Origin of the sequence: Streptococcus mitis, from assembly GCF_946188695.1 — a bacterium.
Classification (GTDB): domain Bacteria; phylum Bacillota; class Bacilli; order Lactobacillales; family Streptococcaceae; genus Streptococcus; species Streptococcus mitis_DF.
In genome coordinates this window covers 1-57671 of the sequence record NZ_CAMHWI010000002.1, presented here as the reverse complement: position 1 = coordinate 57671, position 57671 = coordinate 1, and the positions used below count along the sequence as shown (strand labels likewise).

Annotated in this window: 59 protein-coding genes and 1 tRNA gene (1 of these 60 running past the window's edge); 12 read left to right on the top strand and 48 right to left on the bottom strand. The window is 41.2% G+C overall.

Translation table 11 applies throughout. The features are described from left to right. The 6 genes from N8L33_RS01755 to N8L33_RS01730 all read right to left on the bottom strand — a co-directional run. A protein-coding gene (locus N8L33_RS01755) for an ABC transporter substrate-binding protein (protein ID WP_261058168.1) crosses the window boundary here: on the bottom strand, positions 1 to 601 show its 5' portion. 377 nt of this gene lie to the left of the window's left edge; the window shows 601 of its 978 coding nt (coding positions 1–601); it begins with the start codon at positions 599 to 601; its stop codon lies off the left edge, out of view. Between the two features lie 555 nt (positions 602 to 1156). Further along, positions 1157 to 2083 (bottom strand): ATP-binding cassette domain-containing protein, encoded by a 927-nt coding sequence (locus N8L33_RS01750; protein WP_001291284.1) that lies wholly within the window; start codon positions 2081 to 2083, stop codon positions 1157 to 1159. A gap of 10 nt (positions 2084 to 2093) precedes the next feature. Further along, positions 2094 to 3161 carry an ABC transporter ATP-binding protein gene (locus tag N8L33_RS01745; RefSeq protein WP_000159550.1) on the bottom strand — a complete coding sequence of 356 codons (1068 nt, stop codon included), beginning with the start codon at positions 3159 to 3161 and terminating at the stop codon, positions 2094 to 2096. Positions 3162 to 3169: 8 nt separating this feature from the next. Continuing rightward, positions 3170 to 4096: an oligopeptide ABC transporter permease OppC gene (oppC, locus tag N8L33_RS01740; RefSeq protein WP_000103703.1), complete on the bottom strand. Its 927-nt coding sequence runs from the start codon at positions 4094 to 4096 to the stop codon at positions 3170 to 3172. Continuing rightward, positions 4096 to 5592 (bottom strand): ABC transporter permease, encoded by a 1497-nt coding sequence (locus tag N8L33_RS01735; protein WP_060806096.1) that lies wholly within the window; start codon positions 5590 to 5592, stop codon positions 4096 to 4098. Before N8L33_RS01735 ends, oppC begins: the two co-directional genes overlap by 1 nt. A gap of 66 nt (positions 5593 to 5658) precedes the next feature. Continuing rightward, positions 5659 to 7647 carry a peptide ABC transporter substrate-binding protein gene (locus N8L33_RS01730; protein WP_261058167.1) on the bottom strand — a complete coding sequence of 663 codons (1989 nt, stop codon included), beginning with the start codon at positions 7645 to 7647 and terminating at the stop codon, positions 5659 to 5661. Between the two features lie 157 nt (positions 7648 to 7804). On the opposite strand from N8L33_RS01730, the gene N8L33_RS01725 reads away from it, so the two are divergent. Next, positions 7805 to 7875: transfer RNA gene (locus tag N8L33_RS01725), tRNA-Cys, on the top strand. Between the two features lie 198 nt (positions 7876 to 8073). On the opposite strand, the gene N8L33_RS01720 is transcribed toward N8L33_RS01725, so the two are convergent. The 11 genes from N8L33_RS01720 to N8L33_RS01670 form a co-directional block, all read right to left on the bottom strand. Then, a complete protein-coding gene (locus tag N8L33_RS01720; protein WP_261058166.1) occupies positions 8074 to 9405 on the bottom strand; it encodes a hemolysin family protein in 1332 nt (443 codons plus the stop codon). Between the two features lie 265 nt (positions 9406 to 9670). Further along, positions 9671 to 10495 (bottom strand): DNA-entry nuclease EndA, encoded by an 825-nt coding sequence (gene endA, locus N8L33_RS01715; protein ID WP_261058163.1) that lies wholly within the window; start codon positions 10493 to 10495, stop codon positions 9671 to 9673. 37 nt (positions 10496 to 10532) lie between these two features. Then, a complete protein-coding gene (locus N8L33_RS01710; RefSeq protein WP_173266915.1) occupies positions 10533 to 10721 on the bottom strand; it encodes a DNA-directed RNA polymerase subunit beta in 189 nt (62 codons plus the stop codon). Then, positions 10714 to 11997, bottom strand: coding sequence for a UDP-N-acetylglucosamine 1-carboxyvinyltransferase (gene murA, locus N8L33_RS01705; RefSeq protein ID WP_136936906.1), 1284 nt, complete (start codon positions 11995 to 11997; stop codon positions 10714 to 10716). The genes N8L33_RS01710 and murA overlap by 8 nt, the downstream gene beginning before the upstream one ends. A 23-nt stretch (positions 11998 to 12020) precedes the next feature. Then, on the bottom strand, positions 12021 to 12251 hold the full coding sequence (locus tag N8L33_RS01700) for a DUF1146 family protein (RefSeq protein WP_138706243.1): 231 nt from the start codon (positions 12249 to 12251) through the stop codon (positions 12021 to 12023). Between the two features lie 57 nt (positions 12252 to 12308). Continuing rightward, positions 12309 to 13346, bottom strand: a complete 1038-nt coding sequence (locus tag N8L33_RS01695; RefSeq protein ID WP_261058151.1) for a SepM family pheromone-processing serine protease — start codon at positions 13344 to 13346, stop codon at positions 12309 to 12311. Next, positions 13330 to 13818: a pantetheine-phosphate adenylyltransferase gene (coaD, locus tag N8L33_RS01690; RefSeq protein WP_261058149.1), complete on the bottom strand. Its 489-nt coding sequence runs from the start codon at positions 13816 to 13818 to the stop codon at positions 13330 to 13332. Before coaD ends, N8L33_RS01695 begins: the two co-directional genes overlap by 17 nt. Next, on the bottom strand, positions 13808 to 14347 hold the full coding sequence (gene rsmD / locus N8L33_RS01685; RefSeq protein ID WP_033676149.1) for a 16S rRNA (guanine(966)-N(2))-methyltransferase RsmD: 540 nt from the start codon (positions 14345 to 14347) through the stop codon (positions 13808 to 13810). The genes coaD and rsmD overlap by 11 nt, the downstream gene beginning before the upstream one ends. A gap of 64 nt (positions 14348 to 14411) precedes the next feature. After that, positions 14412 to 15404, bottom strand: a complete 993-nt coding sequence (gene asnA / locus N8L33_RS01680; protein ID WP_261058141.1) for an aspartate--ammonia ligase — start codon at positions 15402 to 15404, stop codon at positions 14412 to 14414. A gap of 110 nt (positions 15405 to 15514) precedes the next feature. After that, positions 15515 to 16198, bottom strand: coding sequence for a Bax inhibitor-1/YccA family protein (locus N8L33_RS01675; RefSeq protein WP_261058139.1), 684 nt, complete (start codon positions 16196 to 16198; stop codon positions 15515 to 15517). 55 nt (positions 16199 to 16253) lie between these two features. Continuing rightward, on the bottom strand, positions 16254 to 16994 hold the full coding sequence (locus N8L33_RS01670) for a TrmH family RNA methyltransferase (RefSeq protein WP_261058138.1): 741 nt from the start codon (positions 16992 to 16994) through the stop codon (positions 16254 to 16256). A gap of 33 nt (positions 16995 to 17027) precedes the next feature. Here N8L33_RS01670 and N8L33_RS01665 point away from each other — a divergent pair, with 33 nt between their 5' ends. Both N8L33_RS01665 and yidC read left to right on the top strand, forming a co-directional pair. Then, positions 17028 to 17306 carry an acylphosphatase gene (locus N8L33_RS01665; RefSeq protein ID WP_001174612.1) on the top strand — a complete coding sequence of 93 codons (279 nt, stop codon included), beginning with the start codon at positions 17028 to 17030 and terminating at the stop codon, positions 17304 to 17306. 78 nt (positions 17307 to 17384) lie between these two features. Further along, the gene (yidC, locus tag N8L33_RS01660; protein WP_261058136.1) at positions 17385 to 18311 is read left to right on the top strand and encodes a membrane protein insertase YidC; all 927 of its coding nucleotides are present in this window, start codon (positions 17385 to 17387) and stop codon (positions 18309 to 18311) included. Between the two features lie 177 nt (positions 18312 to 18488). Here yidC and N8L33_RS01655 read toward each other — a convergent pair whose 3' ends face one another. The 16 genes from N8L33_RS01655 to N8L33_RS01580 form a co-directional block, all read right to left on the bottom strand. Next, positions 18489 to 19577: a sensor histidine kinase gene (locus tag N8L33_RS01655; RefSeq protein ID WP_261058135.1), complete on the bottom strand. Its 1089-nt coding sequence runs from the start codon at positions 19575 to 19577 to the stop codon at positions 18489 to 18491. Beyond that, entirely contained in the window at positions 19547 to 20233 is a 687-nt protein-coding gene (locus tag N8L33_RS01650) for a response regulator transcription factor (protein ID WP_261058133.1), read from the bottom strand. The genes N8L33_RS01655 and N8L33_RS01650 overlap by 31 nt, the downstream gene beginning before the upstream one ends. A 61-nt stretch (positions 20234 to 20294) precedes the next feature. Then, entirely contained in the window at positions 20295 to 21014 is a 720-nt protein-coding gene (locus N8L33_RS01645) for an ABC transporter permease (protein WP_261058131.1), read from the bottom strand. A 1-nt stretch (position 21015) separates the two neighbouring features. Further along, the gene (locus N8L33_RS01640; protein WP_261058129.1) at positions 21016 to 21801 is read right to left on the bottom strand and encodes an ABC transporter permease; all 786 of its coding nucleotides are present in this window, start codon (positions 21799 to 21801) and stop codon (positions 21016 to 21018) included. A 1-nt stretch (position 21802) separates the two neighbouring features. Beyond that, positions 21803 to 22513, bottom strand: a complete 711-nt coding sequence (locus N8L33_RS01635; RefSeq protein ID WP_261058128.1) for an ABC transporter ATP-binding protein — start codon at positions 22511 to 22513, stop codon at positions 21803 to 21805. 318 nt (positions 22514 to 22831) lie between these two features. Then, complete coding sequence (gene pflA / locus N8L33_RS01630; RefSeq protein WP_033683045.1) at positions 22832 to 23626, bottom strand: pyruvate formate-lyase-activating protein; 795 nt, start codon at positions 23624 to 23626, stop codon at positions 22832 to 22834. Between the two features lie 125 nt (positions 23627 to 23751). Then, positions 23752 to 25002, bottom strand: coding sequence for a diaminopimelate decarboxylase (locus tag N8L33_RS01625; protein WP_261058127.1), 1251 nt, complete (start codon positions 25000 to 25002; stop codon positions 23752 to 23754). 66 nt (positions 25003 to 25068) lie between these two features. Then, positions 25069 to 25896: a pur operon repressor gene (purR, locus tag N8L33_RS01620; RefSeq protein WP_153209771.1), complete on the bottom strand. Its 828-nt coding sequence runs from the start codon at positions 25894 to 25896 to the stop codon at positions 25069 to 25071. A gap of 266 nt (positions 25897 to 26162) precedes the next feature. Continuing rightward, a complete protein-coding gene (locus tag N8L33_RS01615; RefSeq protein WP_261058126.1) occupies positions 26163 to 27104 on the bottom strand; it encodes a 3'-5' exoribonuclease YhaM family protein in 942 nt (313 codons plus the stop codon). Beyond that, the gene (locus N8L33_RS01610) at positions 27094 to 28350 is read right to left on the bottom strand and encodes a DNA recombination protein RmuC (RefSeq protein WP_261058125.1); all 1257 of its coding nucleotides are present in this window, start codon (positions 28348 to 28350) and stop codon (positions 27094 to 27096) included. Before N8L33_RS01610 ends, N8L33_RS01615 begins: the two co-directional genes overlap by 11 nt. A 1-nt stretch (position 28351) precedes the next feature. Further along, positions 28352 to 29014 (bottom strand): thiamine diphosphokinase, encoded by a 663-nt coding sequence (locus N8L33_RS01605; RefSeq protein WP_033687304.1) that lies wholly within the window; start codon positions 29012 to 29014, stop codon positions 28352 to 28354. Beyond that, on the bottom strand, positions 28977 to 29633 hold the full coding sequence (gene rpe / locus N8L33_RS01600) for a ribulose-phosphate 3-epimerase (RefSeq protein ID WP_000084990.1): 657 nt from the start codon (positions 29631 to 29633) through the stop codon (positions 28977 to 28979). Before rpe ends, N8L33_RS01605 begins: the two co-directional genes overlap by 38 nt. Before the next feature lie 10 nt (positions 29634 to 29643). Continuing rightward, entirely contained in the window at positions 29644 to 30522 is an 879-nt protein-coding gene (gene rsgA, locus N8L33_RS01595) for a ribosome small subunit-dependent GTPase A (RefSeq protein ID WP_261058124.1), read from the bottom strand. Between the two features lies 1 nt (position 30523). Continuing rightward, complete coding sequence (rsmA, locus tag N8L33_RS01590) at positions 30524 to 31396, bottom strand: 16S rRNA (adenine(1518)-N(6)/adenine(1519)-N(6))-dimethyltransferase RsmA (RefSeq protein WP_261058123.1); 873 nt, start codon at positions 31394 to 31396, stop codon at positions 30524 to 30526. 65 nt (positions 31397 to 31461) lie between these two features. Beyond that, the gene (rnmV, locus tag N8L33_RS01585; protein ID WP_261058122.1) at positions 31462 to 32028 is read right to left on the bottom strand and encodes a ribonuclease M5; all 567 of its coding nucleotides are present in this window, start codon (positions 32026 to 32028) and stop codon (positions 31462 to 31464) included. After that, the gene (locus N8L33_RS01580; RefSeq protein ID WP_261058121.1) at positions 32028 to 32801 is read right to left on the bottom strand and encodes a TatD family hydrolase; all 774 of its coding nucleotides are present in this window, start codon (positions 32799 to 32801) and stop codon (positions 32028 to 32030) included. The genes rnmV and N8L33_RS01580 overlap by 1 nt, the downstream gene beginning before the upstream one ends. A gap of 156 nt (positions 32802 to 32957) precedes the next feature. Here N8L33_RS01580 and N8L33_RS01575 point away from each other — a divergent pair, with 156 nt between their 5' ends. Further along, positions 32958 to 34802, top strand: a complete 1845-nt coding sequence (locus N8L33_RS01575; protein WP_261058120.1) for an APC family permease — start codon at positions 32958 to 32960, stop codon at positions 34800 to 34802. 90 nt (positions 34803 to 34892) lie between these two features. On the opposite strand, the gene N8L33_RS01570 is transcribed toward N8L33_RS01575, so the two are convergent. The 4 genes from N8L33_RS01570 to N8L33_RS01555 form a co-directional block, all read right to left on the bottom strand. After that, positions 34893 to 36857 carry a peptide ABC transporter substrate-binding protein gene (locus tag N8L33_RS01570; RefSeq protein WP_261058119.1) on the bottom strand — a complete coding sequence of 655 codons (1965 nt, stop codon included), beginning with the start codon at positions 36855 to 36857 and terminating at the stop codon, positions 34893 to 34895. A 137-nt stretch (positions 36858 to 36994) separates the two neighbouring features. After that, complete coding sequence (gene rpmH, locus N8L33_RS01565) at positions 36995 to 37129, bottom strand: 50S ribosomal protein L34 (RefSeq protein ID WP_000831905.1); 135 nt, start codon at positions 37127 to 37129, stop codon at positions 36995 to 36997. Between the two features lie 144 nt (positions 37130 to 37273). After that, complete coding sequence (locus N8L33_RS01560; protein WP_000666455.1) at positions 37274 to 38488, bottom strand: pyridoxal phosphate-dependent aminotransferase; 1215 nt, start codon at positions 38486 to 38488, stop codon at positions 37274 to 37276. A 156-nt stretch (positions 38489 to 38644) separates the two neighbouring features. Beyond that, positions 38645 to 38947, bottom strand: a complete 303-nt coding sequence (locus tag N8L33_RS01555; protein WP_261058118.1) for a hypothetical protein — start codon at positions 38945 to 38947, stop codon at positions 38645 to 38647. Between the two features lie 161 nt (positions 38948 to 39108). Between N8L33_RS01555 and N8L33_RS01550 the strand changes: the two genes are divergently transcribed. Beyond that, positions 39109 to 39561: a universal stress protein gene (locus tag N8L33_RS01550; protein ID WP_261058117.1), complete on the top strand. Its 453-nt coding sequence runs from the start codon at positions 39109 to 39111 to the stop codon at positions 39559 to 39561. Between the two features lie 61 nt (positions 39562 to 39622). Here the strand turns inward: N8L33_RS01550 and N8L33_RS01545 are convergent, their stop codons facing one another. Both N8L33_RS01545 and N8L33_RS01540 read right to left on the bottom strand, forming a co-directional pair. Beyond that, complete coding sequence (locus N8L33_RS01545) at positions 39623 to 39790, bottom strand: hypothetical protein (RefSeq protein ID WP_261058116.1); 168 nt, start codon at positions 39788 to 39790, stop codon at positions 39623 to 39625. Beyond that, positions 39787 to 41178, bottom strand: a complete 1392-nt coding sequence (locus tag N8L33_RS01540; protein WP_261058115.1) for a Cof-type HAD-IIB family hydrolase — start codon at positions 41176 to 41178, stop codon at positions 39787 to 39789. Before N8L33_RS01540 ends, N8L33_RS01545 begins: the two co-directional genes overlap by 4 nt. A 65-nt stretch (positions 41179 to 41243) precedes the next feature. Between N8L33_RS01540 and N8L33_RS01535 the strand changes: the two genes are divergently transcribed. Further along, the gene (locus N8L33_RS01535) at positions 41244 to 42206 is read left to right on the top strand and encodes an asparaginase (protein ID WP_261058114.1); all 963 of its coding nucleotides are present in this window, start codon (positions 41244 to 41246) and stop codon (positions 42204 to 42206) included. A gap of 51 nt (positions 42207 to 42257) precedes the next feature. Here N8L33_RS01535 and ccpA read toward each other — a convergent pair whose 3' ends face one another. Continuing rightward, positions 42258 to 43268 (bottom strand): catabolite control protein A, encoded by a 1011-nt coding sequence (gene ccpA / locus N8L33_RS01530; protein ID WP_001090627.1) that lies wholly within the window; start codon positions 43266 to 43268, stop codon positions 42258 to 42260. 237 nt (positions 43269 to 43505) lie between these two features. Between ccpA and N8L33_RS01525 the strand changes: the two genes are divergently transcribed. Continuing rightward, positions 43506 to 43823 (top strand): DUF960 domain-containing protein, encoded by a 318-nt coding sequence (locus N8L33_RS01525; protein ID WP_000886035.1) that lies wholly within the window; start codon positions 43506 to 43508, stop codon positions 43821 to 43823. Positions 43824 to 43868: 45 nt separating this feature from the next. Here N8L33_RS01525 and folB read toward each other — a convergent pair whose 3' ends face one another. The 6 genes from folB to N8L33_RS01495 form a co-directional block, all read right to left on the bottom strand. Further along, the gene (folB, locus tag N8L33_RS01520; protein ID WP_261058113.1) at positions 43869 to 44681 is read right to left on the bottom strand and encodes a dihydroneopterin aldolase; all 813 of its coding nucleotides are present in this window, start codon (positions 44679 to 44681) and stop codon (positions 43869 to 43871) included. A 41-nt stretch (positions 44682 to 44722) separates the two neighbouring features. Then, positions 44723 to 45277: a GTP cyclohydrolase I FolE gene (gene folE / locus N8L33_RS01515; protein ID WP_000380916.1), complete on the bottom strand. Its 555-nt coding sequence runs from the start codon at positions 45275 to 45277 to the stop codon at positions 44723 to 44725. After that, a complete protein-coding gene (locus N8L33_RS01510) occupies positions 45258 to 46580 on the bottom strand; it encodes a bifunctional folylpolyglutamate synthase/dihydrofolate synthase (protein WP_261058112.1) in 1323 nt (440 codons plus the stop codon). The genes folE and N8L33_RS01510 overlap by 20 nt, the downstream gene beginning before the upstream one ends. 1 nt (position 46581) lies before the next feature. Continuing rightward, the gene (folP, locus tag N8L33_RS01505; protein ID WP_261058111.1) at positions 46582 to 47559 is read right to left on the bottom strand and encodes a dihydropteroate synthase; all 978 of its coding nucleotides are present in this window, start codon (positions 47557 to 47559) and stop codon (positions 46582 to 46584) included. Positions 47560 to 47723: 164 nt separating this feature from the next. Continuing rightward, complete coding sequence (locus N8L33_RS01500; RefSeq protein WP_261058110.1) at positions 47724 to 48431, bottom strand: CPBP family intramembrane glutamic endopeptidase; 708 nt, start codon at positions 48429 to 48431, stop codon at positions 47724 to 47726. 104 nt (positions 48432 to 48535) lie between these two features. Continuing rightward, complete coding sequence (locus N8L33_RS01495) at positions 48536 to 49954, bottom strand: NCS2 family permease (RefSeq protein ID WP_261058109.1); 1419 nt, start codon at positions 49952 to 49954, stop codon at positions 48536 to 48538. A gap of 189 nt (positions 49955 to 50143) precedes the next feature. Between N8L33_RS01495 and N8L33_RS01490 the strand changes: the two genes are divergently transcribed. The 5 genes from N8L33_RS01490 (at position 50144) to N8L33_RS01470 (ending at position 55295) form a co-directional block, all read left to right on the top strand. Continuing rightward, complete coding sequence (locus tag N8L33_RS01490; RefSeq protein ID WP_261058108.1) at positions 50144 to 50956, top strand: Cof-type HAD-IIB family hydrolase; 813 nt, start codon at positions 50144 to 50146, stop codon at positions 50954 to 50956. 329 nt (positions 50957 to 51285) lie between these two features. After that, complete coding sequence (gene adhP / locus N8L33_RS01485; RefSeq protein ID WP_261058107.1) at positions 51286 to 52305, top strand: alcohol dehydrogenase AdhP; 1020 nt, start codon at positions 51286 to 51288, stop codon at positions 52303 to 52305. A 236-nt stretch (positions 52306 to 52541) separates the two neighbouring features. Beyond that, entirely contained in the window at positions 52542 to 53531 is a 990-nt protein-coding gene (locus tag N8L33_RS01480) for a PTS sugar transporter subunit IIB (RefSeq protein WP_000021970.1), read from the top strand. A 25-nt stretch (positions 53532 to 53556) separates the two neighbouring features. Next, a complete protein-coding gene (locus tag N8L33_RS01475) occupies positions 53557 to 54360 on the top strand; it encodes a PTS mannose/fructose/sorbose transporter subunit IIC (RefSeq protein ID WP_000022716.1) in 804 nt (267 codons plus the stop codon). Between the two features lie 23 nt (positions 54361 to 54383). Next, positions 54384 to 55295 (top strand): PTS system mannose/fructose/sorbose family transporter subunit IID, encoded by a 912-nt coding sequence (locus N8L33_RS01470; protein ID WP_033676082.1) that lies wholly within the window; start codon positions 54384 to 54386, stop codon positions 55293 to 55295. Positions 55296 to 55350: 55 nt separating this feature from the next. Here N8L33_RS01470 and pepC read toward each other — a convergent pair whose 3' ends face one another. Together pepC and N8L33_RS01460 are read right to left on the bottom strand one after the other, a co-directional pair. Beyond that, positions 55351 to 56685, bottom strand: a complete 1335-nt coding sequence (pepC, locus tag N8L33_RS01465; protein WP_261058106.1) for an aminopeptidase C — start codon at positions 56683 to 56685, stop codon at positions 55351 to 55353. 111 nt (positions 56686 to 56796) lie between these two features. Beyond that, positions 56797 to 57519, bottom strand: coding sequence for a pseudouridine synthase (locus tag N8L33_RS01460; protein WP_261058105.1), 723 nt, complete (start codon positions 57517 to 57519; stop codon positions 56797 to 56799). Positions 57520 to 57671: the final 152 nt, after the last annotated feature.

Here is a 57671-nt window from a genome sequence, read left to right as displayed (position 1 = left end):
CAACGGTAAATCCTTTTTCTTCCAGAAGTCGCTTAGCTTCATCCTTTTGGACAACTGAGTTTGGCTCGCTCTGAGTATAGAGAATTCCAATTGTTTTAGCCTTTGGCAACACTTTCTTTATCAAATTGATTTGGGTTGAAATGGCATCTGATGACTGGTCGCTTGTTCCAGTTACATTGCCCCCAGGGTGTTCTCTTGACTCAACCAGCTTGGCACTGACAGGGTCTGTTACAGCTGAAAAGATAACCGGTGTCGTTTGTGTTGTATTAGCCAAGCTCTGAGCAGAAGGCGTTGCGATGGCTAGAACGACATCACTAGATTCTGCTAGCTGCTGGGAAATCGTTTTTAGATTTCTTTGTTCTCCCTGTGCATTTTGCAAATCAATCTCGATATTTTTCCCTTCCACATAGCCTTGTTTGGCCAGCTCATCCACAAAACCTTCTCTAGTAGCGTCTAAGGACTGGTGGGTAATAAATTGCGAAATACCGATACGAAAAACATCTTTTTTCTTGTCTGCCTTCAACTGATGCAAACTGATCAGAGAGGTCAAGAGGATCCCCACTACCAAGAGGGGGGCTAGTAATTTTCGAACAACTTTCATAATGAAACTCCTTCTCAGAAAAGATAAAACTTAATGAAAATCAAAGAGCAAACTAGGAAACTAGCCGCAGGCTGTACTTGAGTACGGCAAGGCGACGTTGACGTGGTTTGAATTTGATTTTCGAAGAGTATAAAACAAAAAACCGCTTAGATAATACCTAAACGGATGCTTGAAATAATCTAACAAGTTATAACTTAGCTAGTCCATTTAGATATTCATCTATATGGACCACAATCAAAAATCTTAGCCACATAGATACAAACAAATTGCTTGAACTGTTTGCATCCATGGTGACATGTCTACAAACACTATCTAAAGTAGCTAAAGTAGCTAAAGTAAAAGTTTTGATTCATTGTTACAGCTTGTCTTTGATTCATTTCTTTTCTGCTTTCTTTTTTGATGTTTCCTATCTTACCACCTTTTTCATCAGCTGTCAAGAATATTTCAGAATTTTTTAAAATTTTTCGAAAATTCTTTCAAAGTTTTTTCAAATCAGTCCAACAAAAAAGTTTTATAATTTCCATAAAAATTGACATGGAAATTATAAAACCATTATTAGTTTAGTCCTTGTTGGTAACGTGCCAATTCGGCTTGGTTCGCCCAAACATAGTGACCTGGACGGATTTCTACCATAGATGGCTTATCAGTCTCATAGTCGTGTTGACTTGGGTCGTAAACCTTCAAGACCTTCTTGCGTTCCAAGATTGGGTCTGGAATTGGTACCGCTGAAAGCAAGGCCTGAGTATATGGGTGAATTGGATTGTTAAACAATTCTTCTGTTTCTGCAACCTCTACAATAACACCCTTGTAAATAACTGCGATACGATCTGAAATAAAGCGAACGACAGACAAGTCATGGGCGATAAAGAGATAGGTCAAACCAAGTTCTTTTTGGAATTTTTTGAGCAAGTTCAAGACTTGGGCACGAACAGAAACGTCCAAGGCTGAAATGGGCTCATCCGCAATAACAAAGTCTGGTTGCATGACCAAGGCACGGGCAATACCGATACGTTGACGTTGACCACCTGAAAACTCATGAGGATAACGAGTCAAATGCTCAGCAAGAAGCCCCACTTCACGGATAATATTTTTAACTTTCTCTTTACGTTCTTCTTCATCTTTGAACAGATGATGATTGTAAAGACCTTCAGAAATAATATAATCAACAGTCGCACGTTCATTCAAACTTGCCGCAGGGTCTTGGAAAATCATCTGGATTCGACGAATCAATTCCGCAGCTTGTTCACGCGATTTCTTACCATTAATCTTTTGACCATCAAAAATAATATCACCATTACTTGTGTCATTTAGACCAATGATAGCACGACCAATAGTTGTTTTCCCACTACCTGACTCACCTACAAGAGAGAACGTTTCTCCCTTGTTGATAAAGAAGTTAGCATTTTTAACCGCGACAAACTTCTTACTTCCTTCACCGAAGGAAATTTCTAAATCTTTGATTTCTACTAATTTTTCAGACATTTCCTTCCTCCTAGTCAGCCAGATGGGCAAATCCCATTTTTTCACGAATCTTATCATGGAGATTTGCAATCACAGCTGGTTTTTCTACTTTTGGAGCATCCTCATGAAGTAGCCAAGTTTTAGCCCAATGTGTCTCTGATACTGAGAATTGAGGAGCTTTTTGTTCGAAGTCAATCTGCATTGCATAGTCTGAACGCAAGGCAAAGGCATCCCCTTTCAGGTCAGTATAAAGTGACGGAGGTGTTCCTGGGATTGAGTAAAGATCCCCTTTATCATCAGCAAGCTGAGGCAAGCTAGACAAGAGACTCCATGTATATGGATGGCGAGGATCATAGAAGACTTCCTCAACAGTTCCATATTCAACGATTTCTCCTGCATACATAACCGCTACCTTATCCGCAATACTTGCTACCACACCAAGGTCGTGGGTGATAAAGATTGTTGTGAAATGATACTCGTTTTGTAAAGATTTTAGCAAATCAATGATTTGTGCTTGGATAGTCACATCCAAGGCAGTCGTTGGCTCATCACAGATCAAGACATCAGGTCGGCAGGCAAGGGCAATCGCAATAACGATACGTTGACGCATTCCCCCAGAATATTGGAACGGGTATTCATCAAAACGTCTATCTGCATCTGGAATCCCAACCTTATTCATGTAGTCAATGGCCAATTCTTTCGCTTCTTTAGCTGTTTTTCCTTGGTGTTTTACAATAACTTCTGTAATCTGACTACCAATTGTTTTAATTGGGTCCAAACTAGTCATTGGATCTTGGAAGATCGTCGCAATCTTAGCACCACGAATTTGTTCCCAATCCTTGTGAGAAGACAAGGCTGTCAAATCCTGACCACGGTAGTCAATACTACCTTGGGCAATGCGACCATTTTCTTCAAGCATACCTGTGAAAGTCTTTGTCAAAACAGATTTTCCTGATCCTGACTCACCTACCAAGGCTAATACTTCTCCTTCAACTAGTTCAAGGGAAACGCCGCGAATGGCTGTCAATACTTTGTCACGAACGTCAAATTCCACGACAATATCGCGAGCAGTCAAAATTACATTTTTTTCTTTTGTCATTTCTACTCCTATCTATGTGTACGTGGATCACTAGCATCCGCTAAGTTTTGACCAACTACGAAAAGGGACAAGGATACCAAGACAAGAGTTGTCAATGGAATCCAGAACAAGTAAGCATTGGTTGTTACGTTTTGTGAATAATCTGAAATCAAACGACCCAAACTTGGCACAGTAATCGGTAGTCCAAGACCGAAGAATGACAAGAAGGCTTCGTATGAGATAAAACTTGGAAGCATTTGAGTCATGGTTGTCACAATAACAGATACCAATTGAGGCATGATATTTTTGGCAACAATCTTCAAGGTTGGTGTTCCCAAAGTACGTGACGCCAAGTTGTATTCCAAATCACGGTAACGCAAGATTTGCACACGGATCATGAAGGCAATTCCAATCCATGTTGTCACACTCATAGCAAAAATCAGATTCCAGAATCCAGCTCCGATTGAGTAAGTCAAGACAATGACAATCAAAAGAGATGGAATGTTTGAGATGACGTTATAAACTTCCATCATCACACGGTCAACTGATTTTGAAATCCCCCAAATACCACCGACAAAAACACCGATAACCAAGTTAATCACTGTCGCAATCACAGAAATGAGGATGGAGTTACGAGCTCCGAACCAGACACCGTCAAAGAGAGATTTACCGTTACTATCTGTACCGAACCAATGCTCAGCATTTGGCTTGATATAACGAGCACTAAAGTCGTTTACTTTGCTGACATCATTAAAATCAAACTTAGAAAACATTGGGTAGATGAAACTCATCAAAATGATAGCTACCAAGATTCCCAACATGACTACAGTTGATTTCTTCTTCATAAATTGTCTAAACACTGATTTCCAGTAAGAATATGCTGGCGCATCAATAGTTTCAGAGGCAAAATCGTCACGTTTTACAAACTGAAATTTTTCTTTATCGATTGTAGACATTATTTGCCTCCTTTCTCAGTCAATTTAATACGTGGGTCAATAATCGTCATCCAAATATCTCCCAAAAGAAGTGAGAAGATAGAAATACATGTAAAGATGAAGACAAGACCAACGACCATAGAGTTATTAGATGCTTTTACAGAGTCAATCAACATTTTACCCATACCTGGGAAGGCGAAGACTGTTTCAGTAAGGGTTGCACCACCGATAACCCCGATAACGGCACCAGGAATTCCTGAAACCAGTGGAACCATGGCATTTTTAAAGATGTGTTTGTTTGAAATTTCTTTTTCAGACAAACCTTTGGCACGAGCAAAACGTACAAAATCTTGTGATTGCAAGTCAATCATATAACGACGAATCCAAATGGCTGTACCCGGAGCACCCAACAAACCAAGGATAACTGCTGGTAAAACGTAAGAACGCCAATCTCCAGCACCCAAGATAGGGAATGAATCTGGTAAGCCGATTGAAGAACCAGCCAAACGAACGATATAAACCAAGGCAATTGTTGGAAGAGCCATCAAGAAGGTCAAAGCCCCTGTTGAGAAGCTATCAATCCAAGTATTCTTGAAGCGAGCCATTGCTGAACCAAGTGGCACGGCAATCGCATAAGAAATCACCAAACCGATCAATCCAACGACTGCAGAGCTAGCAATCATAGAAGGATATTGGTAGTTGCTTTCAGTTGCAGTATATGGATCATCTTTCCCATAATTAGCTACTTCACGAGAGTCAGCCTGACTAGGTGATTTGTAGGTTCTTGAGTAAATATTTACAGAAGAAGTTTTCTTACCTGTTGGGAACTGAACTTGAGCAGTTTTTGTTTGCCCTTGCCCCTGAGTAATAACCTGTAAAACAGGGCTATTAGCATAGGTTGGATAAGAGTCACCTAAATTAATGTTCACAAAGTTTTGATGCACAAATGGGAACTGACTGTTGAAGTACAAGAGATATTTGTGTTTAGTTCCTGAACCAACCAATGACCATCCGATCGCTGGATCGTTTTCGAAACGAAGATAACGCTTCAAGTCTGGATTTTCAGGGTCTTGAATTTTATTTGTATGATCAATGTCAATCAAGTTAGCATAGAAGTGAAAAACACGTTCAAAAATTGGGATTTCACGAGTAGCGTAGAATTGGCCACTTTCAGTAAATTCTCCCAAGGTCCAACCATGACCGATTTGTTTGATGTATTTTTCATAGATAGCCTTATTGGTATCATTAGCTTCAACTGTTACAGAAGCATCCATCTGGCTAGCTTTTTCTTGCAACTCTTTGGTATCGTAGTACTCGATATAGCCCATACGCTCATAAACAGTATTCTCATAGTTATCACGTTTATCAGCAGTTGTCGCAATCTTGTTATAGTTGGTGTCCTGTTTGAAAATCAATTTTCGAGGAACCATTGTATAGATAATCGTGTAAGTCAAAGTTGTTACTAAGAAGATAGAAACCAATGACCGCAAAACACGCATAAAAATATATTTTTTCATATCATTTCCTTTAAAAATCCCAAAAGAACCTTCTCCTCATGGAGAGAAAGTTCTATTGAAAATTATTTACTTCACATGACTTGCCAATTCTTTTTGAGCTTTCTCGTTTGACTCAGTCTTTTCTTTCAACCATTTTTCACGAGCTTTTTCATACTCTTCTTTGGTAATTGCTTTTTCGCCAACTTCAGTGTACTTCAAGTATCCTGAATTTTCACCTTTAAGGCCGGCTACAGAATATGAAGAGCTAAATGGTAGAACTTTTGAAACATATGAAACGGCTGTTTCTTTAGGAGAAGCCATTACTGGAATTGTCAAAGCATTGTCAGTCAACCAAGCTTGTGCTACTGCGTATTTTTCATAACGTTTTTGAACATCTTGGTTTTCGCTGTTTGCGTCATCAAGTAATTTTCCATAGTCAGCTAAACCAAGTTTGCTTACTACTGATGCATCTGTGTTTTGGTCAATACCAAGGTAAAGGCGAGTGCTTCCTCCCTTAAGGACGAATTGATCCAAGAAAGTAGAAGGATCTTGATAGTCAGGGTTCCATCCTAGCAAGGTATGTATATCCCAGTCTTGTTCTTTAGCTGTTGGAGCGCTAAATGAAATTGGTAAAGCTTCTGCTTGAGTCATTTGTTGTAAGTCTACAACAACATTATCTGAACCCAATACTTTTTCAATTGATTGTTTCAATGATTGAACACGGTTTACAACCGCTGTTGATTCTTGGATAACCAAGGCATCCAAGTGGATTGGGAATTCAACACCTTCAGCTTGCAAGCTTGATTTAGCTTTAGCAAAGACTTCTTTAGCTTTTTCTTCATTGTAAAGGCCATTTTGAGAATCTGCCAGAGACACGTTTGACCAAGTAGAAGAATTTGTCTTAGCCAAGCTATCTTGTACCAATTCACCAAATGTTTTCTTACCAACTTGAAGATTATAAGGTGCAAATGTATTACGGATGGCTACTGCAGCTCCATCTGTACCATTTGTTTGAGCTGAGTAAGAATTGCGATCGACTGCAAAGTTCAAGGCTTGACGGAATTCCTTGTTTAGCAATGCTTTCTGAGTAGATGTCTTTTGGGCATCACTTGTTTTGGCAGTGTGGTTATAAGTTGTACGGCCATAGTTCAAGCTGACAGTTGCAACACCCGCACCTGGTTCATTAAAGTAAATGTTATCTTTGAAATCAGCCGCATATTTTTCATATGTAGAACTTGTAGGGAAGATACGAGCCTTGCTATATTGACCATCGGCAAAACCTTTGGCAATCACATCTTGGTCCTTACCATCCCAGAAAGTGAACTTAACGTTCTCAATTTTTACATTTTCTTTATCCCAGTAAGCATCATTTTTAGCCATCTCGATAGATGATTTTGGAGTTACAGCCTTCAAGACAAATGGACCGTTATAAAGAATAGAGTTAGCATCGGTTGGGGCACCAAAACCTTCCCCTTTTGAAGTTAAGAATTCTTCATTAACCGGCATCAAAACACCACTAGTTGTCTTGTCATTCCAGAAAGTTTCTGGCTGGTTCAAGGTATATTCTAGTGTTTGATCATCAACTGCTTTTACTCCAACAGTTGAAAAGTCGCTTGTTTCACCCTTGATATAGGCTTCTAATCCCTTAATAGAAGAGCTAACGATTGAAAGTCCTTTTGATTTTCCATCTACGGCGTGTTTCAAACCAGTAACGAAGTCTTTAGCAGTTACAGGAGCGTATTCTTCTCCCTCTGCTGTCACCCATTTAGCATCCTTACGGATTTTATAGGTATAAGTCAAACCATCTTTTGAAACTGTCCATGATTCAGCAATAGAAGGAACTAAATTACCATATTTATCATTAGCCAACAAACCATCTACAGCATTTGTTGTGATGAAAGATGTTGAATCAATATTGCTAACGATATAATCCAAGGTTTCTGGATCTGTTTGATAAACATATTGGTAATCTTTTGCTAGTTTAGCATTATTTGAACTAGTGTTTGAACACGCAGCTAGAACTCCTGACGCTAATAAGGTAGCTCCTGCTACAGCAAGCACTTGACTTTTTTTCATTTCTTTACTCCTCTTATAAAGTATAGGTTATCATCAATTATACCATAGATTTCAAGAAAAGTAAACGAATTTTCAGAATATTTAGGCTTATTGACACAAAAAATCTGAAAAAGCTATTGACTGAAAATCATTTTCAAGGTATAATAATAAACGTTAAGGCGGTATAGCCAAGTGGTAAGGCACGGCTCTGCAAAAGCTTGATCGTCGGTTCAAATCCGTCTACCGCCTTCTATAACTTGATTTATCAGGTTTCACATGAACAGAAAGCCCAATTTGAAGGGCTTTTTTTCTTTTTCTTTGGATAAATAAGGATAGATTTAGAAAAGTTTTGGGGCGGATTTGGGGGATGAGTTTTTCGAGGATACTATTCCCTTTTAAAATAAACTGAAAAAAGCTTTGCCACTCATGATGACAAAAGCCTCTAATTTACTCTGTTTCTTCTTCAATTTCTACTTCTGTGATTTGGACTTTTACCTTGGTAACACGTCCATTTTTCACCTTATCATTGGTTAAGATAATCTGTTTGTTTTGGCTGACCAATTCATAGCTGAGTTTCTCAGTCGTTGGAATGGTCCCAACTCCTGTCAAATAATAACCAGCGATGGTATCAACATCATCACTTTCCAGTTCAACATCAAAGTAGTCATTAAAGTCATTGAGATTCATGGTACCTTGAACGATATAGGTGTCTTCTCCAATTTGATGAACTTCGATTTCAGCCTTATCTGTTTCGTCATCAATTTCCCCTACAATTTCCTCTAAGAGGTCTTCTAGGGTCACCAAACCAGCCATCCCACCGTACTCATCCAGCAAAATTGCCATTTGATTTTGCGTATTGCGAAGAGCTTTCAAAAGATCATCCACAAAAATCGTCTCGGGTACAAAAAGCGGTGTTTGTAAAATACGTCTCCAAACAATATTGTCAAAGCCATCAACAAAGGCTGCATTGAGCAGGCGCTTGGTATGAATCAAACCGATTACATTATCCTTGTCTCCATCATAGACAGGGATACGAGAATAATTTTGCTTTAAAATACTTTCAATAATAGCCTGATTGTCATCCTGAATATCGACCATAAAGGCATCCGTCCGAGGAACCATGACTTCTCTGGCCATCAATTCGTCCAGTGAAAAAATCCCCTGTAACATCTCAATTTCGTCAGCATCTAGTGTTTCTTCACTATTTGTCAGCATGTACTCAATTTCATCACGGGTCATTTTTTCGTCAGCATCGTCAAAGGTCATTGGAGTCAAACGACTCAAAAGATTGGTAGACGCAGATAAGAGCCAGACAAAGGGACTAACTAGTTTCCCCAGGCCAATAATAACTGGCGCTGTACGAATCGCTAAAGCATCCTTTAGATTAAGAGCGATTCTCTTAGGATACAACTCCCCAAAAACGATGGAAATATAAGTCAAAAATGCTAAAGATAGAAAGCTTGCAATGGCATAAGCTGTTTCGCCATTTCCAAGCCAAGATGCAATTTCTCGTCCCAGAGTTTCTGCCAAACTCGCCCCTGACAAAATCGTAATCAGGGTAATCCCTACTTGAATAGTTGATAAAAAGTGGTTAGGATTTTCTAGTACCTTCAGCAGACGGATATAGCGTCTATCTCCTTCTTCTGCCTTTTGTTCAACACGCGCACGGTTTAGTGACACCATGGCCATTTCTGTAGCTGAGAAAAAGGCATTTAATACCGTCAAGATAAACAATAAAACAAATTGTAGCAACAAATTCTGACTACTTGGGTCTTCCATAGTTCTTCTCCTAAAATAGTATCTTATCCTTTATTATATCACAAAATTTAGTCCAGTACATATTATTTTTTCTCATACTCTTCGAAAATCTCTTCAAACCACGTCAGCTTTATCTGCAACCTCAAAGCTGTGCTTTGAGCAACCTGCGGCTAGCTTCCTAGTTTGCACTTTGATTTTCATTGAGTATCAGTGTCTATTCTAGTCCTACTTAAATTGTCAAAAAAACTCCTACATCCACAAGTGACATAGGAGTTGATCTTATCTTTTACTGAGTGACCGTTACTTCTCCAGTTCGGTAATCCAGTTGTAGCCCCTTTTGAACATTGGGAACTAGAACATTGAATTCCAATTCTCCATCTGAAGACTTGGCTTCAATCTGTGAAGCTGAAGGAACTAAATCCTCATTTGTAGCGTAATAAAGGGTTACACGGTAACGGACACGCTTGTTTTGGTCCAAGGCCTTACGCACCATGCTTTCATAGTAGTTTTGACCAGTCGAATCCTCAGCTTGCGCCTGATTTGCCCAGGCTGTTTGAACAGCAATGTTTTTAGGATTGCTTGTCGAGGCATCAAAACCATCCAAGCCACCAATTAAGGCATAACCTAACAAGTGACCTCTATCGACCGCATGGGTATAAGTCCCCTTTAGATTCTTAACCTGATGCCATCCTGGAGGAGTCCATGAAGTCGAACCATTCCCCGTTTCTTCACGATTCTTGTACTGGCGAGTTGCCTTAGACAAGAGAGCATTGGCTACAGTTGGCACAGTTTCCTTGCCAACTGTCTTTGTTTTGTTATCAGCGTAAGGCTTACTTGAAACCTTGGCATCTAGATTGGTTTTATTGCCATTGACAATAAAAGCACCGGATCCATTCCACTCAAGACTCCCTTTTATTTGGCTTTTGACTGCATCTGTCAAGACACTTTCTGCTAATTCTTGACTAGGAGCTTCAGGCGCTTGTTTTTTCTGACTAAGCTTGGTTTTGGGACTATTAACTGTCGACTGCATCTGCTTGATATAATAGCTACCTGCAGACAAAAGCAATAACACTAACAGTCCAATCAGGGTCTGTCTTGTTTTTTTGTTCATATTTCTCCTTATCTTTAAAAAAGGCTGGTTTTCCAGCCTAATTTCCTGTAAATTTATGAATCAATTCCTGCCATTTTGCTGGAGACAGGATAGCCCATGGATCTTGACCCTTGCCCAAGATTCCATAACCGACCATTAAACCAATTCCTAGGGCTAGAACGCCTAAAATCAGTACCAAAATGACTAAAAGTAAACGCTTGGCTACGTAGCCTGATTTCTTATTCATCTTCATCACTTGCCTCAATCCGCTGAATTTTAGCACCCAGCTGCGCTAACTTCTCATGGAAACGGTAGTAGCCTCTATCCAAGTGGACTAATTTACCAACTACGGTTTCTCCTTGTGCTACCAAACCTGTCAAAATCAAGGCAGCACTGGCACGAAGGTCAGTTGAAAGAACTTCTGCTCCCTGCAAAGGCTGTCCACCAACAATACGGGCTGTGTCACGGATAATCTCAGAGTGCAAGCCCATGCGACGCATTTCTTCTAGATGTTGGAAACGATTTTCAAAAACTGTCTCCACCATAGTTGATTCGCCTTTTGCGACGGTCATCAAGGCTGTAAATTGAGCCTGCATATCTGTTGGAAATCCTGGGTGGGGCAAGGTTTTCACATGGACAGCTTTTAGATTTTCTAGTTGAGAGCGAACTCGAATTCCTTCAGTCTCCTCCGTCACTTCCACTCCCATTTCAAGCAATTTGGCAATCAAGGGACGGTTGTGCTCCCAAACAGCATCTTTAATCAGGACATCACCACCAGTCATGGCAGCAGCCACCATAAAGGTTCCAGCTTCAATACGGTCTTGTACCACATTATGAGTCGTACCGTGAAGTTTCTCCACACCAGTAATTGTAATGGTCTCTGTACCAGCACCTTTAACCTTGGCTCCCATTTCATTCAGGAGAATGGCTAGGTCCACAATCTCAGGCTCACGCGCAGCATTTTCAATCACTGTCACCCCATCAGCCAGCGTCGCTGCCATCATCAAGTTCTGCGTAGCACCAACACTTGGAAAGTCCATGTAAATATGGGCCCCATGTAAGCGATCAGCCTTGGCTTCGATGTAACCAGCTGTCTGGCTAATCTTAGCCCCCATAGCTTCCAGACCTTTCAAATGAAGATCAATAGGACGGCTACCAATTGTACAACCACCTGGCATGGATACCTTAGCATGACCTACACGGGCTAGGATTGGCCCCAAGACAACGATGGAAGCGCGCATCTTGCTGACATACTTGTATGGGGCTTCTTCAGTGATATCGCCAGTCGCATCCACCTCGACAAGATGAGCCTCCTCATCAAAATCTACCTTGGCATTCAAACCACGAACCACCTGATTCATAGTGAAAACATCTGACAAGATAGGAACATTCTGCAAGACGGTCTTTCCTTCACTTGCTAGAATAGTCGCTGCCAACAAGGGCAAGACGGCATTCTTTGCTCCTTCGATCGTAACACTTCCTACCAGACGATTATCGCCACCTTGAACCACAATTTTTTCCATACTTATTTCCTTTACATTTGATTTTATAATAATCCTCTAAGCGCTTCTTGCCATAACTGATATAGGCTGATAAAGAAAGAACTCAAGATATAGCCCATTACAATGCTGAAAAAGGCTACTAATAAACGAACTTTTCCTGTATTCTCAGCTGTCACTTTTAAAACCTTTTCCCATCTAACAAGATTCTTTAAAAGGTAAAAACTCACATAAATAAAGAGCATGTGACTGCTTAGAGTGAATAATAATTGAACCATTTGACTATTATACCATCTTCTCTGTTTGTGCGCTAGTTTGGAAACTTCACTTAAAAGCTAGGGATTGTTTTTCAAGTAATTAATTGCATCTTGTAGGGTTTTAACTGGCACGATTTTCATATCTGTCTTAATTGTTTTAGCTGCTTCCAGAGCTGTTTGGTAGTTGTTTTTCGCATCTGGATGCGCTTTTTGTTCTTCTTCGCTAACAGGGTTATCAGGGGCAAAGAAAATCGCAGCACCTTCTCTAGCTGAAGCTACAACTTTCTTATCAATACCTCCAATGTCCCCCACATTACCATCGCGGTCAATGGTACCTGTACCGGCAACAATTCGGCCATTACGAAGGCCTGGATCAGCTATTTGAGTATAGATAGCCAGACTAAACATGAGACCTGCACTTGGACCACCGATACCAGCTGTTGAAAAGCGAATTGGGACATCACTGGTTACTTCTGTACGGTCAATCAAGCCGATTCCAATTCCATTTTTGCCATTTTCCAAGGTGATAATCTTACCTTCTGCAGACTTGGTTTGCCCATCCTCTTCATAGGTGACCTTGACGGAGTCCCCTAATTTTTGAGAATTGACATAATCAATCAAATCTTTGGAACTGTCGAAGGTCTGATCATTGACTGCTGTGACCGTATCAGAGATGTTGAGAATCCCTTTAAAGGTCGAATTATCTGTCACAGTCAAAACATAAACCCCAAGATATTTTAGTTCAATATCCTTACCTGCCGTTTTTAGCCCTTGATATTTTGCCATATTTTGCGATGTTTGCATGTAGAATTGATTGATCCGCATAAACTCAACATCAGAAGAGCCACCTGTAGTCTCTTGGGCACTACGAATATCTGTAAAAGGCGTCAACCAAGCATAAATCATATGGGCTAAAGTAGCGTGCTGGACACCAACCGTAACGAATTGATAGGCACCAGCTTCCTTATCTTCTGTGTCATTGACTTTAAGGACTTGGCGAATATCTTCCGAACCACCTGGAACTTCTATATAGTAGGGCAAGGGCACTACAAATGCCAAGAAGGTCACAATCAAGGCCGCAATGACATATAAGGGCCATCTAATCTTTTTTTTCATTTCTTATTTCCTCCAAAATACTCTCAGGAACATAGCAGGCAACATCCTGACCAAACTTCAATAGCTCTCTAATACCGGATGAACTGAGATAGAGATGTTCAGGTCGGCTATGTAAATAAATGGTCTCTATATCAGGAGACAGCTGATGGTTGTAGTAATCAAAACTGGCTTCATATTGCAAATCCGCTGCATTCCTCAAACCACGCACTAGACAAGTAGCCCCCAGTCTTTTTGCGACATCAACCACCAATTCATCATGAGAAGACACGACTGCAACATTTTCCAAATGTTTCAAAGCCGTTTCTAGCCCTCGTTTACGATTTTCGATAGGGAGAAATCCTTGTTTGTGGGGATTAAAAAAAATACCGACATAGAGCTTATCAAAGAGTCTGCTTGCCCGTTCAATAATATCCAGATGCCCATTTGTCATCGGATCAAATGAGCCTGTGAATAAGCCAATCTTATCTGACATAGACTGTCACCTTACTAATTCCATAAATCTTTTCCTTCCAGATACCCAGGCAGGCAATTTCTTCTGGAAGTTCAACGGCCTTATCCGTCTCACACACGACCATGACATCTTCAGAAAAAAGCGATCTCTCAGCCATTTTTTCAATATCTGCTACAATTTGTTCCTTGGCATAAGGAGGGTCTAAGAAGATGAGATCAAATTCCCCAGATACCTGTTCCAATGCTCTTTCTGCATCCATCTTGAGGAGTTGAAATTTTCCAACTTCCTTGGTCATCCGAATATTTTCAGCCACGATAGCCTGAGCCTTACGGTCTCGCTCCACCAAAACAGCACTGGACATGCCACGCGATACTGCCTCGATAGATAAACCACCACTACCTGCATAAAGGTCCAAGACTCGTCCCCCTTCAAAGTAGGGACCAATCATGTTAAAAATGGCTCCCCTAACCTTATCCGAAGTGGGTCTTGTCGTCTTGCCTTCTAGCGTCTTGAGGGGACGTCCCCCATAGATTCCTGATACGATTTTCATACCGTTTATTATACCAAATTATGGGCAAAAAGAGAAAGAAAATCGAACCTTGCGGTTCGATTCTCTACAAAATATTTTCGTAAGTATCGCGGACTTCTTGAGGCCAAACACTTGTTTGCACTTCTCCGATATGTTTCTTGCGAAGTAAGAACATGGCCATACGAGATTGTCCAATTCCTCCACCAATTGTCAATGGGAATAGACCATTTAACAAAGCCTTGTGCCATTCCAATTCTAAACGGTCTTCATCACCGGTGATTTCTACCTGACGGCGAAGGGTTTCTTCATCTACACGAATCCCCATAGAAGACAACTCAAAGGCTCCGCCTAGAGACTCATTCCAGACAAGAATATCTCCATTAAGACCCTTGTAGCCATTTTCAGACTCACTTGTCCAGTCATCATAGTCTGGTGCACGTCCATCGTGCGGTTTACCGTCTGGCAACTCGCCACCGATACCAATCAAGAAAACTGCACCGAATTCTTTACAGATAGCATTTTCACGCTCTTTCGGAGTCAAGTCTGGATAACGTTCTACCAACTCTTCGGTATGGATAAAGGTGATTTGTTTTGGCAAGATAGACTCGATGTCATAGCGAGCTTCAACAGCTAGCTCAGTCAAGCGAATGGCCTTGTAAATCCTCTCAACAGTTTCTTTTAGGTAAGCAATGTTGCGTTGACCATTTGGAATGACCTTTTCCCAGTCCCACTGATCCACAAAGACAGAGTGAGTCGCATCCAGCGAGTCTTCGTCTGGACGAAGGGCCTTCATGTGGACGAAAAGACCTTCACCCTCACCGAAACCAAAACGAGCCAAAGTATGACGTTTCCATTTAGCAAGTGAGTGCACCACTTCATAGGTTTCATCAGGAATCTGCAAAACCTTAACAGATACTGGATTTTCCACACCAGACAGGTTATCCTGCATCCCGTCACCGACCTTGCTCAAGATAGGACCTTGAACTTCGACAACTTCTAACTTATCTTTCAAATACTGGGTAAAAGTGTTTTTGACAAAGGAAATTTCTTCTTGTTGATGGATAAAACTTTTCTTCATAGGCTACTCCTCAAAAATTAATTAAAAGCATTATACACCTATTTTCAAGAAAAGAAAAGAGAAAATTTAAAAAAATCAGTGCTCCTTGGAACACTGATGTCATGAACCCTCTAGTCATTGCGACCAAAGATACGTAAAATACTTAGGAAAAGATTAATAAAATCAAGATAAATACTGAGAGCCATTGACACAACCCAGCCTGTCGCCACACGACCTTGTGATTGTTCATAGGCAAGGCGAATCCTTTGGTTGTCCCAAGCAATCAGCCCTGAGAAGACCAAAACCATGGCTAGGCTAATCATATAATCAAAGAAACCGCTAGCCAAGAAAATATTGACTACCATAGCAATAATCAAACCGATAAGAGCCGCCATCATTGCCCGACCAAGTCCACTCAAGTCTTTCTTGGTGAACATACCAACTACCGCCATGACAAAGAAGAGAAGGGCGCTCGACACAAAGGCAGATAAAACTGTACCTGGAGTATAGAAAGCCACCACAAAACTAAGGGTAAAGCCGTTTAAAACGGAGTAAAGTAAAAATACTGGAAGAGCCGCTGGACTATTCTTTAAGGCCATGTTACTGGCAACGAAAACCAAGGCCAACTCTGCAAAGGTTGCTATGGTCAACCAGAGACGTCCCTGCATCAAAAAGTAAACCAACTGAGACTGAAAGACCGTCAACATGAGGCCAGATACCAAGGCGGATAGTCCGATTCCTAGCCCAACAAAGGCATAAACCTTAGCGTAAAATTGATTGAGACCAGTACGGTCTTGTATAATAGTATGATTCATCCTTGTCTCCTTTTCTATGAATGTCTTTCCTTGATTATAACAAAGAAAGTTAAAATTAGCTTAAATGGAAAATCAAAATACCTGCTGCAACTGCAACATTGAGACTCTCTGCCCGACCCTTCATGCTAATGTGAACCAACTGGTCCGCACTTTCAGCCATGAGGGGACTAATTCCTTGACCCTCATTTCCCATGACCAAGACAAACTGGTCAAAATGAGTCAAGTCATGATAGTCTTTAGAATCCTTGGAAAGTGTGGTTGCTAGCACTGGGATACCAGCATTTTTAGCTTCCTCTAGAAGCGCTTGGCTCGACATCCGATAAATGGGCAGATGGAAATGACTGCCTTGCATAGAGCGAAGGGTCTTGAGACTGTAAATATCTGCCGACTTATCTGAAACAATCACTCCTGTAAAACCTGCTGCATCCGCAGTCCGAATGATAGTTCCCACATTACCAGGATCTTGCACATCTTCCAAAAATAAGAACTTGCCCTGACTAAAGTCAGCTTGTCCTACTTCTTCTTTTTGAACCACCGCAACGATTCCCTGTGGAGTCTGAGAATCCGCCAAATCTAGCAGAATATCCTCTGACACCCAGACAGTTTGCGGAAACGAGGCTAACTGATCTCGGTAATTTTCTAGAGCAAAGATTTTTTCAATCGTCACTCCAGCTTGAACAGCTTCTTCAAACAAGTGCCAGCCTTCAATCAAATAAGCAGACTTGCGGTATTTTTTTTGGTGTAATTTCTTGGCATTTTTTACCACAGAATTGGCTTTTGAGGTTATAATAGTCATAGAAATATTATAACACAATCAAAGGGGTTTGGTATGCAAAAGGTTAGAATGATTGCCCAAGGTAGGGTGCAAGGAGTCGGATTTCGTTGGGGTGTTTACAGCCTGGCACTTGAAATCGGTGGCATCACAGGTCGAGTATGGAATAACGACGATGGTACAGTGGAAATTTTAGCCCAAGCAGACTCATCTGCTATCATGGCAAAATTTATCCAAGAAATCCGCAAAGGACCCACACCTTTTTCAAAAGTCAGCTACTTAGATGTCAAACTAAGCAACTTTCCTCCCTACCCTGACTTTAAAATCGCAAATTAGGTCTCTAGAACTATTGTATATTTTGTAAAAAAACAGTAGAATAGAAAGGTATTATTTTTTAAAGAAGGAATAAAAACAGTGAAATCTATTAAACGTTTTGCACTCTCGGCTATGGGAGTGGCTATGTTACTTGTCTTGACTGGCTGTGTTAGCGTCGATAAAGCCACAGGAAAGCCAATAGGATTTATTTGGAATACCATCGGAGCGCCTATGGCTGAAGCTATCAAGTACTTCGCTACTGATCAAGGTCTAGGCTTTGGTGTCGCTATCATCATCGTAACCATTATCGTGCGCTTGATTATCTTGCCACTTGGTATCTACCAATCATGGAAGGCAACGCTTCACTCTGAAAAAATGAATGCCCTCAAGCACGTCCTTGAGCCACACCAAACTCGTCTCAAAGAAGCAACTACTCAAGAAGAAAAACTCGAAGCCCAACAAGCTCTCTTTGCTGCTCAAAAAGAGCACGGCATCAGCATGTTTGGTGGTGTAGGATGCTTCCCTATCCTCCTTCAAATGCCTTTCTTCTCTGCAATTTACTTTGCTGCCCAACATACTGAAGGGGTTGCTCAAGCAAGCTACCTAGGCATTCCTCTAGGTTCTCCAAGTATGATTTTGGTTGCCTGCGCAGGTGTCCTTTACTATCTTCAATCGCTCCTTTCACTTCACGGAGTAGAAGATGAAACGCAAAGAGATCAAATCAAGAAAATGGCTTACGTGAGCCCAATCACGATTGTCGTCTTCTCCCTCATTTCACCAGCCAGTGTCACTCTTTACTGGGTTGTCGGTGGTTTCATGATGATTCTCCAACAGTTTATCGTCAACTATATCGTTCGTCCAAAACTTCGCAAAAAAGTCCGTGAAGAACTAGCCAAGAACCCACCAAAAGCAAGTTCTTTCTCTACACCAAGTGGACGAAAAGACGTTACTCCTGAACAACCAACTGCTATCACAAGCAAGAAAAAACACAAAAATCGCAACGCTGGAAAACAACGTTCGAGATAAAGCTGCGTATATTATCCAATAATTAAAAAACGAATGAATGATAAATAGTTTTCATCAACTAGATATCATCATTCGTTTTTATTTATCTACTGTTACATCTTATACTAATCAAAAAAGTTAAATAGTTTAAAAGCTCACATATAAAAACGATTCAATCATAAATTAACAAGTAACTCACTATGATTTAATACAATTCACAGTTATTAAAACTTCTGCTCCATCGTCTCTATTTCTAAGCTCAACTCGGCCTTTGTGTAGTTTTGCAACTCTACATACAAAACTCAGTCCAATACCATAATGTTGCTCTTTATACGATCTAGCTTTATCCATACGATAAAAGAGCTTTCCAAAATTATTTAAAACTTCCTCTGGAAATTCCGAACCATTATTCCATATACCTATTTTCAATTCCTTCCCCTCTTGCCCTACCCTAATGTTAATTTTAGGATTCTGTTTATCGGCGTATTCCAAAGCATTTGTTAAAATATTTTGTATTGCACGAATCAGAAGAGATGGATTTATATAATAGTTTTCAGTTCCGTTCACATTCTGTTCAAAAGAAAACTTCATCTGATTTTTTATCAAAAAAGAGACTTCTTTCTCTAATTCATTGATAAAATCTGAAGAGGAATATTCCACCCAGCCTGTCTCATCATCATAATAGGTTTTAGAATAGTGAATCAATTGATTGAAGTAATCTAGTAACTGTTGACTAGCTCTTTCTATATCTGCTAAGCATTCTTGAGATTGGTCGTTTTCAGTTATCGCCTGCAAGAATTCTACATTTCCCCTAATAATGGTTAAGGGAGTCTTTAAATCATGAGAAGCTGCTGAAACCTGAAACATCAAATCTTCTTTCTGCTGTTTCTCATCAACTATTAATTGTCGAATTCTATCTTGCATCACAATAATCCGATTTCCTGTCTCACGAAATTCTTTAACTGTTAATCTTTCTGTACATTCCCGCTCTAACCATATATTATTTTCATAAATCAAAGTCATTTCATAACTCAGTTTTTTCAACAATTTTCCAATGTGATAACTTATTAGAATAATCAATAAAACACAAATATATATCCATGATGACACATTAAAAAAGATTGATAGAACACCACTATTGTTTAAAGGTTTCCCATCTTCATTTATTTGTATAGATACTGAAGCTAAGGGAATAAGATAGGCCATTAGTAAGCCAAGACTAAACTGCCAAATAATTCTCCAACAGGTTTCTCGAATTAATTGTCTAAAACTTTTGATTCTACCCATTGATATCCTCCACCGTATAAGGTTTTAATTGGATTTAATTGATAAGGTTTCAGCTTTTGACGAATTTGATAAATGTACTCTGAAACCGAACGTAAAAGCGCTTCTGAACTTTGTGGATATAGATAATTATAAATTTCCTCAATAGAATATATTTTACTTGGGTTGCTTGCCAAAAGATTCACTATGTCAAATTCTCTCCTTGTCAAAGCAATCTTATCATCGTTTACAAACAGTTCCTTACTATCCGTATATAGTATAAACTTCCCAATCTTTATTTGATGAACATTTCCTTTAATCCGTTCTTCACGACGCAAGTGCATTTTAACACGTGCTAACAATTCTTGCATACTAAAGGGCTTCATAATATAATCATCAGCACCTGCATTTATTCCAGCTACTAAATCTTCATCCATATCCTTAGCAGTTATAAAACAGATAGGAACAGTTATCTGTTCGCGAATCATCTGACAGATCTCTAAACCACTAACAGGCATCATAATATCTAATAGAATCAAGTCAAAGCCTGTAAAATCACAAAGATCAATCTCTTCTATCTTATTTCGTATGACTACTTCATATTTTTCATATTCTAGTACTTTTTTTATTAGGCGAAGAATAGCAAGATCATCATCTACAACCAAAATTTTATAAGCCATAACTCACCCTCCTGAATATATTATAGCACTAACTGAGAAAAAGACAGGATATCCCCTGTCTTTAGCCTACATTTTTTCCAATAAGTATCAATGTAGCAAATAGAAAAACAATTAATAACCAAACTATTTGTATCCCCAAGCCTTGCCACACTGGATAATAAAGAGACAAGGGATGGGTATAAAAACAATTCATACTAGCCAGTAATGGTAAATTTCTAAAAAAAGAACTGAATTGTAATAACATTTGTCCCAACCCCAATAAAAGGGATAAACTTATTCCCAAAATTAAGATAAAAGACTGGGAAATAAATACAAAAATACCACTTAAAAGAGAGAAGGTTAGAATAGAAATACAAGCTGGAAATAGAATTGTTAGAACATGTTTAATATTACTCAAAAGATTGATATTGTAGTATCCTTGCGCGATTAGTATGCATAATGATATTACAGAGACCAATAATACAATTTCCATACATAATACAATAGCTAGTTTACATATTATAAATTTCAAACGATTTGGACAGGTAAGAAAACTGGTACGAAGGCTAGAACCTGTAAATTCTTGACCTATAAATAGGACCGCTAGACTAACGAAACCTGCCTGTCCTAAATAGAGACTTTGCAGTAGCTGTTCCAAAACAAACTGTAGGGTCAACTGGTCTGGCTTATTATTTAAAAAAACAACCATCGCCGGAACACACAGTAATAGAGCACCTATAATCAACCAGTGCCAAGGATTCATCATAAACTTGAGATACTCACTTTTAAGTTGCTCTTTCAACTTATTCACCTCCTCCAATATCTGACTTAAGTAAGCGGTAAATTGCTAAAGCCAAGAATGAGAAGTTCCAACAAAGTAAAAATAAAATATTTTGTAAACTATTCTGTTCTAAAATTTGAGGAGATGTAGCAATCAATCCTTGCCCCAATGCAACTGGAAGAAATTTTGCAACCGATATATAGTTTGCTAAGAATGTTCCTAAATTGTAGACTTGAGGAAGCAAAAATAATAGAGGAACAATGGCTGTTTTAAATGTCAAAGCCATAATATAGGCCAGCAGTCCCAACAAAGTCCAAGCTATACTGGCTAAAAATATATAGAACCAAACTGTTCCATTTAGTGAAAAAAGCAATAAGCCATCTTGTCCTAAAACATAATGTGTCATGTTAATCGTCAGGAATATTGATAGAAAGGAAATGAAAAAAGAAAATACAAGCCAAACCAATGTTTTTGAAACTAGGAAAGTACTTCGATTTGTAATGGAGAGGAGGCTTGTACGAATAGCAGAGCCTTTATACTCCTCGGCTCCGTAAATTGAACCTAGGATGATCATAATAAAAACACCAAATAAAGTGACATCAAAACCTAAAAATTCAATAGGAGGTATAGATTCTGCTAAGTCTGGATTTGTCTCTGGTGTAGCATGGATACCAACTGAAACAATTTGAGAAGCACCAATATTTGCTAAAAATGTTTGAAATACCAGTATCAAGAATAGTACAACATGAGTAGCTCTCCTATAAAGCAATTTCAATATTTCAGAATGAAGAGAGTATATAAGTGCCATGTCACTTTCCTCCCTCTGTTAAATTAAAGAAGACTTCTTCTAGTGAAGAAAGATTTTTCATCACTTCTTGTAAAGTCCCTTTTATAAGAACTTTTCCTTTATTTATGATAACTACATCATCTGTTACTGCTTCCACTTCCGATAATATATGAGATGATAGCAAGACTGTCTTCCCTTCTTGAGCTTGTTTTTTTATAAACTCTCTAAACCACCGAATTCCTCTTGGATCCAACCCATTAGTCGGTTCATCCAATATCAGATATTGAGGATTTCCCAATAGAGCTGTTGCAATCCCTAATCGTTGTCCTTCTCCTAATGATAATTTCCCAATTTTAGATTTTTTCTTATGGCTAATATCCACCATATCCAAGACTTGTTCAATTCGCTGACTGGATATCCCATTACTAGCAGCAACAATTTTCAAATGTTGATAAACAGTCCGATCATCAGGGGCTCCTACACTGTCAAATGAAGCTCCTACAGTCTTTAGAGGAAATTTTAATTCCTTATAAGTTTGATCTCCAATTTTGGTAAGACCAGATGTTGCTTTGTCTAATCCTAATAAAATACGTAAGGTTGAACTTTTTCCAGCTCCATTTGGACCCAGGAAAGCAGTCACTCTGCCTGCTTTTGCTTCAAAAGAAATATCTTTTAAAATTTGAGTTTGTCCATATGACTTACATAAATTTTTAATGGCAATACTTTGTTCCATGATGTTCTCCTACTCTATTTAATATTTCTAAACGTAACTATATCTTACACATTCATTTTCGGATTTTTTTCAGAATTTCAAGAGTCAAAAGATTTAAAACTCAATGAAAATCAAAGAGCAAACTAGGAAGCTAGCCGCAGGCTGCTCAAAACACTGTTTTGAGGTTGTAGATGAAACTGACAAAGTCAGTCACATATATACGACAAAGCGACGTTGACGTGGTTTGAAGAGATTTTCGAAGAGTATAAAATTTTGTTTCATTTAATTATCTAGATTTGTGTAAACTTAAAAGCCCGATGTTTCCATCAGGCTTCTTTGTTATCCATGTACACGTTTCATATAGTCTTGATAACTTTCGGTATCCATGAGTTTCTTGGCATTCTTAACACGGTCTGCTGTTGGTGGTTTGACTCCTTCGAGTGAATATGGGATTCCCAATTCACGCCATTTGAACTCGCCCATGGTGTGATAAGGCAAAATTTCAAACTTATCAACATTTTTGAGGGTCTTGACGAACTTCCCAAGTTCAATCAAATCATCGTCTCTATCTGTCAAACCTGGAACGAGCACGTGGCGAATCCAGACAGGCTTTCCAATATCTGATAGATACTGGGCACAGGCCAAGATGTTTTTATTGGTTTGGCTAGTGACAATCTTGTGCTGTTCTTCGTTGATTTCCTTGATATCCAAGAGAACCAAGTCAGTGACAGCCATGAGCTTGTCAAACTTTTCAAGGTAACGAGGTTTATTACGGAATGGAAGGGCACAGGTATCCAAGGTACAGTGGATTCCTTGTTCTTTAGCCTTGGTGAAGAGGGCAATCAAGAAATCAATCTGCAAGAGGGCTTCCCCCCCACTGACTGTAATACCACCCTTATTTCCCCAGAAACCGCGGTAGCGCAATGCCTCTGCCAAGACATCATCTACTGTCCGTTCACGTGATTTATTGGACTCCATAGCCCATGTGTCTGGATTGTGGCAATACTGGCAACGCATGTGACAGCCCTGCAAAAAGACAATAAAGCGAATACCAGGCCCATCTACCGAACCAAAGCTTTCTGTCGAATGCACCATTCCTGTCACTTGTCCATAATCAATTGTTTCTTCAGACATATCGTTACCTTCCTTGAAAACGTTTTATAGTTTTATTATATCACGACTTGAAGGAAAAACAAGATTTTTGCCTATTTTTTAGAAAGCAATCTGTTTTTCAATTTCATTTTCAATCTATTCTCAGATTATTCTTCAAAATTAAAGCCATACAAGGTTGCAAAATAGTCCTCAGGGCGCTCTGCACGGCGGATTTGACGAGCTTTACCTTCTTCAGTATAGAGGATTTCCGCAGAACGTAATTTGGCATTATACTGGTATCCCATTGAAAAACCGTGGGCACCTGTATCATGAATTACCAGCAAATCACCGATTTCTGTATGAGGCAGTTCGCGATTCACTGCAAATTTATCATTGTTTTCGCAGAGTGAACCGACCACATCTACTACTTCAGCTGGTCCTTCTGGGTGAGTCAGATTGGTGATATGGTGGTAGGCTCCGTACATGGCTGGACGCATGAGGTTTACTGCTGATGCATCCACACCTAGATAGGTACGGTAGGTTTCCTTCCTATGAGTGACTCTTGTGACCAAAGCTCCGTGAGGGGCCAACATAAAGCGACCCAATTCTGTAAAAATCTTAACCTGACCAAGACCTGCTGGCGTAAGAACCTCTTCATAAACCTTACGAACTCCCTCACCAATCAAGGCAATATCGTTTGGCTCCTGATCCGGACGATAGTTGACACCAATACCGCCGGAAAGATTGATAAAGTCTAGCGAAATACCCAACTTTTCCTTGATCTCAACAGCCAATTCAAAGAGCTGACGCGCCAACTCTGGATAATAGAGATGGGTCACGGTATTGGATGCTAGGAAGGAGTGAATCCCAAAGGTCTTAGCTCCTTTTTCCTTCAAGATAGCAAAGGCTTCAAAGAGCTGGTCCTTGGTCATTCCAAACTTAGCTTCTCCAGGATTGTCCATAATGTCAGTCCCCAGTTCAAAAACACCGCCAGGATTGTAACGACAAGAGATGATTTCTGGAATGCCTGCTGCACGCTCTAGATGTTCAATATCTTCAAAAGCATCCAAGTTAATGGTCGCACCTAATTCACGCGCATAAGCGTATTCCTTATCCGGCGTGTTGTTAGAAGAGAACATAATCTCAGAACCGGGGAAATCCAGTTTGTGACTCATCAAAAGCTCTACATAACTAGAGCAGTCCACACCGCACCCTTCCTCTTGGAGGATTTTCAAGATAGCTGGTGTTGGAGTAGCCTTAACTGCAAAATACTCCTTAAATCCCTTGTTCCAAGAAAAGGCTTGGTTGACAGCTCTTGCCTTCTCACGAATCCCCTTCTCATCATACAAGTGAAAGGGTGTTGGGAACTCAGCAACAATCGCTTCTAAGTCTTCTCTATTGATAAATGGTGTTTTCATAAGCTTCCTTCTATTCTATTTGCAAAGAAAGGCTGGGACAATCGTTCCAACCTTTAGTTCTATCTCTTATTTATCTTCGTCAAAGATATTGCCAACCTCAACATCGATGGCTTGGTTCTTGACATCAATATTGGTTACTTTCAAGAGTGACTTGTAGTCAAATTGCTTTTCACGTTCTTCTTGGGCATTGTCCGCAAAGACTGCGACACCTGCCAATTCTGAATCAAATTCACGCAAGAGGCTGATCATCCCATTGATAGTTCCGCCACCTTTCAAGAAATCATCCACAATCAAGACACGGCTGCCTGCCTTGAGACTGCGTTTTGAAAGGAACATTTTCTCAATGCGGTCACCACTTGAACCTGATACATAGTTGACGCTGACAGTTGAACCTTCGGTAATTTTCAGGTCACGGCGCACAATAACAAAAGGAACATTGAGGACATTGGCAACTGCATTTGCAAGCGGAACACCCTTAGTCGCTACGGTCATAACGGCATCAATTTTTTGGTCCATAAAGCTCTTAGCAATAATGCGACCAATATTTTTCAAGATGGCTGGTGTGCTAAGCAAATCAGACAGGTAGATATAGCCACCTGGCAAGATACGGTCACTTTCTGACAACTTGGCACGCAAGTCTTCAACCATTTCCTTAGCATCATGGCTTGAGATTGATGGTGTAAAGATAACACCTCCGCCAGCCCCAGTTACAGTCTGGATGTGACCAATTTCGATTTCCTCAAAGGCACGTTTGATAATCACGATATCTTCTGAGATGGATGATTTAGCAGATTCATACTTTTCAGCAAAAGTATTGAGACTAGTTAGTTTATAAGGATTATTAATCAAATAGTTGGAAATGACAACCATCCGATCACTTCTTCTTAATTTCATTTCTATTTCCTATTCCATTTTTATTCAAAAAATCAAAAAGCAAACTAGAAAGCTGGTCGCTGGTGGTTCAAAACACTGTTTTGAGATTGTCGATAGAACTGACAAGGTCTGTAATATAACTACATATATACATACGACAAGGCGATGCTACCCTAGTTTGAAGAGATTTTAGAAGAGTATTCATTTTTGTCTTTTACTTATTATACCATATTCACATAAAAAAACGAACATTCTTATCCTAAAAAATGCTCATTTTTCTTAAATTGTTAATCTAAATCTGGTTTATAGAAGGAACGATTGTCCATAGCGAAGATTTTATTGGTCATCTCTCCCTTATCCACCAAAGCCAGAGCTGTTGACATCATCATCATGCTTGCATCCAGATTATCAATCATATGGATAATCTCTGCTTCCATAATGCGTGGACGGACTGGACTTCCATACTCAAGTAAGCCGTGGTGACTAAGGATGACGTGACGAAGCAGAACGACTTCTTCCTTGGTATCATCAATACCGAGTTCCATAACTGTCTTGGTAATTTCGCTATCAATTAGAGCGATATGTCCAAGAAGATTACCTCGTACTGTATACTCAGTCTGGTCTGGTCCCGTCAACTCGATGACTTTAGCCAAGTCATGTAGCATGATTCCTGCATAGAGCAAGCTCTTATTGAGCTGAGGATAGATTTCGCTAATAGCATCTGCCAAGCGCACCATGGTCGCCGTATGATAGGCTAAACCCGTTTCAAAGGCATGATGGTTGGTCTTGGCAGCTGGATAGGAGTAAAATTCCTTATCATACTTGGTGTAGAGCTTTCGAACAATCCGTTGCCAAACAGGATTTTCAATTTTAAAAATCATTTGCGCCATATAGTCACGGATTTCCTTGACATCAACTGGCGACTTGACCTTGAAATCGGATGGGTCATTGGGTTCACCAGGTTGAGGCAGGCGGAGAGTAATTTGATTGACCTGTGGAGTATTGTTATAAACTTCTCGGCGTCCTTTCATGTGGACAACCTTACCTGCAGTAAAGGCCTCAACGTTATGTGGTTGGGCATCCCAGAGTTTCCCTTCAATCTCGCCACTATCATCTTGGAAGGTAAAAGCTAGGTAATTTTTCCCAGCTCGAGTTTGCCTCAAATCAGCTGACTTGATTAGGTAAAAGCCTTCAAACAACTCATCTTTTTTCATGTGACTAATCTTCATATTCTTCCTCATCTTCTTGGAAATGGAGTAGATCAAGCGCAGGCTCACCTTCTGATAATTCAATGTGACGGAGCGTTCGCTCAATAGCTGTAGTGCGACGGTTTAATAATTCATCAATATTGCCAGAGGCATGTTGGAGATGCTTTTGTGCCTTGACCAGAATGCCACCAAACTTGCCAAACTCGGTCTTAACACTGGCAAGTGTCTTGCTGATATGGTCGGCACTCTTTTGGATATTGAGGGTCTTGAAGCCAACTGATAGGGAATTGAGAAGAGCTGATAGGGTACTTGGACCTGCGACAATAATTTGCTCCTCCCGCCTCAAATCATCAAAGAAGACCGGATTGCGGACGATTTCTGAGTAGAGACCTTCTGTCGGAACAAACAAAACTCCAAAATTGGTCGTCCGAGGCGGTGCTATGTACTTGCTCCTGATATCCTTGGCAAAGCGCTTGACGCTTGCTAGGAGCGACTTGCGACAGCGTTCAATCTCATCCTTGTCCCCTGCTTCATATGCTTCTTCTAGGCGATAATAATCAGCCAGTGGAAACTTAGAGTCAATTGGTAGATAGACGTATTCTTGGTCGCCTTGTCCGGGTAACTTGATAGCATACTCCACTCGCTCGCTAGAGTTTTCAACTGTTGCGAATTCTCGTTCATACTGGGCAGGGGTCATGATATCCTCGATGATTTGCCCCAGTTGCAATTCTCCCAGAATCCCTCGCGTTTTAGTTCCAGAGAGAACCTTGTTGAGGGTGCCAACATCACGGGCAACTGTCTGCATTTCTCCAAGGCCACGATTGACAGACTCCAGTTGTTTGGAAACTGTCTCAAAGGAAGCTTGCAAGCGCGTCTGCAAGGTCTTTTCTAGTTTTTCCTCGACCGTTTGGCGCATTTGCTCCAAACGTTGCTCATTTGATTCCTGCAAGGCTTGGAGACGTTGGTCGGTCTTATCTCTGGTTTGGAGGAGATTATCTGTCATTTCTTGACGGACCTGAGTCAGACCTTGGTGCAATTCCATTCGAACTTCTTGCAAACGGTCACTGACAGCCACTTCCAAATCTTTTTGATCCAACTGGCTGGCTTGTCTGGCTTGTTCAAAGCGATAATCCAACTGGTCTGACAAGTGATCTGCCTGATCCTCCATGCTCTTACTTAGATGTTCTTCCTGCTTATCCTGCCTTTGCCAAATCAGAAAGATACCAGCTAGGTTGGCAATCAATAATAGAACAAGTAAACTTTCCATCCTACCTCCTATCCTTACTATGCAGCACGACCACATAGCCATCTGGGCAAGTCACCGACACTTCCCTATCTATATATTCGTTAGAAGCGTACACTTTTTTAAAGAAAAAATTTTCCTCAGTCAACTCATACTTGGCTCCAAGAATGGTCAGCTGGCTATCCCGAACCGGCATAAAAGCAAGATAGTCGTAGTCTGAACGGGGATGTAGCTGACTGGTTCCTTCTGGACAATAAGTAATCAAGTTTTGCCCATCCTCAATCGCTATCTGGCTCATATAGGGTGCTAACTTGGGATTGCTAGGCAGAAAGACATTGGCCAGCATGTGGTCAATACGACCACCAAGAGCACCGAAAATAGTGACTTGAGCATGAGGATTTTGTTCAAAGATGGTCAAGAGAGCCAATTCCAGATCAGTATCATCCTTTTCTGGTCGGGCTTGGACAAAATGCTGGGCACTTTTTTGAATCACCTGTCGTTCTTCTGCAGTTACAGAATCAAAATCTCCAACTGCTAGAGCAAGAGGAAGGTTTTCTTCCAAAACCCAAAGCGAGCCTCGATCCACACCGACAAAACTATCAAAGTCCGTCCGGTAGTGACCGCGGTCTCCTCCTGCAAAAACGGCAACCCTAGTCCAGTTGTTTTCTGAGAGTTTGTACTCGCTCATTGACATCTCCCTTAAAGACATAGGAACCTGCTACAAAAACAGTCGCACCAGCTTCTTTGGCTTGGGCAATAGTTTGATCATCAATCCCACCATCCACTTCGATTTCAAAGTTCAAGCCTTTTTCCTCACGAAGAGCAACCAACTCACGAACCTTATCCATGGTCTCTGGTAGAAAGGCTTGCCCACCAAAGCCTGGGTTCACTGTCATGACTAAGACTTGGTCAACTAGGTGAAGGACATGCTTAATCGCCTCAACAGGCGTACCAGGATTGATAACAACCGAAGGTTTGACACCGAGCGAACGAATCTTTTGGAGAGCACCATGAATATGAGGCGTTGCTTCCACATGGATGCTGATGATATCTGCCCCTGCACGAGCAAAGTCTTCTAGATGATGCTCTGGATTCGCCACCATCAAGTGACAGTCAAAGACCATCTTACTATGTGGTCGAAGAGCTTCGACTACACCTGCACCAAAACTGATTTGTGGTACAAAGTGACCGTCCATGATATCGATATGGGCATATTCTGCCCCAGTTGCTTCTAGGCGTTTGATTTCACGTTCAAAGTTGGCATAATCTGCTGCCAGAATTGACGGAGCAATCTTGTATTGAGACATAGGCTTCTCCTTATTTTGGAATTTTTTTGCTGACTTTTTTATAGGTTTCTCTGCGATTTTCAATTTCACTGAGGAATTGTAGGTAGTTGTCAAAACGGAAGGTGGCAATAACACCTTCTTCAACTGCTGGCTTGATAGCACAGGACGGCTCATGGGTATGGGTACAAGTACGGAACTTGCAGTCTCGACTGACAGTGGCAAGCTCTGGAAAAGCCTGATTGAGGTCTTCAGCCGTTGATACTTCATAGTCCAGCGATGAAAAACCTGGTGTGTCCGCGATTTTACCCCCATTGAGGTTGTAAAAACTAACAGCTCGAGTGGTATGGCGCCCACGACCCAGACTGTCTGAGATTTCTCCTGTTTCAAGATTGAGATCTGGTGCGATTTTATTGAGAAGAGTTGACTTCCCAACACCTGTCTGCCCCATAAAGACTGTAACCTTTCCTGTTAACAAAGGCAAGAGTTCTTCTTTACTGGTCACAAAGTCATAGCCAATGTCACCATAGGTCTGCTGGTAAAAATCCAATTCTGACCGATCTTCCAGCAAGTCCATTTTAGAAATATAAATGATAGGATGGATGTCCTTGTGTTCCAAAAGAACCAAGAACCGATCCAGCAAGTTGCTGTTAAAATCAGGTTCCTTGACGGACATGATTACCACAGCTTGGTCAATATTAACAATAGGTGGGCGAACCAGACTGTTTTTCCGTTCGTAAATTTTGAGGATATAACCTTCTGAATTTTCCTCGGCAGAGAAATCTACCCAGTCCCCAACATAAGGAGTATGGCCTTTTTTACGGAAATTCCCACGCGCGCGCGTCTGATAAACCTGACCATCACTTTCTACATAGTAGAACCCTGCCAAGGCTTTAATGATTTGTCCCTGCATCTTAGAGTCCTTGCCCTTTAAGCGCATCAGCTAGGCTGGCAAACTCTGCCAAGCTGAGAGCTTCACCACGCACAGATGGAGACAAGCCTGCCTGATCCAATGCCTTGGTCAATTTATCCTTGACTTCTTCAGTCTTGCCAAAGTAACCTGTCAAATTGTTCCACAAGGTCTTGCGGCGATGGGTAAAACTAGCCTTGGAAACCTTAAAGAAGAAGTTTTCATCTTCTACTGCTACAGCTGGCTCTGGACGACGCACCATTTTCAAAATAGCTGAGTCCACATTTGGTGCTGGCACAAAGACCGTACGAGGCACGATAAAGGCGACCTTGGCTGTCATGTAATACTGAACCGCAATCGACAAGCTACCGTAAGCCTTGGTGTTAGGTTGGGCTGAGATCCGATCCGCCACTTCTTTTTGCATCATGACCACAAACTCACTAAAAGGAATGCCACTCTCTATCAAGTGCATGAGAATAGGCGTCGTGATATAGTAAGGCAAGTTAGCTACTACCTTGATTGGCAGGTCAGGATTTTTGAAATTCTGGATATGTTTCGCCAAATCGACCTTGAGAATGTCCTCGTTGACTACGGTCACATTGTCAAAATCACGCAAGGTATCTGCCAAAATCGGTACCAAACGGTGGTCGATCTCAAAGGCCATGACTTGAGCTGCACGCTCAGCCAAAAATTCTGTCAAGGCACCAATCCCTGGCCCTATTTCGATAACATTAACCTGGTCATCAATTTCAGCTGTATCCACGATTTTTTGAAGGATATTGGTATCCGTCAGGAAATTTTGTCCGAAGGACTTTTTAAAGGTAAAACCGTGACGCTCTAGCACTGCCTTGGTCACGCTATAATCTGCAATTCTCATTTATTCTCTTTTCTATTATCTGTTACTTCTATTGTAACACATTCCCCTTGTATTTTGGGGTCTGCTTAGCTGTTCTTATAAGATTTCATAGCTTCTTCCACTTCTACCAAGGTGACCCCAAATAACTCTAGGCGTTTGAGGAGTTGCTTGCCGTTGGAATAACCAATTCGGAGAGCTTCTCCTAGATATTCTCGTCGCTTACGGCTATCTGCTCCTGCTAGAAAACCAAGGCGGATCAAGTCGCTACGACTGATGTCAAACTGACTCTCATGTTCAAATTGTTCTGTCACCTGAGCGAGAGCTGTTTTCAGGTCTTCATAGCTGGCATGCTCAATTCCCAGAGACCGTCCCTTGGTCTTGGATTTGGGAACAGCTTCATCTCGCTTGAGAAAGGCATGCTGAACTGTTGGAATAGCCGTCATAATCATGCGCCGAATCCGCTCCCCATTAAAATCCGGGTCTGTAAAGACAATGACTCCATGGCGTTGGTGCAGTCTCTGAATTCGCTCTATATCCTGGTCATTGATGGCAGAACCTCGAGTCTCATAGGTCTCTACCTCGAAATAACGTTTGAGATTGGCCGTATCATCGCGACCTTCAACCACGATGACTTGGGAAATTTTTTCTTTCATTACTTGTTGTCCAATCCAAAAATGCGCTCTGCATTTGCAGTCGTTGCTGCCGCCAGCTCTTCTGTCGTCATACCACGCAAATCCGCGATAAAGTCTACTACATAGCGAGTGTAGGCCGTTTTGTTTTCGCGACCACGTTTAGGAACAGGAGCCAAGTAAGGCGCATCCGTCTCCACCAAAATCTTGTCCAAAGGAAGTTCTCTAGCCGCCTCTTGGATATCGGTTGCCTTCTTAAAAGTCACCACTCCTGAAAAGGAAATGGTCATACCAAGCTCGACAAACTTCTCTGCCCATTCAAGAGTTCCTGAGAAAGAATGCATGATGCCACCTCGAGGACCAACTCCCTCGCTCTTGATAATCTCATAGGTATCTTCCAACGCATCACGGGTATGGACAACAAAAGGCAAATCCAAGTCCTTAGATAACTGAATCTGACGGCGAAAAACCTGCTCCTGCACCTCTTTCGGAGCTGTCATCCAATGATAATCCAAACCAATCTCACCCAAGGCAATAACCTTGGGATGTTTTAGTTTTTCAAGCAAGTAAGTTTCGACCTCATCTGTGTAAGTCCCTGCTTCCGTCGGATGCCAGCCAATCGTCGCATAGAGTTGGTCATACTCATCCACCAACTCCAAAGCACGCTCAATCGTCGGTTCATCAAAACCAACAATATTCATCTGTGTCACACCCATCTCCGCAGCCAAGGCAATTTCTTCTGCCTCACGACCTGCAAATTCTTCTACATTCAAGTGTGTATGTGTATCAAAAATCATCTCTTCTAACCTCGTTTTCTATCTTCTATTATACCAAAAAACTGCCCTCTCTCCTCATCTGTAAAAAATATTCTAAAACCCACCATCGTCTCTTGACCCTCTTGTTCCAAAGCAGTATAATAACACTTATTGAATTTTTCAACAAAGGAAACAACTATGTTTACAAAATTAAAACAGACCTTTATCGGTCGTCCTCTTAAGTCCTTAACCGAAGGCGAGGGAGGGCTACTGGGAAAAATGCAGGCACTGGCCATGTTGTCAAGCGACGCTCTATCTTCCATTGCCTATGGACCTGAGCAAGTAGTCCTCGTCTTGGCTAGTCTCTCTCCACTTGCTATATGGTGGAGCATTCCTATCGGCCTTTTTGTCCTCCTGCTCCTGGCTAGTTTAACCGTCTCCTACCGTCAAATCATCCACGCCTACCCTCAAGGAGGAGGGGCTTATATGGTTACTCGAGAAAATCTATCGCCCGAGCTAGGCTTGATTGCTGGAGGCAGTCTGCTAGTTGACTACATGCTGACTGTGGCGGTATCGGTATCATCTGGAGCTGACGCTATCACAGCAGCCCTTCCTGCCCTCCACCCTTACAACCTCCACATCTCCATTTTTCTAGTTTGCTTGCTCATGCTCTTGAACTTACGGGGGTTGAAAGAATCTGCCAGTTCACTGATGATTCCTGTCTATCTCTTTATCATCAGTACTGTCTTTCTCTTGCTCTATGGAATCTTTCAACTAACAACAGGTTCTCTCAACTATCAGGCTACTTCTCCTATCGGACACGCTGTGCCGAGTCTGTCTATCGTTCTCATTCTAAGAGCCTTTACCAGTGGTTCTGCCTCTCTGACAGGGGTTGAAGCTATTTCAAATGCCGTTCCATTTTTCAAGGCTCCAAAAGAAAAGAATGCCGCTCAAACCTTGACCATCATGTCACTGATTTTAGGATTTCTTTTTGCTGGTATTACCTTCCTAAACTACTGGATGGGGATTATGCCTCAACACGGAGAAACTATTCTTTCACAGATGGCTCAAGGCATACTTGGTAATTCCTTCTTAGGTCACCTTGGCTATTATACCTTCCAATTCTCCACAGCCTTGATTTTGGCCGTAGCAGCAAATACTGGCTTTTCAGCCTTTCCTATGCTGGCTTATAATATGGCTAAAAACAAATACATGCCTCACCTCTTTATGGAAAAAGGAGACCGACTAGGATACTCCAATGGAATCTTAACTCTGGCTTTTGGAGCTATGATTCTTCTTCTCATTTTTAATGGCAATACCGAACGCTTGATTCCTCTTTATACTATCGGTGTCTTCGTGCCCTTTGCCCTTTCTCAGACTGGGATGATTCGTCATTGGAAAAAGAAAAAAGGGGCAAATTTCTTAAAACCTGCCCTTGCCAATATCCTTGGAGCTATCATTTGCTACGCGATTGTACTAATCTTGCTCTTTTTCCGTCTCAGTGATATCTGGCCTTTCTTCCCGATTATTCTCGTACTCACTCTACTCTTCTTGGCGATTCACAGTCATTACCAAAAAGTAGCTCAACAACTGCGACTCTATGAAGGCATCGAAAAACGTACCTACGATGGCAATCTAGTTCTCGTCCTAGTAGGAAATGTCACCCGAGTTAGCGTTGGAGCCATTAACTACGCTCAAAGTATCGGAGATGAAGTCTTAGCCATGCACATTTCTACTAAGGAAACAGCAGAAAAAGACCAGGAAATTCTCCAAGAATTTGCCGATTACTTCCCAACCATTACTCTGAAAAATATCAAGACCAGCTATCGCGATATCATCACGCCTACTGTCAAGTATGTCAAACTAATCTCTGAGGATGCCCAGAAAAAGAACTATACAGTCACTGTTCTGGTACCCCAATTTATCCCTAATAAACCTTGGCAAAATATCCTACACAATCAGATGAGCCTCAAACTCAAATACGCCCTTCGTTGGCACCAAGACGTCGTTGTCGCTAGCTACTCTTATCACTTAAAAGAATAAAGAAAAGGCCCTACCAGAACCAAGAAGCTCTGGTAAGGCCTTTTCTGAATCCAGCCACTATGCCTTAACTGAAAAGCATGACTAGGAATATTATTGAATGTGGTTAGCTAAATCTTCCTGAGCTTTTTTATTTGACTCAGCTTTTTCTTTTAGCCATTTTTCATAAAGTTCTTGGTACTGTTTAGCAGTGACTGGCTCTTTTTGCAATTCAACATATTTATAGTTGTCTGCATCTCCTTTGTGTCCAACGAATGAGAATGGGCCTGTAAACGGTATAGTCTTACGGAAGATTGGGTTGGCTCCACCACTTTGAACTGGTAGGAACAAGGCGCTATCTGTCAACCAAGCTTGGGCTTCAGCATATTTTTCATAGCGGGCTTGAGTATCTGTGATTTCAGCGTCGGCCTCATCCAAGAGTTTCTTGTAGTCAGAAAGACCAATCTTGTCCTTCACTTCCTTGTCTTTTTCTTCAGACAAGCCCATATTTTTCAACTGAGAACCTGTCTCTGGATCTAGGATCGCTAGGTAAGTCTTAGGATCTGAGTAGTCTCCACCCCATCCTGAGATGTCGATGTCGTAGTCTTTTTGTTCTGCTGTATCTGCAAAGTAGGTTGCCTGGTCTTTTTCATCCGGAGATAGTTGGATAACATCGATAACAACATTCTCCTTACCAAGAGTTTCTTCCACTGTTTGTTTGAAAGATCCGGCCTGTTGCACATCCAACTTAGCAGTCTGGTCAACTGGCATATCCAAATGAATTGGGAAAGTTACTCCTTGAGCTTGCAGGCTTTCTTTGGCCTTAGCAAATTTCTCTTTGGCCTTGTCAGGGTTCAAGAAGGCTTGCTTACCATCATTTAGGTTGATATTTGCCCAATCTTTACCATAGTTGACAATTTTTTCATTGACAATATCACCGAAGTTCTTATCGCCAACTTGGACAAAGTTACTTGGTGTAATCGTGTTACGCAAGATACGGTCTGCTCCATCTTCACCATTTGTCTGTGCTGCATAAGCATGACGGTCAAAGGCAAAGTTGATAGCCTGACGGAAATCCTTATTTTGCATAGCTACACGTGAATCTGTCTTTTCCTTATCAGACTGTTTCATAGTCTGCTTGTAGCTTTGACGATTCACGTTGAAAAGATAATAGAAAGTAACTGAGTTTTGCGGTGTATAGGTAATCTTGTCCTCATTTCCCTTCTTGAGTTCAGCAAAGACTGAACTTGTTGGGAAGATACGACCATCAGTATAGTTGCCTTCCAAGAAACCTCTAGCAATGCTGTCTTGGTCAGAACCGTCAAAGAAAGAGAGCTTCACTTTCTCGATTTTCACATTGTCCTTATCCCAGTAATTAGGATTTTTGTCAAACTCAATCAAAGATTTGGATGTGAAGGACTTAAACAAGTAAGGACCATTTGACAAGATACTTGATGGTGTCACACTTCCAAAGTCATCTCCCTTAGACTTCAAGAAGGCTTCATTTACAGGACTAAGAATACTTGCTGTTGTTTTAGAGTTCCAATAAGTTTCAGGTTGGTTGAGGGTATATTGGAGAGTGTAATCATCCACTGCCTTTACACCAACAGTTCCAAAATCAGATGATTTCCCTTCAACATAGTCTGCTAGACCCTTGATAGAGTCTTGTACCAAGTACAAGTTTTCAGCCTTTTTATCAGCAGCATACTTAAGACCAGTCACAAAGTCATGAGCCGTTACATCCGCATACTCCTCTCCTTCCGAAGTGTACCATTTAGCCCCCTGACGGATTTTATAAGTGTAAGTCAAACCATCTTTTGATACCGTCCATGACTCAGCCATAGAGGGGATGAGATTGCCATACTGGTCATTTTCCAACAAGCCATCAATCAAGTTGGCTGTGATACTAGATGTAGAGTCTCGAGTAGAGGTAATGTAATCCAAGGTATCTGGGTTATTGACAAAGATATAAGAGTAAGTCTTATCTGCATTACTTGATTGAGATGACCCACACGCTGCTAAAGCTAGACCTGCTGTCAAAGCCATAGCTCCAAAAAGCATAACTTTTGATTTCTTCATGATTATTCTCCATTTTTTACAGTATGTGAAATATTATACACCATTTGAGCAAAAATATAAAGCCTTTTGTACTTTTTTACAAAAATAAAAATCAGTAGACTCGAGTTCCTACTGATTTTTGATATAGTTCGTTTGGATTATGCAGCCAAAACTTTGCGTCCTTTACGACGACGAGCTGCCAATACGCGACGACCGTTTTTAGTTGACATACGGTTACGGAATCCGTGTTTGCGCGCACGACGAAGTTTACTTGGTTGATAAGTACGTTTCACGATGAATACCTCCTCATAGATTTTGTATTCGTTTAGCCGGCTATAAAGTGATCAGTTACTAAACATACTTTACTATTCTATCTGATTCTTTCACTTTTGTCAATAGCTCTAGGCAAATGTTTCCAGCTTTTTCTTATGTAAGCCCTATCTACGATACTGTTTCAAGAATCGAGTCATCTTTTCTTGGATTTGGGCTAGTTCATCAACACGAGGAAGGTAAACGATACGGAAGTGGTCTGGTTCCTGCCAGTTGAAGCCTCGACCATGAACCAAGAGAACCTTTTCCTGCTTCAAGAAATCAAGGACAAACTGCTCATCATCATCGATACGGTACATATTGCGGTCGATTTTAGGGAAGATATAGAGTCCAGCCTTGGGTTTAACGGCAGACAAACCTGGAATATCTTGAATAGCATTGTAGATGAAGTTTCTTTGTTCATAAATTCGTCCACCAGGAAGGAGCAATTCATCGACTGATTGGTGACCACCCAAGGAAGTTTGTACGACTTGTTGGGCCAAAACGTTAGAGCAAAGGCGCATATTGGACAACATATTGAGCCCTTCGATATAGCCTTTAACATGTGTCTTAGGACCAGACAAGACCATCCAACCCACGCGGAAACCAGCGATACGATGAGATTTTGACAGACCATTCATGCTGACACAGAAGACATCTGGTGCCAAGCTCGCCACAGGCGTATGCACATGCCCATCCATTACCATGCGGTCATAAATTTCATCCGCAAAGATAATCAAATCGTTCTGACGGGCAATTTCAATGATTTCCAACAAGAGTTCCTTAGGATAAAGGGCTCCAGTTGGGTTGTTTGGATTGATAAGGACAATTGCCTTGGTATTGGAAGTGATTTTTGACTTGATATCGTCAATATCTGGGTACCATTCTGCAGCCTCATCACAGATATAATGAACGGCATTTCCTCCAGCTAGGCTGACAGCAGCTGTCCATAGAGGATAGTCTGGCATAGGCACCAAGACCTCGTCTCCATTATCCAAAAGCCCCTGCATGGACATAACAATCAGTTCACTGACACCATTTCCAAGGTAAATATCATCAATATCCACATTGGGGAATTTCTTCAATTGGCAATACTGCATGATGGCCTTACGGGCTGAGAAAATCCCTTTAGAGTCAGAATACCCTTCACTATCACGCGCATTCATAATTAAGTCATGAATGACCTCATCTGGTGCTGTAAAGCCAAATTCTGCTGGATTTCCTGTATTCAGACGTAAAATCTTTTCTCCATTTGCTCGCATCCGCATAGCTTCTTCCAAAACAGGACCACGGATATCATAAGCAACATGTTCTAACTTACTAGACTTGTTATATTCTTTCATCTTGTTTCCTCAATTCATCAGGATAGTAACATTATACCACTAGAAAGAGAATGCGACAAGTTTGCTGAAATGTGTTACTAGATTCGGATAGAAGAAAAGCCTCACTAAAAGCGAGGCCGAGACAGCGGTGATAGCAGGTATTTTGCGAGAGACACATCACATACCAAAAGATAAACCTAGAAAAAGCAGGCCTAAAAAGGAGTCATAGAGAAGATTGAACATGAGGAAAAGCCCCCATATCATCAAGTAATCCCAGCGACCACTTCGTTTTGCAACTAGGAATAATAGCAGATGGTAGAGTAGGTGAAAGACTAAAAAGCCAACAAAACCTGGATAGAGAAATGGAATCAACTTTTCTAATTGCCAGATCATGATCACTTCTACCAAAACAGACACTAGGATAATTCCATAATAAAGGAAACCTGATTTTTTTGTTTCTTGAAAAGAGTTTTTCATCATTCTCCCTCCCTTCACTTCTTTCCTGCTAATCTTTCTTTTATTTTATCATATATTTATATAGATTTTAAGCGCTAACATTCTTTTGAAAAATACTTTTTTTACTTTACTTCTATAGTGAAAAGGTTTACAATTATAGTAAGAAAATTTCAGGAGGTTTCATTATGGCACAACGTTACCAAAATATTATGGTCGCAATCGATGGTTCTAAGGAAGCAGACTTAGCTTTTGTCAAGGGAGTTCATTCTGCTCTACGAAACGACGCTAAACTCACCATCGCTCATGTCATTGACACACGCGCTCTCCAAAGCGTATCCACCTTTGATGCTGAAGTTTACGAAGAACTCCAAGTCGATGCTGAAAGTCTGATGAAAGAGTACGAAAAACGTGCAACAGATGCTGGTGTGGCAGATGTTCACATCGTTATTGAAATGGGAAATCCAAAGACTCTCTTGGCGCGTACTATTCCAGACGCTGAGGAAGTAGACCTCATCCTCGTTGGCGCAACCGGTCTCAACGCCTTTGAACGCCTCTTGGTCGGTTCTTCATCTGAATACATCCTCCGCCACGCTAAGGTCGATTTGCTGGTTGTGAGAGAACAAGAAAAAACTTTGTAATCACGAAGAAAAGGAGCCCAGAGCTCCTTTTTGTTTACTATTTATACTTCTTCAAACCACGTCAGCTTCCATCTGCAACCTCAAAACGGTGTTTTGAGCTGACTTCATCAGTTTCATCTACAACCTCAAAACAGTGTTTTGAGCTGACTTCGTCAGTTTCATCTACAACCTCAAAGCAGTGCTTTGAGCAACCTGCGGCTAGTTTCCTAGTTTGCTCTTTGATTTTCATTGAGTATTATTTCTCTCTTTATGGCGTTCATAAGCCTTGAGCTGGCGCTGCAGTTCCTTTTTAATCGCGGGTTCTGGAGCATATTTTTCTTCCCAATCATCTGGTTTTAAGATTTTGTGGGTCACTGGATCAAAATGAGCCTTGCCATCTGGAAAAATTTTCCCCATATTGGCTTGATGGACAATGTCAAAAATACGTTCTGGGTCCACCCCCATCAAGACAAAACTACCGTAAGTAAAGTAAAGCGTATCAATCAAGGCATCCACCTGCCCTACCAAATCTTGCTGGGCAGGCGTCTTCTTGGCTACCTTATCTGCTGCCTTATCAAGGGCCTGATGAAGTTGCGATAAAGCGTGACCAAAATCCTCTTCAGAAGGACTGGCAGCCCGAACAAATTCCACCAATTCTTCTATTTTAAAGCCAGCCCTATGGGTTGCACCTTCTAAATCCCAAGCTCGAGGTTCTTCTTGGGTACGTTCATCCATCATGTGGTGGAAGGTCTTGACCTTATTGAAATGATAGTCGCGGCTGACAAAAACTTTTTCTGAAGCCAAAACACCAAAATGTTCCAAGGCCTTGTGGATTCCGTCTTGCTGATTGCTGGTTGTGATATGCTTGGCAACTTCCTTAACACTGCTACTACCATTTCCCATAGCGACCGACATACCAACACCTGCAAGCATTTCTAGGTCGTTATCTGAGTCACCAAAGGCCATGACTTGGTTTAGATCAAAACCATATTCTTTCCCAACTCGACGAATACCTTCCAATTTAGAATTTCCTTGATTGATGACATCCGCAGCAAATGGATTGCTACGTGTCAATTTCAAATCTTCAAAATCAGCTGCCGCCTTCTCAGATTCCTCTGGCGTCATCAGCATCAAAACTTGGTAGATAGGCTGATTCATCAGATGAAGCAGGTCTTCTTCCTTTTGGGGAACAACCTTGCTGACCATACGATTAAAGGAATGACTCACTGTCCGAGTTAAAACTGAGGGAACGAAGCGACTGATTCGTTGGGAAAAAGAACCCAGACCAAAGGACATGATTTTGGAACCCAACATGGCATCCTTGGTCCCTAGGGCAATCTCCTTGCCCTCTTTTTTAGCATAAGTAATTAGCTGGCGCAAGTGTAACTTGGAAATAGGACTCGTGAACAAGACTCTGTCTTTATTAAAGATATACTGGCCATTGTAGGTTACCGCAAAATCCAGATCCAAATCGTCCATCAATTCCTTAACAAAAAAAGGTCCTCGTCCTGTTGCTACGCCAACCAGTACCCCTTGTTCTTTGACGATCTTAATCGCGTCCTTAGTGGATTTCAAAACACTCTTGCGATCGTTAACCAAGGTTCCATCGATATCAAAAAAAACAGCTTTGACTTCCATCCTATCCCAATCTCCCCTTTTGTGATACAATGATTATACCACATTTCAGAAAGAGTGAGTAAATCATGCCTAAGAAAATCCTTGTTTTACATACAGGTGGAACTATTTCCATGCAAGCCGATGCCTCTGGCGCTGTTGTGACGAGTTCCGATAATCCCATGAATCATGTGTCCAACCCACTTGAAGGAATCCAAGTCCACGCCTTGGACTTTTTTAACCTGCCAAGCCCCCATATCAAACCCAAGCATATGCTGGCTCTCTACCAGAAAATTAAAGAGGAAGCAGATAACTACGATGGGGTGGTGATTACACACGGAACCGATACTTTAGAGGAAACAGCCTATTTCCTTGATACCATGGAAGTCCCCCATATGCCTATCGTTCTAACAGGTGCCATGCGCAGCTCCAACGAACTCGGTAGTGACGGTGTTTATAACTATCTGAGTGCTTTAAGGGTGGCTAGCGATGACAAGGCTGCTGACAAAGGGGTTTTAGTCGTCATGAACGATGAAATCCACGCTGCCAAGTATGTTACCAAAACGCATACAACCAACGTCAGCACCTTCCAGACTCCAACACACGGGCCACTTGGTCTGATTATGAAACAGGAAATCCTCTACTTCAAAACAGCTGAACCTCGTGTTCGCTTTGACCTTGATCACATACAAGGATTAGTCCCTATCATCTCTGCTTATGCTGGTATGACAGATGAGCTGATTGATATGCTGGATTTGGAACAATTGGATGGTTTGATTATCCAAGCCTTCGGAGCTGGTAATGTTCCCAAAGAAACGGCTCAAAAATTAGAAAACCTTCTGCAAAAAGGAATCCCAGTCGCCCTGGTTTCACGATGCTTTAACGGTATCGCTGAGCCTGTTTATGCCTACCAAGGTGGGGGCGTGCAGTTGCAAAAATCTGGTGTCTTCTTTGTTAAAGAACTCAACGCCCAAAAAGCCCGTTTGAAACTCCTCATTGCCCTCAATGCCGGACTAACAGGACAGGCTTTGAAAGACTATATGGAAGGCTAAACCTCTTCTCTAAAAACAAATCAGGAAATCTGCACGATTCCCTGATTTTTTCTATTTACGTTTTCGTGTTGAGCGACGTTCTGTCAAACCATGAGGTAAGAGAACTTCACGTTCTTCCAACTCTTCCTTGTGCATAATCTTAGTCAACATACGCATACTAATGGCGCCAAGGTCATAAAGAGGTTGGGCAATAGTTGTCAAGTTTGGACGGGTAAAGCGTGAGATTTGTGAATCATCACTAGTAATGATTTCAAACTCTTCTGGCACAGATACACCCTTATCAGCAAGGCCGTTCAAGACACCTGCTGCCAACTCATCACCTGTTACAACTGCTGCAGTTGCGTTTGATGAAATCAAGCGTTCTGCCAAGGCATAACCGTCTTCATAAGTGTATTTAGACTCAAATACCAAGCCTTCGCTATAAGAAATCCCTGCTTTTTTCAAGGCTTCCTTGTAGCCAACCAAACGAACCTTACCATTGATGTCATCCACTAATGGACCGCTAACGAAAGCAATGCGCTCATTTTCTTTAGCAAGGTAGGTTACTGCATCAATCGTTGCTTGTTTGTAGTCAATATTGACACTTGGAAGCTGATGTTCTACATCCACAGTTCCTGCAAGAACAACTGGTGTTCGAGAACGAGAAAACTCTGAACGAATTTTTTCAGTCAAGTGGTAGCCCATAAAAATGATACCATCCACTTGCTTAGAAAACAGTGTATTAACCACTGAAACTTCCTTGTCATCATCCTCATCACTATTAGCAAGGACAATATTGTACTTGTACATTTCAGCAATATCATCAATCCCTTTGGCAAGCGTTGAGAAATAACCATTGGTAATATTGGGGATCACAACACCGACAGTGGTTGTCTTTTTACTTGCAAGACCACGCGCCACTGCATTTGGACGGTAATCCAAACGGTCAATCACCTCAAGCACTTTTTTACGAGTATTCTCTTTTACATTCTTATTGCCATTGACTACACGGCTAACCGTCGCCATTGAAACTCCTGCTTCACGGGCGACATCATAAATCGTTACTGTATCGTCTGTATTCATTCCATTTCCTTTCTATATCATACCTCACGAGACTCCAAAAAAGAGACGGTATGAAAATTTCGTTTTCATGATTCCACTTATTCCATTTTATCACTATTTGTAAACACTTTCAAGTATTTTTTGAAGATTGTTTGAAAAAAATTTCATAGAAAGCTATGTTTATGAAGAAAAAATTACCTTTTCTTGATTTTTAATCCTATTTGCTGTATGATAAGGGAAAAGAAAGGGGGTAGAGATATGGCTTTTACTAATACCCACATGCGCTCTGCTAGTTTTGGCATTGTTACCAGCTTGCCTGATGATGTCATTGACTCTTTTTGGTATATCATCGACCATTTCTTAAAAAATGTCTTTGAATTGGAAGAAGAACTCGAGTTTCAATTGCTTAATAACCAAGGAAAGATTACCTTCCACTTTTCAAGCCAACACCTCCCTACAGCTATTGATTTTGACTTTAACCATCCTTTTGACCCTCTTTATCCCCCCAGAGTCCTGGTTTTAGATATGGATGGTAGAGAAACTATCCTTCTCCCAGAAGAAAATGACCTATTTTAAAAACTCTAGCCTTCAGTTACTAGCGACTGAAAACTAGAGTTTTTTCTATTTTTTCAAAGCATCATACAAGTTGCGGATAGGTTGCTTTAATGTCGGATGGATAAAATGAGGCGCAATTTCTTGTAGAGACTCAAGAACAAAAAGGCGTTCCGCTATGTAAGGATGAGGCAGGATGAGGTTGTCTGTGTAAATGGCCTGCTCCTCCACAAAGAGTAAGTCCAAATCAATCAAACGAGGTCCCCAATGCACTTCTCTCACCCGTCCCATTTCTGCCTCAATAGCTAACAAGGTTTCTAACAAGACTGGTGCTGGTAGCCAGGTTTCCACCTCGATCACTTGATTGGCAAAACTATCCTGCTCCACTCCACCCCAAGGCTCCGTCGCTAAGACACTGGACTCTTTGAGAATATGGATGCCACGAGCTCGCAGTTTGTCAATGGCTTGCTCCAAATTCGCTTGCTTATATCCCATGTTACTTCCTAGGGCGATAAAGGCCCGTTGCTTGCGGCGATGGATGGTTACAGAGCAAGTATCTAGCGGCAAATGAACTGGTGCCCAAGGCTTTTTCAGTTCCAGCTTAATTTCTTGGACAAGAGGATAGGTCTCAAAAGTACGTTCTACCAATTTGTAAGCTACCGTTTCAATCAGGTCCTCAGTTGTTTCCTGAAACCATGTCGTCCACTGCTGACACAATTCTCCGTAATGGACAGAGGCTGTTAAATCCAAATCTGTCGCCGCCTTGGTCATATCATAGGATAGGATTGCGGAAATAACAAACTTCTGCCCCAATTCTTTCTCACTAGGAAAAAGACCATGATAGGCAAAAATTTCCAAATCTTTAATCTGCAGTTGATCCATAACTAGTCCTTTCTAGAAAAATCCGCTTAAAGCGGATTTTTTTATAGTCCCATTAAACGATAAGCCTGGTCTCGGAGGTCCTTATCTGTTTCAAATAAACCACGAGCTACTGTCGTCAAGGTTGCAGTGCCTGGTTTTCTGACACCACGCATGCTCATACACATATGTTCCGCCTCAATGACAACAAAGGCTCCCTTAGCACCCAGATAGTCCATCAAGGCATCGGCCACTTCGATATTCAACCGTTCTTGAATTTGTGGTTTTTTAGAATAAACTTCAACCGTACGGGCTAGCTTAGACAAGCCTGCCACACGACCATCTGGAATGTAGGCAATGTGCGCTCTACCATAAAATGGCAAGAAGTGGTGTTCACACATGGTATGGAAAAAGATATCCTTTTCTACTACCATGTTGTCATCAATAATCTCAAAGGATTTTGACAAATGTTCCTCCGCTGTTTGACCAAGACCTGAAAAAATTTCTTGGTACATACGGGCTACACGAGCAGGTGTTTCCTGCAAGCCCTCGCGGTTAGCGTCCTCTCCTACAGCCTCGATAATCATTTTTACAGCTGCTTCAATCTTTTGTGTATCCATTCTCGTTTTTCCTCTCCATCAGATAAGCTCTCACTTGGCTCAAGAAATACAAGGAACCTGTGACAATCCTAACTGTTTGTTTCTCTTCTTTTTTATCTGTCAATTTCTGCTCTAGAAAATCCTGCCAACCTTGGTAGCTGAGATTTCTAGACTGGGCTGTCTCTTTCAGCACGCTTTCATCAGTCGCCCGACTATCGTCAAAATGTGTCAGTGTTAGCTCTGCATCTGGGATTTCCTCCAACAAATCCAACATATCTTCCAAGGCCTTGGTTTTAATGCAGGTAAAGAGGATCTCCTTATGATAATCCGCAAAGCGTTCTTGCAAGGTTGTCAATAAAGCCTTGATAGCATGGGGATTGTGGGCTCCATCCAAAATCATCAAGGGGTCTCGAGACACAACCTCCAAACGCCCTGGCCACCTTGTTTCTTCCAAGGCTTGAGCAATCAAAGTATTAGCTGGTAACTCTCGTCCATCTTCTCGACAAAAAGTATCAAGTAAAGCTAGGGCCATCCCAGCATTCTCTATCTGGTGCAAACCAAGCAAACCAGTCTGGAAACGACCTTGTCTGACAGCACTTGCATAGTCAAAAATTTCCCCTGTCACCACACTCTCTTGGTGACTAACTTGATAATCTTTCCCATAGGCAAGTCTCGGCGCATTTTTATCTTCTGCAATAGAGTCAATCACAGCCAGCGCTTCTGGAGCAATGTGACCTGTTACCAAAGGAATACCTTGTTTGATAATACCAGCCTTCTGCTCTGCTATGACTTCCAAAGTATCACCAAGTAGGGCTACATGGTCCAATCCTATAGTTGTAATTCCTGTCAAAATGGGCTGGCAAACATTGGTACTATCCAAAAGTCCTCCCATACCAACTTCCATGATGGCCACATCTACTTGCTCAGAGGCAAAGTAATCATAAGCTAGAGCTGTAATTATCTCAAACTCAGTTGTCCCCTGCAAATTGGCAGCCAATTCTCCTTCAAGCAAAGACTGATAGTCTGCCATGAGGGCTTCTAGTCTAGCCTCTGGGATAGATTCCCCATTGATGCTAATCTGGTCTGTGTAATGAATGAGATAGGGCGAGCTGAACACACCAACTCTCAGGCCTAGCTTTTCCAGCATATTTTTCAAAAAAGCAATGGTTGAGCCCTTGCCATTGGTCCCTCCGATATGGATGACCTTGAGTTTGAGATGGGGATTGTCACGCAAAGCTAACAGTTCCACCATTCGTTCCAAGCCAAAATGCGGTCGATCCGTCCGGTAGTTAGCAATCCACTGATTGTTTTCAATTTCTTTCATCTTATTTATATTGTTTTAAATCTAAATTTTCCGCTTCATCAGCCAGACGAATGGCGGAGGCAATTTCAACTGCCATCCTGTGACTAGCTACATCATGCACGCGCACCACTTCTACACCCTGCCTCGCAGCGATACTGGTTACATGAGCCGAAGCCGTATCTCGATTGCGGAAACCAAGTTCTGTCTCAGGATTGACTTCAAAACCATTTTCTTCAAGAATATTGATGACAAACCTCTTGCGCGACACTCCAAGAAAGATTGGATAGCCTTTCTGATGTAGTTTATCCAGATCCCGTAAAAGAAGCAGATTTTCTTTCTTGGTCAGACCAAAGCCGATCCCTGGATCCAGCAGGATATTTTCTGGTGCAATACCAGCTTCCTCTGCTCTCGCTAGTGCTCGTTCAAAGAAAGTCTCCATCAACTCTTCGATTAGCAATGTTTCAAAGTCAGCTAACTCTTTTTCTGTAAAAGCTTGACCAAAGCCAAAATGAGGGAAGATGAGCGAGCTAGGGTGCTGAGGTCGTGCCATGACTGGATTAAACATGAGGACCACTTTCGCTCTCGCTTCAGCTACCACATGGGCCATTTTTTCATCACCCATGAGGCCAGTGATATCATTGACTAGATTGGCACCAGCAACCAAAGCAGCCTCTGCTACCTGACTCTTCCAAGTATCAATAGAGATGAGGACATCACTTTCCTTGCGAATCGCTTTAATCACTGGAACAACACGCTGGATTTCCTCTTCTATCTCAACATAGCTACTTCTTCCCGGCCGAGTTGATTCTCCACCGATATCTAGCATGCTGGCTCCTTCTGCTATCAATTTACGAGCCTGCTGGAGTGCCTGCTCAAGAGCAAAAAATTGACCACCATCCGAAAAGGAGTCTGGGGTTACATTGATAATTCCGCAAATAGCTGTCTTTGCATGATTGGCTTTAATTGACATATCGGTCACTCCCTCAAGGCTTTTCACCATATTATTTCTCTATTTTACCATAAAAAGAAAAAGATGGACACGATTGCATTCATCTTTTTCACAGTTGAAGGAGGCAATTTCTCCCTCAAGAAAAATTGCTTCCATTAGCAGAACCATTTCTCCCATTTTTAAAATATTGCCCTTAACTTTTAAAGTAGAGAACCTTAAATAGGCACACCAAAGGTTCTACTAACAATAATCACAAGTGCAAACAAGCAAAAGACTACTCCGTTAACAATCATATGAAGTAAGATAGACATTTCTAAACGTTGGGTTTTATAGACAGTCCACGTTAAAACCGATGACATGCCACCATAGATTAAAAGAGAAGGCAGATTTGTTGGTAGATGCAGCAAAGCAAATACAATTGCACCTATTATGTATCCCAAATTTTCATTTCCTCTAAAAATCTTTTTAGGAATTATACCTCGACATAAAATCTCCTCACAAATAGGAGCTATTAGAACCAGTAAGAAAAAACTGGAAATTAACGAACTATTCTGGATCAAATCATTAATATTTGATTGATTGCTGGTTGTTGTTTCATTCATCAAACGCAGTAAGACCACACCAAGAATATTAAAGGCAAGAATCACTAGATAGCTTAAGGCCAATCTAGCCAAATCCTTAGCCTTGAAAAACGATAAACCAAAACTAGCCAACTGTGTTTTCCTAGCACCTATTATAAATACAGTTAAAACCACAAGAGATAAGGCCCCTACTAATAGTCCCGTTTGAAGCAGTGGAAATTTTCTGCTAATTAGAAAAGTTGCTAGGGCTAAAGGAAACTGAGAAAACAAAAGCCCTACTAGAAAGATTATTAACCACTTCCCCCGGTTTAATACTTCACCCCAAATATTCTTTTTTATCATCAATCATACTCCTACCATTCAATCAAAATCACCTACCTAGTTTGAAGCAATTTTCAAGTAACTATAATATAAAAAGGGGAGAACCCCTTTTTATATTATAGCATTTATAGTGCCATGCTGATGTAGTTAAGGATAAACAAGGCATCCAAAATCCAAATCATGACATGAACATCTTTAGCTTGACCTTTAACAAGCTTAGTCAAAGTGTAAGTCAAGAAACCAACTGCAATCCCTTGAGTGATAGAGTAGCTGAATCCCATAAAGATAGATGTGAAGAAAGCAGGAACTGCTTCAGACATATCGTCCCAATGGATATTTTTCAAGCTAGCCAACATCATAATTCCAACGATAATCAAGATTGGAGCTGTAGCGGCTGTTGGTACGATCGCTAGAAATGGACTAAAGAAGCTTGAGATCGCAAAACAGATAGCTACAACCAAGGCTGTTAAACCAGTACGTCCACCTGCACCAATACCAGCAGCAGATTCAACATAAGTCGTTACGTTTGAAGTACCTGCGATGGCACCAATTGAAGTACCAATCAAGTCTGAATAAAGAGCCTTGTCCAACTTAGCTGATTGGTGATTTTCACCATTTGTCGCTACGATACCAACTTTTTCACCCGTACCGATCAAGGTACCAATTGTGTCAAAAATATCTGTTAACGAGAAGGCAAGAATTGCCATCAGAGTTTCAGGCAAGCGAGCTGTATCTGAAATCAAAGCTCCCAAACCTTCTGAACCAAGAGCTGCACCAAAGACTGTCTTCAAGTCTTCAAAGGCTGCACCAACATGGTTATTAGCAAAATCGATACTAGACAAATCTACCAAACCAACTGCGATAGCAAGAACAGTTGTTGTCAAGATAGAGAGGATAATTCCCCCTTTAATCCCTTTAATGACAAAGAAGATAGTAATAGCAAGTCCTGCAAGAGCCACCAAAACAGCTGGATTATTAAAGCTGACCAATCCTGGAACTGCTGAAGCATTTGCTGTAATCGCTGCTTGAGCCTTGTCAGCTCCTTCTCCTGCAACCGTATAATTTCCTGGATCGATAGAGAATTTCAAAAGCCCAGCATTCTTAATACCTACGTAGGCAAGGAAGACACCGATACCAGCTGAAATAGCTGAACGAAGAGCATTCGGAATCGATTCAATGATCATTTTACGAACATTTGTCAAGGTAATAATCAATGAGATAATTCCACAGATGAAGACCATAGCTAGGGCTTCTTGCCAAGAATAACCGAGTCCAAATACAACTGTAAAGGTAAAGAAGGCATTGAGTCCCATACCTGGCGCTTGAGCATATGGCAAGTTGGCGTAGAAGGCCATCATCAGGGTACCAGCAACTGCACCGATAATCGTTGCGAGGAATACACCCTGAGCAGGCATTCCAGTTTGCGAAAGAATTTGTGGGTTTACAAAGAGAATATAGCTCATTGCAAAGAAAGTTGTTAAACCAGCGAGAACCTCTGTACGAACGTCTGTACCGTTCTCTTTTAGTTTAAATAATTTGTCCATTATCAATCTCCTTTTAATTTTTACGAACAATAATAGAATTATATCATTTATCATTCACTTTTTCAATATCTTTGTTTGATTTATTTAAGAATTTGATGAAATTTCTTTTTTTGTTTCGAATCTGCTTTTCTGCCTGCTTTCTGTTATAATAGTAGACATCTTATCTGAAAAGACACTAGAAAGGTCCCTATGACGAAAAAAATTATTGCAGTTGACCTGGATGGAACCCTGCTCAACTCGGACAGTCAAATTTCTGACTTTACCAAAGAAACTATTAAAAAAGTTGCTGAAAAAGGCCATCAGATTATTATTACGACAGGGCGCCCTTACCGCATGTCAAAAGATTTTTACCATGAACTAGGCTTAAACACTCCTATGATTAATTTCAACGGCTCCCTTACTCATTTACCAGACCAAGTTTGGGATTTTGAAAAGTGTTTGACTGTAGACAAAAAATATCTGCTAGACATGGTTCGACGTTCAGAGGACATTCAAGCCGATTTTATCGCTGGAGAATACCGTAAAAAATTCTACATCACAAATCCTAATGAAAAAATTGCCAATCCCAAACTATTTGGTGTAGAAGCTTTCCAGCCTGAAGATCAATTTCAGCCTGAATTGGTGACCAAGGACCCTAACTGCATTCTGTTGCAGACCAGAGCCAGTGACAAGTATGCTCTGGCACAAGAAATGAACGCCTTCTACCAGCATCAACTTTCTATCAATACCTGGGGAGGTCCGCTCAATATCCTTGAATGTACTCCAAAAGGAGTCAATAAAGCCTTTGCTTTGGACTACTTGCTCAAGGTAATGAACCGTGACAAAAAAGATTTGATTGCTTTTGGAGATGAGCACAATGATACCGAAATGCTTGCTTTTGCTGGGAAAGGTTATGCAATGAAAAATGCCAACCCAGAGCTACTCCCCTATGCAGATGAGCAAATTTCCTTGACAAATGACCAAGACGGAGTTGCCAAAACCCTGCAAGACTTATTCTTATAGTCCATACTGATACTCAATGAAAATCAAAGAGCAAACTAGGAAGCTAGCCGTAGGCAGTACTTGAGTACGGCAAGGCGAAGCTGACGTGGTTTGAAGAGATTTTCGAAGAGTATGACCAGCTTGCGAGCTGGTCTTTGTGCTCTTTTCACAGTCTCATCAACCAGTTAATCGATTGTTCTACTTTTTGCCTTCAAAACCTTGGAAAAGGCTTTCTTTTGTGATATACTTCACATATAAATACAAGAGAGCTCGTCATACTCGACTCTGTTGACACAAAATCAATCCAGTCCTGTTTCTCCTGCTCTCAGTTAATATCAAGGAGGATAGCTATGAAAGCTGTTGTTGTAAATCCAGAAAGCACTGGTGTTGCTATTGAAGAAAAAGTACTCCGTCCACTTGAAACTGGAGAAGCACTTGTAGAGATTGAATACTGTGGTGTTTGCCACACTGACCTCCACGTTGCCCATGGTGACTTTGGTCAAGTACCAGGACGTGTCCTAGGACACGAAGGTGTTGGTATTGTTAAAGAAATTGCTCCAGATGTTAAAAGCCTTAAAGTCGGTGACCGCGTCAGCGTTGCTTGGTTCTTTGAAGGATGTGGTACTTGCGAATACTGTACAACTGGCCGTGAAACTCTTTGCCGTACAGTAAAAAATGCTGGCTACTCAGTAGACGGTGGTATGGCTGAACAATGTATCGTAACTGCAGACTATGCTGTCAAAGTTCCTGACGGACTTGATCCAGCCCAAGCTTCTTCTATCACATGTGCTGGTGTAACAACCTATAAAGCCATTAAAGAAGCAAAAGTTGAACCAGGCCAATGGGTTGTTCTATACGGTGCTGGTGGGCTTGGTAACCTAGCTGTTCAATACGCTAAAAAAGTATTCAATGCTCATGTCATCGCGGTTGATATCAACAATGACAAACTTGCCCTTGCAAAAGAAGTCGGTGCGGATATCGTTATTAACGGACTAGAAATTGACGATGTACCAGGACTCATCAAGGAAAAAACTGATGGAGGTGCTCATTCAGCTGTCGTAACTGCTGTATCTAAAGTTGCCTTCAATCAGGCTGTTGACTCCGTTCGTGCCGGTGGTCGCGTCGTCGCTGTCGGTCTTCCTTCTGAAATGATGGAACTCAGTATCGTCAAAACCGTTCTAGATGGAATCCAAGTCATCGGTTCTCTTGTTGGAACTCGTAAAGACTTGGAAGAAGCCTTCCAATTCGGTGCAGAAGGTTTGGTAATTCCAATTGTCCAAAAACGTCCAGTAGAAGATGCCGTAGCCATTTTCGATGAAATGGAAAAAGGGCAAATCCAAGGACGTATGGTACTTGATTTCACCCACTAATCTATTAGAAACCTATTTTAAAAGTTGGAATGCGCTTCCAACTTTTTTATATTAAATTTTTAAATAAGGATTCAAAAAAACTTCCCTAAAACTCAATATATCAACATTTTCAGATGTAATCTTTTTAATTATTTTATGACAAATAGTTGATTTTTAGATGAAAACGGTTTATACTTAAAAAGTCTTAAAGTTTTCTTAAAAGAAAACTGAAACAACAAAAAGGAGGAATGACAATAATGAGTATCGGAATCATTATTGCGAGCCACGGCGAATTTGCTGCGGGTATTCATCAGTCAGGATCTATGATCTTTGGTGAACAAGAAAAGGTTCAAGTTGTAACCTTTATGCCAAATGAAGGTCCTGATGATCTATACGCTAAGTTTAATAACGCTGTTGCTGCATTTGACGCAGAAGATGAGGTTCTAGTTTTGGCTGACCTTTGGAGTGGATCTCCATTTAACCAAGCTAGCCGCGTGATGGGAGAAAATCCTGAGCGTAAGTTTGCCATCATCACAGGACTTAACTTACCGATGTTAATTCAAGCCTACACAGAGCGCCTTATGGACGCTGCTGCAGGTGTAGAAAAAGTCGCTGCGAATATCATTAAAGAAGCCAAAGATGGCATCAAAGCTCTTCCAGAAGAGCTAAACCCAGTTGAGGAAGTAGCAAGCGCTGCAGCTGCTCCAGTTGCCCAAGCTGCTATTCCAGAAGGAACTGTCATCGGAGACGGTAAACTCAAAATCAACCTTGCCCGTCTAGACACTCGTTTACTTCACGGTCAAGTTGCAACTGCTTGGACTCCAGATTCAAAAGCAGACCGTATCATCGTTGCTTCAGATAATGTAGCTAAAGACGAATTACGTAAAGAATTGATTAAACAAGCAGCTCCAGGTAAAGTAAAAGCAAACGTTGTTCCTATCCAAAAACTAATCGACGTTGCAAAAGATCCTCGCTTCGGAGAAACACATGCCCTTATCTTGTTTGAAACACCTCAAGATGCTCTTCGTGCTATCGAAGGTGGCGTGCCAATCAAAACTCTTAACGTAGGATCAATGGCTCACTCAACTGGTAAAACAATGGTCAACAACGTTTTGTCTATGGATAAAGAAGATGTTGCTACATTTGAAAAAATGCGTGACCTTGGTGTTGAATTTGACGTACGTAAAGTACCAAACGACACGAAAAAAGATTTGTTTGACTTGATCAACAAAGCAAACGTGCAATAATCGATTTTATGAAAGGATTTTAAAGATGTCTATTATTTCTATGGTTTTAGTAGTCGTTGTAGCCTTCCTAGCAGGCCTTGAAGGTATCCTCGACCAGTTCCAATTCCATCAACCAATCGTAGCTTGTACCCTTATCGGTCTTGTTACTGGTAACCTTGAAGCAGGGATTATCCTTGGTGGTTCTCTTCAAATGATCGCCCTTGGTTGGGCTAACATCGGAGCTGCCGTAGCTCCTGACGCTGCTCTTGCTTCTGTTGCTGCTGCCATTATCATGGTTCTTGGTGGCGACTTTACTAAGACAGGTATCGGTGTTGCCCAAGCGGTTGCTATCCCTCTTGCAGTTGCTGGTCTATTCTTGACTATGATTGTCCGTACACTCTCTGTCGGATTGGTTCACACTGCTGATGCTTCTGCTAAAAAAGGTGACTTTAAAGCAGTTGAACGCGCTCACTTTGTCGCACTTCTTCTTCAAGGTCTTCGTATTGCAGTCCCTGCAGCACTCCTTCTAATGGTACCAACTGAAACCGTACAAAGCATTCTAAATGCTATGCCTGATTGGCTCAAAGATGGTATGGCTATCGGTGGTGGTATGGTCGTTGCCGTTGGTTACGCTATGGTTATCAACATGATGGCAACTCGTGAAGTATGGCCATTCTTCGCTATCGGTTTCGTGCTTGCTGCCGTGTCAGATATTACTCTAATCGGATTTGGTGCTATCGGTGTTGCTATCGCTCTTATCTACCTTCACCTTTCTAAAACTGGTGGAAACGGTGGCGGAGGAGCCGCAACTTCTAACGACCCAATCGGCGATATCCTAGAAGACTACTAAGATAAGAAAGGACTGAAAACATCATGACTGAAAAACTTCAATTAACTAAATCAGATCGTAAAAAAGTTTGGTGGCGTTCAACTTTCTTACAAGGTTCTTGGAACTATGAACGTATGCAAAACTTGGGTTGGGCTTACTCATTAATTCCAGCTCTTAAAAAACTCTACACTAAAAAAGAAGATCAAATCGCTGCTCTTGAACGCCATCTTGAGTTCTTCAACACTCACCCATACGTAGCCGCTCCAATCATGGGGGTTACTCTTGCACTTGAAGAAGAACGTGCTAACGGTGTTGAAATTGATGACGCTGCTATCCAAGGGGTTAAAATCGGTATGATGGGACCTCTTGCTGGTATCGGTGACCCAGTATTCTGGTTTACAGTACGCCCAATCCTTGGATCACTCGGTGCTTCACTTGCCCTTACTGGTAATATCTTAGGTCCAATCCTCTTCTTCGTTCTTTGGAACTTGATTCGTATGTCATTCTTGTGGTATACACAAGAGATTGGATACAAGGCTGGATCAGAAATCACTAAAGATATGTCTGGCGGTATCCTTCAAGACATCACTAAAGGAGCTTCTATCCTTGGTATGTTCATTCTTGCTGTCCTTGTTCAACGTTGGGTAAATATTAAATTTGCTTTCGATGTTGCCAAAGTTCAACTAGATGAAAAAGCTTATATCCATTGGGATAAATTGCCAGAAGGATCTAAAGGTATTCAAGAAGCATTCGCACAAGTAGGACAAGGATTGTCTCAAACACCTGAAAAAGTTACTACTTTCCAACAAAACTTGGATATGTTGATCCCTGGACTATCAGGACTACTCCTTACTTTCCTTTGCATGTACTTGCTTAAGAAAAAAGTATCTCCAATCACTATTATCCTTGCACTATTCGCAGTGGGTATTGTGGCACATGTTCTTCACATCATGTAATCAAGCAACTTAAAAGGAATCAGGTTCTAAAATCTGATTCCTTTTTTCTATACTTTTATTCGGCCAAGGCTCCCATTGGATCCCATGGTGCAAGCACAATTGGTTCTGCTTCATAGGCAGCTTGTTCTTCTGCTGTCAGCAATTCCTTACGGACAACGATTTGGTAAGTGTATTCGTCCATCCAAGCGTCTGAGGCAACAAAGTAACCATCTGTACCTACCTTATCTCCCCAAGAGTTTTCAACCTTCCACTTGGTTGACTTCCCATTTTCATCCAAGTCCACACCTGTCAAGACCATAGCGTGGGTCATCAAGCTTTCGCTGTAATCCAAACGTCCAGCCTTGTCTTGAGTGAGTTGAATATCCATGCTTGATTCGAAGTCATAAACATCTGTCGCAAGGATTCCAGCTTTACGGTTGCTGAGCTGACCGACATCTGAACCAAACCAAACAGTCTCTCCTGCTTGCATTTGGGCAATTGCCAATTCTTTCAAGCGCTCCATCGGCACGTTGATGTAGCGAACTGCACGGCTACCAACCACATTTCCTAACATCTCAACTGTGTAAGATTGGCCGTAAGGCTTGTCAGCAGTTGGAGCATTGATAACAGAAACGTAGTCTTCTAGAGGAAGATTGACATATTTCTTGTAAAACTCTTGTGGTGTAATGCCCTTTTCGCTTTGGTAGTTGTTATCTTTATCGCGATAAGCAAAGTCAAATGTACGTGGTGGAAGTCCTAATGACATAGCAAGGAAATTAAAGATTTCTTGCAAGAGGTCTTCTTTCTTAGCTTGAACAGTCGCTTGGTCTGCACCAGAAGCAAGCAAGTCACGCAAGATTTGAGCATCTTGGCGAAGCAATTTGTTGAGAATGGCATTTAGTTCACGGCTGCTACTAGATGAAACAGACTCAGGGTAAACTGACTTAGGCACGACACCGTATTTCTCAAAGAGAGAAACGACCATATCCCATTGACCACCATCTTGTTGAGGTGTTTGAAGTAGGAATTTAACCTTACGGCTCGTCAATTCTTGGTCTGCAGTCGCAATCACTTGCTCTAAGAACCAGTTTGATTTTTCATACTTATCCCAGAAAAATGTGTGGGCCTGTGATAACTCAAAATTTTCTAGTTTGTATTGAGAAATGAGTTTGTGGCGGAAGGTGTTGAGAGCCGCAAACATCCAGCAACGACCAGACGCTTTCTGGTTAGTAACCTTATCCTTGGTCAAATCCAATGAGAAAACAGGTGTGTTATCTACATGGCTTTGGCGACGTTCTAGGGCTGCAAAAATTCCGTTGTGACTGGCAGCATTTTCAATCGCTTGGTATTTGACATTTGCTTCATAATTGGCAAATAGTTTATCAGTAAATGATTTTTGAATCGCGTTCATAGATTCCTCCTTTTATTCTACAGTCTATTATAACTCTTTTCACAAAGGAAGCAACTGAAAAACATAAAAGGCAAGGATATTCTCCCTCACCTTTTTCGAATATAAACCAAATTAAGCAATACTAGCAAGAAGATTTTCCAATTCCTCCTTGGTCAAGCGACGCCATTCTCCTCGCTGCAAGTTCTCATCTAAAACTAAAGTTCCCATAGTCAAACGTTGCAAGTCTACTACTTCCTTGCCACAGTAGGCCACCATACGCTTGACCTGATGAAACTTCCCTTCTGCAATGGTCACACGGATTTTGCTTTGATTCTTTTCTGTATCTATGGACACAAGCTCCAGTTTAGCAGGCTGACAGGTAAAATCCTTGAGAGGAATTCCCTTGGCAAATGTCTCTACATCTTCTTGAGTCATAATTCCCCTAACCTGAGCCAGATAAGTCTTGTCCACATGACGCTTTGGCGAAAGAAGAGCATGGGCCAGCTGACCATCATTGGTCAAGAGCAAAAGACCATGCGTGTCAATATCCAAGCGTCCTACTGGGAAAACTTCCTTGCTCCGAGCCAAGTCATCCAACAAGTCCAGAACGGTTCTGTGCTTAGGATCCTCAGTCGCTGAGATGACTCCTTTGGGCTTGTTCATCATGTAGTAGACAAACTCTTCATACTCCAACACTTGCCCATCAAAGATAATCTCATCTCTTTCTTCATCAATCTGCAATTTAGCTGATTTCTCTTTTTTACCATTTACCGTCACTCGCCCAGCCTTGAGCAAGTTTTTGACCTCAGTCCGACTTCCCACAGCGCAGGCAACTAAAAATTTATCTAATCTCATAGAACTATTATATCATATCAAAAGGGCTCTATAATATTTGTAGTGGGTAACCCCCTATGGATATTATGGAGCCTATTTTGTGTAGAAAAAAAGTCCCATATGACCTATAATGAAAAGCGATCAAACAACTCATTAGAAAGAATCATATGGAA

Bases quoted from the DNA above. Each gene is read 5' to 3' on its own strand.
- N8L33_RS01675 (WP_261058139.1), bottom strand. From the start codon at position 16,198: ATGAATCATACTATTATACAAGACCGTACTGGTCTCAATCAATTTTAC.
- N8L33_RS01550 (WP_261058117.1), top strand. From the start codon at position 39,109: ATGGCACAACGTTACCAAAATATTATGGTCGCAATCGATGGTTCTAAG.
- rsmA (WP_261058123.1), bottom strand. From the start codon at position 31,396: ATGAGAATTGCAGATTATAGCGTGACCAAGGCAGTGCTAGAGCGTCAC.
- rnmV (WP_261058122.1), bottom strand. From the start codon at position 32,028: ATGAAAGAAAAAATTTCCCAAGTCATCGTGGTTGAAGGTCGCGATGAT.
- N8L33_RS01535 (WP_261058114.1), top strand. From the start codon at position 41,244: ATGCCTAAGAAAATCCTTGTTTTACATACAGGTGGAACTATTTCCATG.
- N8L33_RS01475 (WP_000022716.1), top strand. From the start codon at position 53,557: ATGTCTATTATTTCTATGGTTTTAGTAGTCGTTGTAGCCTTCCTAGCA.
- N8L33_RS01665 (WP_001174612.1), top strand. From the start codon at position 17,028: ATGCAAAAGGTTAGAATGATTGCCCAAGGTAGGGTGCAAGGAGTCGGA.
- N8L33_RS01525 (WP_000886035.1), top strand. From the start codon at position 43,506: ATGGCTTTTACTAATACCCACATGCGCTCTGCTAGTTTTGGCATTGTT.
- N8L33_RS01480 (WP_000021970.1), top strand. From the start codon at position 52,542: ATGAGTATCGGAATCATTATTGCGAGCCACGGCGAATTTGCTGCGGGT.
- adhP (WP_261058107.1), top strand. From the start codon at position 51,286: ATGAAAGCTGTTGTTGTAAATCCAGAAAGCACTGGTGTTGCTATTGAA.
- N8L33_RS01700 (WP_138706243.1), bottom strand. From the start codon at position 12,251: ATGGTTCAATTATTATTCACTCTAAGCAGTCACATGCTCTTTATTTAT.
- N8L33_RS01695 (WP_261058151.1), bottom strand. From the start codon at position 13,346: ATGAAAAAAAAGATTAGATGGCCCTTATATGTCATTGCGGCCTTGATT.
- N8L33_RS01470 (WP_033676082.1), top strand. From the start codon at position 54,384: ATGACTGAAAAACTTCAATTAACTAAATCAGATCGTAAAAAAGTTTGG.
- N8L33_RS01545 (WP_261058116.1), bottom strand. From the start codon at position 39,790: ATGAAAATCAAAGAGCAAACTAGGAAACTAGCCGCAGGTTGCTCAAAG.
- N8L33_RS01490 (WP_261058108.1), top strand. From the start codon at position 50,144: ATGACGAAAAAAATTATTGCAGTTGACCTGGATGGAACCCTGCTCAAC.
- N8L33_RS01580 (WP_261058121.1), bottom strand. From the start codon at position 32,801: ATGATTTTTGATACACATACACACTTGAATGTAGAAGAATTTGCAGGT.
- N8L33_RS01730 (WP_261058167.1), bottom strand. From the start codon at position 7,647: ATGAAAAAAAGTCAAGTGCTTGCTGTAGCAGGAGCTACCTTATTAGCG.
- rsmD (WP_033676149.1), bottom strand. From the start codon at position 14,347: ATGAAAATCGTATCAGGAATCTATGGGGGACGTCCCCTCAAGACGCTA.
- N8L33_RS01610 (WP_261058125.1), bottom strand. From the start codon at position 28,350: ATGGAAAGTTTACTTGTTCTATTATTGATTGCCAACCTAGCTGGTATC.
- rsgA (WP_261058124.1), bottom strand. From the start codon at position 30,522: ATGCAGGGACAAATCATTAAAGCCTTGGCAGGGTTCTACTATGTAGAA.
- pepC (WP_261058106.1), bottom strand. From the start codon at position 56,685: ATGAACGCGATTCAAAAATCATTTACTGATAAACTATTTGCCAATTAT.
- N8L33_RS01500 (WP_261058110.1), bottom strand. From the start codon at position 48,431: ATGATAAAAAAGAATATTTGGGGTGAAGTATTAAACCGGGGGAAGTGG.
- ccpA (WP_001090627.1), bottom strand. From the start codon at position 43,268: ATGAATACAGACGATACAGTAACGATTTATGATGTCGCCCGTGAAGCA.
- murA (WP_136936906.1), bottom strand. From the start codon at position 11,997: ATGGAAAAAATTGTGGTTCAAGGTGGCGATAATCGTCTGGTAGGAAGT.
- N8L33_RS01495 (WP_261058109.1), bottom strand. From the start codon at position 49,954: ATGGACAAATTATTTAAACTAAAAGAGAACGGTACAGACGTTCGTACA.
- N8L33_RS01710 (WP_173266915.1), bottom strand. From the start codon at position 10,721: ATGAATAAGAAATCAGGCTACGTAGCCAAGCGTTTACTTTTAGTCATT.
- N8L33_RS01510 (WP_261058112.1), bottom strand. From the start codon at position 46,580: ATGAAAGAAATTGAAAACAATCAGTGGATTGCTAACTACCGGACGGAT.
- N8L33_RS01720 (WP_261058166.1), bottom strand. From the start codon at position 9,405: ATGGAAGACCCAAGTAGTCAGAATTTGTTGCTACAATTTGTTTTATTG.
- N8L33_RS01750 (WP_001291284.1), bottom strand. From the start codon at position 2,083: ATGTCTGAAAAATTAGTAGAAATCAAAGATTTAGAAATTTCCTTCGGT.
- asnA (WP_261058141.1), bottom strand. From the start codon at position 15,404: ATGAAGAAAAGTTTTATCCATCAACAAGAAGAAATTTCCTTTGTCAAA.
- N8L33_RS01650 (WP_261058133.1), bottom strand. From the start codon at position 20,233: ATGGCTTATAAAATTTTGGTTGTAGATGATGATCTTGCTATTCTTCGC.
- N8L33_RS01615 (WP_261058126.1), bottom strand. From the start codon at position 27,104: ATGAAGATTAGTCACATGAAAAAAGATGAGTTGTTTGAAGGCTTTTAC.
- endA (WP_261058163.1), bottom strand. From the start codon at position 10,495: ATGAACAAAAAAACAAGACAGACCCTGATTGGACTGTTAGTGTTATTG.
- N8L33_RS01635 (WP_261058128.1), bottom strand. From the start codon at position 22,513: ATGGAACAAAGTATTGCCATTAAAAATTTATGTAAGTCATATGGACAA.
- N8L33_RS01640 (WP_261058129.1), bottom strand. From the start codon at position 21,801: ATGGCACTTATATACTCTCTTCATTCTGAAATATTGAAATTGCTTTAT.
- N8L33_RS01625 (WP_261058127.1), bottom strand. From the start codon at position 25,002: ATGAAAACACCATTTATCAATAGAGAAGACTTAGAAGCGATTGTTGCT.
- rpe (WP_000084990.1), bottom strand. From the start codon at position 29,633: ATGTCTCAATACAAGATTGCTCCGTCAATTCTGGCAGCAGATTATGCC.
- N8L33_RS01655 (WP_261058135.1), bottom strand. From the start codon at position 19,577: ATGGGTAGAATCAAAAGTTTTAGACAATTAATTCGAGAAACCTGTTGG.
- N8L33_RS01540 (WP_261058115.1), bottom strand. From the start codon at position 41,178: ATGGAAGTCAAAGCTGTTTTTTTTGATATCGATGGAACCTTGGTTAAC.
- folE (WP_000380916.1), bottom strand. From the start codon at position 45,277: ATGGATACACAAAAGATTGAAGCAGCTGTAAAAATGATTATCGAGGCT.
- N8L33_RS01460 (WP_261058105.1), bottom strand. From the start codon at position 57,519: ATGAGATTAGATAAATTTTTAGTTGCCTGCGCTGTGGGAAGTCGGACT.
- N8L33_RS01745 (WP_000159550.1), bottom strand. From the start codon at position 3,161: ATGACAAAAGAAAAAAATGTAATTTTGACTGCTCGCGATATTGTCGTG.
- pflA (WP_033683045.1), bottom strand. From the start codon at position 23,626: ATGTCTGAAGAAACAATTGATTATGGACAAGTGACAGGAATGGTGCAT.
- N8L33_RS01570 (WP_261058119.1), bottom strand. From the start codon at position 36,857: ATGAAGAAATCAAAAGTTATGCTTTTTGGAGCTATGGCTTTGACAGCA.
- oppC (WP_000103703.1), bottom strand. From the start codon at position 4,096: ATGTCTACAATCGATAAAGAAAAATTTCAGTTTGTAAAACGTGACGAT.
- N8L33_RS01670 (WP_261058138.1), bottom strand. From the start codon at position 16,994: ATGACTATTATAACCTCAAAAGCCAATTCTGTGGTAAAAAATGCCAAG.
- N8L33_RS01575 (WP_261058120.1), top strand. From the start codon at position 32,958: ATGTTTACAAAATTAAAACAGACCTTTATCGGTCGTCCTCTTAAGTCC.
- folB (WP_261058113.1), bottom strand. From the start codon at position 44,681: ATGGATCAACTGCAGATTAAAGATTTGGAAATTTTTGCCTATCATGGT.
- coaD (WP_261058149.1), bottom strand. From the start codon at position 13,818: ATGTCAGATAAGATTGGCTTATTCACAGGCTCATTTGATCCGATGACA.
- N8L33_RS01560 (WP_000666455.1), bottom strand. From the start codon at position 38,488: ATGAAAGAATATAACAAGTCTAGTAAGTTAGAACATGTTGCTTATGAT.
- purR (WP_153209771.1), bottom strand. From the start codon at position 25,896: ATGAAATTAAGAAGAAGTGATCGGATGGTTGTCATTTCCAACTATTTG.
- N8L33_RS01555 (WP_261058118.1), bottom strand. From the start codon at position 38,947: ATGATGAAAAACTCTTTTCAAGAAACAAAAAAATCAGGTTTCCTTTAT.
- N8L33_RS01605 (WP_033687304.1), bottom strand. From the start codon at position 29,014: ATGAGCGAGTACAAACTCTCAGAAAACAACTGGACTAGGGTTGCCGTT.
- N8L33_RS01735 (WP_060806096.1), bottom strand. From the start codon at position 5,592: ATGAAAAAATATATTTTTATGCGTGTTTTGCGGTCATTGGTTTCTATC.
- folP (WP_261058111.1), bottom strand. From the start codon at position 47,559: ATGGTGAAAAGCCTTGAGGGAGTGACCGATATGTCAATTAAAGCCAAT.